At 38.8% G+C, this 57,055-nt stretch carries 62 protein-coding genes and 2 pseudogenes (2 of these 64 cut by a window edge); 40 read left to right on the top strand and 24 right to left on the bottom strand.

The window, feature by feature from the left end; translation table 11 throughout:
- The 4 genes from hisS to RG565_RS01215 form a co-directional block, all read left to right on the top strand.
- A protein-coding gene (gene hisS / locus RG565_RS01230; protein ID WP_247936891.1) for a histidine--tRNA ligase crosses the window boundary here: on the top strand, window positions 1-1,246 show its 3' portion. 35 nt of this gene lie to the left of the window's left edge; 1,246 of the gene's 1,281 nt are visible here — the last part of the coding sequence; its start codon lies beyond the left edge, outside the window; its stop codon occupies window positions 1,244-1,246.
- A gap of 80 nt (window positions 1,247-1,326) precedes the next feature.
- Window positions 1,327-1,533, top strand: a complete 207-nt coding sequence (locus RG565_RS01225; protein ID WP_247936890.1) for a hypothetical protein — start codon at window positions 1,327-1,329, stop codon at window positions 1,531-1,533.
- 119 nt (window positions 1,534-1,652) lie between these two features.
- A complete protein-coding gene (aspS, locus tag RG565_RS01220) occupies window positions 1,653-3,407 on the top strand; it encodes an aspartate--tRNA ligase (RefSeq protein WP_247936889.1) in 1,755 nt (584 codons plus the stop codon).
- Window positions 3,394-4,329 (top strand): YitT family protein, encoded by a 936-nt coding sequence (locus RG565_RS01215; protein ID WP_003027823.1) that lies wholly within the window; start codon window positions 3,394-3,396, stop codon window positions 4,327-4,329. Before aspS ends, RG565_RS01215 begins: the two co-directional genes overlap by 14 nt.
- Before the next feature lie 103 nt (window positions 4,330-4,432).
- Here RG565_RS01215 and pulA read toward each other — a convergent pair whose 3' ends face one another.
- From pulA to RG565_RS01185, 6 genes are all read right to left on the bottom strand, one after another.
- Entirely contained in the window at window positions 4,433-6,508 is a 2,076-nt protein-coding gene (pulA, locus tag RG565_RS01210; RefSeq protein ID WP_247936888.1) for a type I pullulanase, read from the bottom strand.
- 13 nt (window positions 6,509-6,521) lie between these two features.
- Window positions 6,522-7,508 carry a LacI family DNA-binding transcriptional regulator gene (locus tag RG565_RS01205; RefSeq protein ID WP_247936887.1) on the bottom strand — a complete coding sequence of 329 codons (987 nt, stop codon included), beginning with the start codon at window positions 7,506-7,508 and terminating at the stop codon, window positions 6,522-6,524.
- Between the two features lie 10 nt (window positions 7,509-7,518).
- On the bottom strand, window positions 7,519-8,331 hold the full coding sequence (locus RG565_RS01200; RefSeq protein ID WP_151380367.1) for a DUF1189 domain-containing protein: 813 nt from the start codon (window positions 8,329-8,331) through the stop codon (window positions 7,519-7,521).
- 97 nt (window positions 8,332-8,428) lie between these two features.
- Complete coding sequence (locus tag RG565_RS01195) at window positions 8,429-9,271, bottom strand: sugar ABC transporter permease (RefSeq protein WP_049514631.1); 843 nt, start codon at window positions 9,269-9,271, stop codon at window positions 8,429-8,431.
- A gap of 1 nt (window position 9,272) precedes the next feature.
- Window positions 9,273-10,568: a sugar ABC transporter permease gene (locus RG565_RS01190; protein WP_022526080.1), complete on the bottom strand. Its 1,296-nt coding sequence runs from the start codon at window positions 10,566-10,568 to the stop codon at window positions 9,273-9,275.
- Between the two features lie 73 nt (window positions 10,569-10,641).
- Window positions 10,642-11,901: an extracellular solute-binding protein gene (locus RG565_RS01185; RefSeq protein WP_247936886.1), complete on the bottom strand. Its 1,260-nt coding sequence runs from the start codon at window positions 11,899-11,901 to the stop codon at window positions 10,642-10,644.
- 328 nt (window positions 11,902-12,229) lie between these two features.
- Between RG565_RS01185 and malQ the strand changes: the two genes are divergently transcribed.
- The 4 genes from malQ (at window position 12,230) to nrdI (ending at window position 17,237) form a co-directional block, all read left to right on the top strand.
- Window positions 12,230-13,753, top strand: a complete 1,524-nt coding sequence (gene malQ / locus RG565_RS01180) for a 4-alpha-glucanotransferase (protein WP_247936885.1) — start codon at window positions 12,230-12,232, stop codon at window positions 13,751-13,753.
- Window positions 13,754-13,778: 25 nt separating this feature from the next.
- On the top strand, window positions 13,779-16,037 hold the full coding sequence (gene glgP, locus RG565_RS01175) for a glycogen/starch/alpha-glucan family phosphorylase (RefSeq protein WP_247936884.1): 2,259 nt from the start codon (window positions 13,779-13,781) through the stop codon (window positions 16,035-16,037).
- Window positions 16,038-16,196: 159 nt separating this feature from the next.
- Window positions 16,197-16,706: a hypothetical protein gene (locus RG565_RS01170; RefSeq protein ID WP_049533407.1), complete on the top strand. Its 510-nt coding sequence runs from the start codon at window positions 16,197-16,199 to the stop codon at window positions 16,704-16,706.
- A gap of 75 nt (window positions 16,707-16,781) precedes the next feature.
- Complete coding sequence (gene nrdI / locus RG565_RS01165; protein ID WP_003027811.1) at window positions 16,782-17,237, top strand: class Ib ribonucleoside-diphosphate reductase assembly flavoprotein NrdI; 456 nt, start codon at window positions 16,782-16,784, stop codon at window positions 17,235-17,237.
- Window positions 17,238-17,291: 54 nt separating this feature from the next.
- Here the strand turns inward: nrdI and argS are convergent, their stop codons facing one another.
- Window positions 17,292-18,980: an arginine--tRNA ligase gene (argS, locus tag RG565_RS01160; RefSeq protein ID WP_247936883.1), complete on the bottom strand. Its 1,689-nt coding sequence runs from the start codon at window positions 18,978-18,980 to the stop codon at window positions 17,292-17,294.
- Window positions 18,981-19,083: 103 nt separating this feature from the next.
- Here argS and argR point away from each other — a divergent pair, with 103 nt between their 5' ends.
- On the top strand, window positions 19,084-19,524 hold the full coding sequence (gene argR / locus RG565_RS01155) for an arginine repressor (protein WP_003027809.1): 441 nt from the start codon (window positions 19,084-19,086) through the stop codon (window positions 19,522-19,524).
- 372 nt (window positions 19,525-19,896) lie between these two features.
- Window positions 19,897-22,458 (top strand): DNA mismatch repair protein MutS, encoded by a 2,562-nt coding sequence (gene mutS, locus RG565_RS01150; RefSeq protein WP_247936882.1) that lies wholly within the window; start codon window positions 19,897-19,899, stop codon window positions 22,456-22,458.
- A gap of 188 nt (window positions 22,459-22,646) precedes the next feature.
- On the opposite strand, the gene RG565_RS01145 is transcribed toward mutS, so the two are convergent.
- From RG565_RS01145 to RG565_RS01070, 16 genes and pseudogenes are all read right to left on the bottom strand, one after another.
- On the bottom strand, window positions 22,647-23,105 hold the full coding sequence (locus RG565_RS01145) for a DUF3021 domain-containing protein (protein ID WP_247905392.1): 459 nt from the start codon (window positions 23,103-23,105) through the stop codon (window positions 22,647-22,649).
- Window positions 23,102-23,542 (bottom strand): LytTR family DNA-binding domain-containing protein, encoded by a 441-nt coding sequence (locus tag RG565_RS01140; protein WP_106083124.1) that lies wholly within the window; start codon window positions 23,540-23,542, stop codon window positions 23,102-23,104. The genes RG565_RS01145 and RG565_RS01140 overlap by 4 nt, the downstream gene beginning before the upstream one ends.
- 555 nt (window positions 23,543-24,097) lie before the next feature.
- Window positions 24,098-24,478 (bottom strand): type II toxin-antitoxin system HicB family antitoxin, encoded by a 381-nt coding sequence (locus RG565_RS01135; protein ID WP_003038371.1) that lies wholly within the window; start codon window positions 24,476-24,478, stop codon window positions 24,098-24,100.
- A 35-nt stretch (window positions 24,479-24,513) separates the two neighbouring features.
- Entirely contained in the window at window positions 24,514-24,705 is a 192-nt protein-coding gene (locus tag RG565_RS01130) for a type II toxin-antitoxin system HicA family toxin (protein ID WP_247936881.1), read from the bottom strand.
- Between the two features lie 135 nt (window positions 24,706-24,840).
- Window positions 24,841-24,954 (bottom strand): annotated as a pseudogene (locus RG565_RS01125) (phage terminase small subunit P27 family); the annotation flags it as partial.
- 280 nt (window positions 24,955-25,234) lie between these two features.
- Window positions 25,235-25,675, bottom strand: coding sequence for an ArpU family phage packaging/lysis transcriptional regulator (locus RG565_RS01120; protein ID WP_049533414.1), 441 nt, complete (start codon window positions 25,673-25,675; stop codon window positions 25,235-25,237).
- 248 nt (window positions 25,676-25,923) lie between these two features.
- Window positions 25,924-26,775: an ATP-binding protein gene (locus RG565_RS01115; RefSeq protein WP_247936880.1), complete on the bottom strand. Its 852-nt coding sequence runs from the start codon at window positions 26,773-26,775 to the stop codon at window positions 25,924-25,926.
- Window positions 26,776-26,789: 14 nt separating this feature from the next.
- On the bottom strand, window positions 26,790-27,584 hold the full coding sequence (locus RG565_RS01110; protein ID WP_268732150.1) for a phage replisome organizer N-terminal domain-containing protein: 795 nt from the start codon (window positions 27,582-27,584) through the stop codon (window positions 26,790-26,792).
- Between the two features lie 8 nt (window positions 27,585-27,592).
- The gene (locus tag RG565_RS01105; protein ID WP_070670762.1) at window positions 27,593-27,862 is read right to left on the bottom strand and encodes a hypothetical protein; all 270 of its coding nucleotides are present in this window, start codon (window positions 27,860-27,862) and stop codon (window positions 27,593-27,595) included.
- 1 nt (window position 27,863) lies between these two features.
- A complete protein-coding gene (locus tag RG565_RS01100; RefSeq protein WP_247936878.1) occupies window positions 27,864-28,199 on the bottom strand; it encodes a DNA-binding protein in 336 nt (111 codons plus the stop codon).
- Complete coding sequence (locus tag RG565_RS01095; RefSeq protein ID WP_247936877.1) at window positions 28,196-28,432, bottom strand: hypothetical protein; 237 nt, start codon at window positions 28,430-28,432, stop codon at window positions 28,196-28,198. The genes RG565_RS01100 and RG565_RS01095 overlap by 4 nt, the downstream gene beginning before the upstream one ends.
- Complete coding sequence (locus tag RG565_RS01090) at window positions 28,422-28,598, bottom strand: hypothetical protein (RefSeq protein WP_003027795.1); 177 nt, start codon at window positions 28,596-28,598, stop codon at window positions 28,422-28,424. The genes RG565_RS01095 and RG565_RS01090 overlap by 11 nt, the downstream gene beginning before the upstream one ends.
- Window positions 28,595-28,873 (bottom strand): hypothetical protein, encoded by a 279-nt coding sequence (locus RG565_RS01085; protein ID WP_003027794.1) that lies wholly within the window; start codon window positions 28,871-28,873, stop codon window positions 28,595-28,597. The genes RG565_RS01090 and RG565_RS01085 overlap by 4 nt, the downstream gene beginning before the upstream one ends.
- Before the next feature lie 342 nt (window positions 28,874-29,215).
- Window positions 29,216-29,383, bottom strand: coding sequence for a hypothetical protein (locus tag RG565_RS01080; RefSeq protein WP_003038324.1), 168 nt, complete (start codon window positions 29,381-29,383; stop codon window positions 29,216-29,218).
- Between the two features lie 3 nt (window positions 29,384-29,386).
- Window positions 29,387-30,004, bottom strand: a complete 618-nt coding sequence (locus RG565_RS01075; RefSeq protein WP_247936876.1) for a Rha family transcriptional regulator — start codon at window positions 30,002-30,004, stop codon at window positions 29,387-29,389.
- A 17-nt stretch (window positions 30,005-30,021) separates the two neighbouring features.
- Window positions 30,022-30,219: a helix-turn-helix transcriptional regulator gene (locus tag RG565_RS01070; protein WP_003038356.1), complete on the bottom strand. Its 198-nt coding sequence runs from the start codon at window positions 30,217-30,219 to the stop codon at window positions 30,022-30,024.
- 161 nt (window positions 30,220-30,380) lie between these two features.
- Between RG565_RS01070 and RG565_RS01065 the strand changes: the two genes are divergently transcribed.
- The 7 genes and pseudogenes from RG565_RS01065 to RG565_RS09030 all read left to right on the top strand — a co-directional run.
- Window positions 30,381-30,857 carry a helix-turn-helix transcriptional regulator gene (locus tag RG565_RS01065; RefSeq protein WP_195322881.1) on the top strand — a complete coding sequence of 159 codons (477 nt, stop codon included), beginning with the start codon at window positions 30,381-30,383 and terminating at the stop codon, window positions 30,855-30,857.
- A 145-nt stretch (window positions 30,858-31,002) separates the two neighbouring features.
- Entirely contained in the window at window positions 31,003-32,007 is a 1,005-nt protein-coding gene (locus RG565_RS01060) for a virulence RhuM family protein (RefSeq protein ID WP_247936875.1), read from the top strand.
- A 157-nt stretch (window positions 32,008-32,164) separates the two neighbouring features.
- Window positions 32,165-33,310: a site-specific integrase gene (locus tag RG565_RS01055; protein ID WP_247936874.1), complete on the top strand. Its 1,146-nt coding sequence runs from the start codon at window positions 32,165-32,167 to the stop codon at window positions 33,308-33,310.
- A 94-nt stretch (window positions 33,311-33,404) separates the two neighbouring features.
- Window positions 33,405-35,351 (top strand): DNA mismatch repair endonuclease MutL, encoded by a 1,947-nt coding sequence (gene mutL, locus RG565_RS01050; protein WP_247936873.1) that lies wholly within the window; start codon window positions 33,405-33,407, stop codon window positions 35,349-35,351.
- Between the two features lie 133 nt (window positions 35,352-35,484).
- Complete coding sequence (gene ruvA, locus RG565_RS01045; protein WP_247936872.1) at window positions 35,485-36,075, top strand: Holliday junction branch migration protein RuvA; 591 nt, start codon at window positions 35,485-35,487, stop codon at window positions 36,073-36,075.
- Window positions 36,076-36,084: 9 nt separating this feature from the next.
- Window positions 36,085-36,639: a DNA-3-methyladenine glycosylase I gene (locus tag RG565_RS01040; RefSeq protein ID WP_049533427.1), complete on the top strand. Its 555-nt coding sequence runs from the start codon at window positions 36,085-36,087 to the stop codon at window positions 36,637-36,639.
- Window positions 36,640-36,643: 4 nt separating this feature from the next.
- Window positions 36,644-36,730: pseudogene (locus tag RG565_RS09030) on the top strand (CPBP family intramembrane glutamate endopeptidase); the annotation flags it as partial.
- Window positions 36,731-36,827: 97 nt separating this feature from the next.
- On the opposite strand, the gene RG565_RS01035 reads toward RG565_RS09030, so the two are convergent.
- Window positions 36,828-37,238 (bottom strand): helix-turn-helix domain-containing protein, encoded by a 411-nt coding sequence (locus RG565_RS01035; RefSeq protein WP_049533428.1) that lies wholly within the window; start codon window positions 37,236-37,238, stop codon window positions 36,828-36,830.
- 269 nt (window positions 37,239-37,507) lie between these two features.
- Between RG565_RS01035 and RG565_RS01030 the strand changes: the two genes are divergently transcribed.
- The 23 genes from RG565_RS01030 to RG565_RS00920 form a co-directional block, all read left to right on the top strand.
- On the top strand, window positions 37,508-38,776 hold the full coding sequence (locus tag RG565_RS01030) for a competence/damage-inducible protein A (RefSeq protein WP_049533429.1): 1,269 nt from the start codon (window positions 37,508-37,510) through the stop codon (window positions 38,774-38,776).
- A gap of 47 nt (window positions 38,777-38,823) precedes the next feature.
- Window positions 38,824-39,969: a recombinase RecA gene (gene recA / locus RG565_RS01025; protein WP_049533430.1), complete on the top strand. Its 1,146-nt coding sequence runs from the start codon at window positions 38,824-38,826 to the stop codon at window positions 39,967-39,969.
- 86 nt (window positions 39,970-40,055) lie between these two features.
- The gene (gene spx, locus RG565_RS01020; RefSeq protein ID WP_003027770.1) at window positions 40,056-40,454 is read left to right on the top strand and encodes a transcriptional regulator Spx; all 399 of its coding nucleotides are present in this window, start codon (window positions 40,056-40,058) and stop codon (window positions 40,452-40,454) included.
- 85 nt (window positions 40,455-40,539) lie between these two features.
- Entirely contained in the window at window positions 40,540-41,109 is a 570-nt protein-coding gene (locus RG565_RS01015; RefSeq protein ID WP_003040606.1) for an SP0191 family lipoprotein, read from the top strand.
- A gap of 104 nt (window positions 41,110-41,213) precedes the next feature.
- Window positions 41,214-41,771: an SP0191 family lipoprotein gene (locus RG565_RS01010; RefSeq protein ID WP_049533431.1), complete on the top strand. Its 558-nt coding sequence runs from the start codon at window positions 41,214-41,216 to the stop codon at window positions 41,769-41,771.
- 122 nt (window positions 41,772-41,893) lie between these two features.
- The gene (locus tag RG565_RS01005; RefSeq protein ID WP_009569646.1) at window positions 41,894-42,160 is read left to right on the top strand and encodes an IreB family regulatory phosphoprotein; all 267 of its coding nucleotides are present in this window, start codon (window positions 41,894-41,896) and stop codon (window positions 42,158-42,160) included.
- Window positions 42,160-42,579 (top strand): Holliday junction resolvase RuvX, encoded by a 420-nt coding sequence (ruvX, locus tag RG565_RS01000; RefSeq protein WP_049533432.1) that lies wholly within the window; start codon window positions 42,160-42,162, stop codon window positions 42,577-42,579. Before RG565_RS01005 ends, ruvX begins: the two co-directional genes overlap by 1 nt.
- A 17-nt stretch (window positions 42,580-42,596) precedes the next feature.
- Window positions 42,597-42,908 carry a DUF1292 domain-containing protein gene (locus RG565_RS00995; RefSeq protein ID WP_003027765.1) on the top strand — a complete coding sequence of 104 codons (312 nt, stop codon included), beginning with the start codon at window positions 42,597-42,599 and terminating at the stop codon, window positions 42,906-42,908.
- A gap of 200 nt (window positions 42,909-43,108) precedes the next feature.
- Window positions 43,109-44,350, top strand: coding sequence for a folylpolyglutamate synthase/dihydrofolate synthase family protein (locus RG565_RS00990; protein ID WP_247936871.1), 1,242 nt, complete (start codon window positions 43,109-43,111; stop codon window positions 44,348-44,350).
- Window positions 44,351-44,400: 50 nt separating this feature from the next.
- The gene (locus RG565_RS00985) at window positions 44,401-44,838 is read left to right on the top strand and encodes an SP_0198 family lipoprotein (RefSeq protein WP_247936870.1); all 438 of its coding nucleotides are present in this window, start codon (window positions 44,401-44,403) and stop codon (window positions 44,836-44,838) included.
- Between the two features lie 393 nt (window positions 44,839-45,231).
- Window positions 45,232-46,764: a cardiolipin synthase gene (cls, locus tag RG565_RS00980; protein ID WP_049533434.1), complete on the top strand. Its 1,533-nt coding sequence runs from the start codon at window positions 45,232-45,234 to the stop codon at window positions 46,762-46,764.
- A gap of 63 nt (window positions 46,765-46,827) precedes the next feature.
- The gene (locus tag RG565_RS00975) at window positions 46,828-46,962 is read left to right on the top strand and encodes a hypothetical protein (protein ID WP_003031261.1); all 135 of its coding nucleotides are present in this window, start codon (window positions 46,828-46,830) and stop codon (window positions 46,960-46,962) included.
- A 54-nt stretch (window positions 46,963-47,016) separates the two neighbouring features.
- Window positions 47,017-48,558 (top strand): heme transporter CcmD, encoded by a 1,542-nt coding sequence (locus tag RG565_RS00970; RefSeq protein ID WP_247936869.1) that lies wholly within the window; start codon window positions 47,017-47,019, stop codon window positions 48,556-48,558.
- Window positions 48,559-48,664: 106 nt separating this feature from the next.
- On the top strand, window positions 48,665-50,875 hold the full coding sequence (nrdD, locus tag RG565_RS00965; protein WP_247936868.1) for an anaerobic ribonucleoside-triphosphate reductase: 2,211 nt from the start codon (window positions 48,665-48,667) through the stop codon (window positions 50,873-50,875).
- A gap of 8 nt (window positions 50,876-50,883) precedes the next feature.
- On the top strand, window positions 50,884-51,024 hold the full coding sequence (locus RG565_RS00960) for a hypothetical protein (RefSeq protein WP_003027756.1): 141 nt from the start codon (window positions 50,884-50,886) through the stop codon (window positions 51,022-51,024).
- Window positions 51,025-51,083: 59 nt separating this feature from the next.
- The gene (locus RG565_RS00955; RefSeq protein WP_049514671.1) at window positions 51,084-51,581 is read left to right on the top strand and encodes a GNAT family N-acetyltransferase; all 498 of its coding nucleotides are present in this window, start codon (window positions 51,084-51,086) and stop codon (window positions 51,579-51,581) included.
- A gap of 9 nt (window positions 51,582-51,590) precedes the next feature.
- A complete protein-coding gene (locus tag RG565_RS00950) occupies window positions 51,591-52,094 on the top strand; it encodes a GNAT family N-acetyltransferase (RefSeq protein ID WP_221739127.1) in 504 nt (167 codons plus the stop codon).
- Between the two features lie 4 nt (window positions 52,095-52,098).
- Window positions 52,099-52,704, top strand: coding sequence for an anaerobic ribonucleoside-triphosphate reductase activating protein (gene nrdG / locus RG565_RS00945; RefSeq protein ID WP_003027750.1), 606 nt, complete (start codon window positions 52,099-52,101; stop codon window positions 52,702-52,704).
- Between the two features lie 184 nt (window positions 52,705-52,888).
- A complete protein-coding gene (locus RG565_RS00940; protein ID WP_268732149.1) occupies window positions 52,889-54,340 on the top strand; it encodes an LCP family protein in 1,452 nt (483 codons plus the stop codon).
- Window positions 54,341-54,342: 2 nt separating this feature from the next.
- On the top strand, window positions 54,343-55,074 hold the full coding sequence (cps4B, locus tag RG565_RS00935) for a capsular polysaccharide biosynthesis protein Cps4B (RefSeq protein ID WP_268732148.1): 732 nt from the start codon (window positions 54,343-54,345) through the stop codon (window positions 55,072-55,074).
- Between the two features lie 8 nt (window positions 55,075-55,082).
- On the top strand, window positions 55,083-55,778 hold the full coding sequence (locus tag RG565_RS00930; RefSeq protein WP_268732147.1) for a Wzz/FepE/Etk N-terminal domain-containing protein: 696 nt from the start codon (window positions 55,083-55,085) through the stop codon (window positions 55,776-55,778).
- A gap of 12 nt (window positions 55,779-55,790) precedes the next feature.
- Window positions 55,791-56,486: a tyrosine-protein kinase gene (locus RG565_RS00925; RefSeq protein ID WP_003026604.1), complete on the top strand. Its 696-nt coding sequence runs from the start codon at window positions 55,791-55,793 to the stop codon at window positions 56,484-56,486.
- Between the two features lie 22 nt (window positions 56,487-56,508).
- Window positions 56,509-57,055: the beginning of a sugar transferase gene (locus RG565_RS00920; protein WP_247936865.1), read on the top strand. 827 nt of this gene lie beyond the right edge of the window; 547 of the gene's 1,374 nt are visible here — the first part of the coding sequence; its start codon is at window positions 56,509-56,511; the stop codon falls past the right edge of the window.

Here is a 57,055-nt window from a genome sequence, read left to right as displayed (position 1 = left end):
TCTCCCTCAAGAGTCTGTCAAATGGCAATATGTAGAAGAATTTGCTCGCAAAACGTTTAAAAAATATCATTACGCAGAAATTCGCACCCCGCTATTTGAGCATTATGAAGTGATTAGTCGTTCTGTTGGAGACACGACTGACATTGTAACCAAAGAAATGTATGATTTTTATGACAAAGGCGACCGTCATATCACATTACGCCCAGAAGGAACAGCACCAGTTGTACGTTCTTATGTGGAAAATAAGCTCTTTGCACCAGAAGTCCAAAAACCAGTGAAACTTTATTATATGGGCTCTATGTTTCGTTATGAGCGTCCTCAGGCTGGACGTTTGCGTGAGTTTCATCAGATTGGTGTAGAGTGTTTTGGATCCAACAATCCTGCGACTGATGTGGAGACAATCGCCATGGCAGCTCAATTTTTCAATGAAATTGGTATTCAAGGTGTAACATTGCAGTTGAATAGTTTGGGGAATGCAGAGAGTCGCGCCGCTTACCGTCAAGCATTGATTGATTATTTGACGCCGCTGAAAGACAGTCTTTCTAAAGATAGCCAGCGTCGTCTGGAAGAAAATCCTCTCCGTGTGCTAGACAGTAAGGAAAAAGAAGATAAACTCGCTGTTGAAAATGCACCCTCTATCCTGGATTATCTAGATGAAGAAAGCCAAACTCATTTTCAAGCTGTGCGTTCGATGTTGGAATCACTAAAAATTCCTTATGTTATCAATACCAACATGGTTCGCGGATTGGATTATTACAATCATACGATTTTTGAATTTACTGCAGATGTGGCGGGCAATGAATTGACAATCTGTGCAGGCGGCCGCTATGATAGCCTCGTTGCTTATTTTGGCGGACCAGAAACGGCTGGTTTTGGCTTTGGAATGGGCGTGGAGCGCCTGCTTCTTGTTCTTGAAAAGCAGGGTGTAGTCTTGCCGCTAGAGGATAGTTTGGACGTTTATGTTGCAGTTTTGGGAAACGGTGCTAATAACAAAGCTTTGGAAATTGCACAAGCACTTCGCAAGCAAGGCTTTACAGCTGAACGTGATTATTTAAACCGTAAGTTGAAAGCGCAATTCAAGTCAGCAGATACTTTTTCTGCTAAGACTTTGATAACTCTTGGCGAAAGTGAAATTGAAAGTAACCAAGTTACCGTCAAAAACAATCACACTCGTGAAGAATTAACGGTTGATTTAAATCAGATCCAAGAAGATTTTCAAACAATTTTTGAACAACTGGGGTTTTAATTTAAAAAGGGAGAAAGCCAGTCAAATGGCTTTTTTCTCTCATAACATAGTAGAACGTTGAAGTAGAAGTGGAGAGAATAATGAAAAAAATAATCATTCCGTCTGTAATTCAGTTTCTAATTGTTTTTTTGATTATAGGAGGAATTGCCTATTTTGTAAGAGGGGATTTCTTTTTTCGGTTTTTAGCACCGATTTTTGGCTTGGCAGCAGGGCTATTGCGCTTAGCATCAAGTTATGTAGTCAAGGTTTTGCACCCCGAATTATATGACAAAGAGAATAAGAAGTGAGTCGTCATCTTCTTTTGTGAAAATATTACGTTAAGATATGAAGTTTTTAAAAAGCATATCTTCTTTTTCATCGCTTTTGTGGTAAAATAGTAAAAGAATTAAAAGTTTGGAGAATAAAAATGAAACGTTCAATGTATGCTGGGCGTGTTCGTAGTGAACATGTTGGTCAAGAAATCACTTTGAAAGGTTGGGTGTCCCGTCGTCGTGACTTGGGAGGGTTGATTTTCATTGATTTGCGCGACCGTGAAGGCATCATGCAGCTAGTTATCAATCCTGAAAATGTGGCTAAAGAAGTCATGGAAATCGCTGAAAGTTTACGAAGCGAATATGTGATTGAAGTGACTGGAAAAGTAGAAGCCCGTACGCAGGCGAATGATAAATTGGCAACGGGAGCTGTTGAACTACACGTGGAGAATCTGACAGTTCTCAATACGGCCAAAACGACTCCATTTGAAATCAAAGACGGTATTGAAGCGAATGATGATACCCGTCTCCGTTACCGTTATTTAGACCTTCGTCGTCCTGAAATGTTGGCAAATTTGAAATTGCGAGCTAAGGTAACACATTCTATCCGCAATTACTTGGATGAGTTAGAATTTATTGATGTGGAAACGCCGTTCCTTACTAAGTCAACTCCAGAAGGGGCGCGTGATTATTTGGTACCAAGTCGAGTGAACCAAGGTCATTTCTATGCTCTGCCACAAAGTCCTCAAATTACCAAGCAACTGTTGATGAATGCTGGATTTGATCGGTATTATCAAATTGTAAAATGCTTCCGTGATGAGGATTTGCGTGGAGACCGTCAACCAGAGTTTACACAAGTTGACTTAGAAACTTCTTTCCTATCTGATCAAGAAATTCAAGATATTACAGAAGGCTTGATTGCTCGAGTGATGAAAGAAACGAAGGGGATTGAGGTTAGACTACCATTCCCACGAATGAAATATGATGATGCAATGGCTTTGTATGGAAGTGATAAACCAGATACACGTTTTGAGATGCTATTGCAAGACTTGACAGATCTTGTCAAGGGAATTGACTTCAAAGTTTTCTCAGAAGCACCAGCTGTTAAAGCTATTGTTGTGAAAAATGCAGCTGACAGCTATTCGCGAAAAGATATAGATAAGTTGACAGAGCAAGCAAAACAGTATGGAGCAAAAGGACTTGCTTGGGTGAAAGTGGCATCAGGTGAACTAAATGGACCAGTTGCTAAGTTTTTGAAAGACTTGACAAGTGACTTGACAGATGCTTTACAGCTTGAAGACAATGATTTGGTTCTTTTTGTAGCGGATACACTGGAAGTTGTCAATGCGGCACTAGGTGCTTTGCGTATACGTTTGGCAAAAGAGTTGGGCTTGATTGATGAATCGAAATTTAATTACCTTTGGGTTGTGGATTGGCCAATGTTTGAATGGTCGGAAGAAGAAGGTCGTTACATGAGTGCGCACCATCCATTCACTCTTCCACAAGCGGACACAGCTCATGAATTAGAAGGTGATTTGAGCAAGGTTCGTGCTATTGCTTATGATATTGTCTTGAATGGTTATGAATTGGGGGGTGGAAGTCTTCGTATTAACCACAAAGATTTGCAAGAACGAATGTTTAAAGCCCTTGGTTTTTCTGAAGAAGAAGCTACTGATCAATTCGGTTTCTTGCTAGAAGCAATGGATTATGGTTTCCCGCCACATGGTGGACTGGCAATTGGACTCGATCGCTTTGTCATGTTGCTGGCTGGCGAGGAAAATATCCGCGAAGTGATTGCTTTCCCTAAAAACAACAAAGCAAGTGATCCAATGACTCAGGCACCAAGCATAGTTGACGCCAAACAACTTGAAGAATTAAGTTTACAAGTAGAAACTCATGAAGAAAAGTAAGATTTACAAACGATTGCGTTATTATTTGCGCCGTCTAGCCTATGATTTTAAGTTGATACGAGTACTTAAGAGTATTTCTCGTGAGAAGTACGATGAAAAGATTTCTGCTTCGCTCATTTATGGTTTTCTATCTGCGGTTGCAGTGAATCTTTTCTTTCAACCGGGACATGTTTATTCAAGTGGTGCGACTGGATTGGCACAGATTTTAGCTGCTTTAAGTACACGTTTTTTAGGATTTACTATTCCGGTTTCTGTGACTTTCTACCTCATCAATATCCCGCTGATGATTTTGGCTTGGTATCAAATTGGGCACAAGTTTACGGTATTTACTTTTATAACCGTTTCCATGAGCTCGCTGTTTATCCAGTTTGTTCCTGAAGTGAGTTTAACAAATGACCCGATTATCAATGCCTTGTTTGGTGGGGTCATCATGGGAATGGGAATCGGCTTTGCTTTGCGTTCCAATATTTCTAGTGGTGGGACGGATATTGTCAGCTTGACAGTTCGGAAGAAAACCGGCAGAAATGTGGGAAATATTTCCTTTATGGTCAATGGCATGATTATGATTATTGCCGGTGTGACTTTCGGCTGGAAATATGCACTATATTCGATGATTACGATTTTTGTGTCAAGCCGTGTGACAGATGCAGTCTTTACTAAGCAAAAGAAGATGCAGGCGATGATTATTACCAGTCATCCCGAAGAAGTTGTTGATAAAATTCATAACAAATTGCATCGTGGTGCAACCATGGTTAATGGTGCAGAAGGAACTTACAATCATGAAAAAAAGACTGTTTTGATTACAGTCATTACGCGTGCTGAATTTAATGAATTTAAACATATTATGCGTAAAACTGATCCGCATGCTTTTGTATCGGTAGCAGATAATGTTCACATTCTTGGACGTTTCGTAGAAGAATAAAATATCAGATTGGCTTGTTTAGCCAATCTGATTGTTTTTTGTTATGTGACTTTCAGTCCGTCTCGTGGTTTTTAGTGCGAGACAAATAAAACAGATGTTACGATTATTTAAGTACGAGAACTTGTTTTGCAGGAACAGTATATTGTTTTTGGATTTCCTGAATGGGGGTATCAAGGTTGATTTTTGGATATTGGATGAAGATAGCTTGTTTATCCTGATTTGGATAGCTAAATGCTTCGTTTCCAAAGTTAATGAGGATTGTGATTTGATCTTCTTTTTCTTTAATTTTATATTCGACCACAGAATCAGTTAGCCATTCGACAGAACAGTAATCTTTAATTTCTGTTCTTGTTTCCAAACTGAGGAGCGGATTTGCTTTTCTGAATTGGACTAACTGGCGAATAAAATCTACGTCTTTCTCATATTCAATGGAGCGTAGCCAATCAAGACGGTTGATGGTGTCTGGAGCATTATAAGTATTATCCATGAGGTTTTTACTGCGGAAAAACTCTTGCCCGCTATGGATGAATGGTACTCCCTGAGCTAACAAAGTAATATGCAAAGCAAGTCGTGCATCTGCTAACCGCTTATTTAGAGAGATATCTGGCTTTTTAATTGCAAAATAATCAAAAGCCGTTGCATCATCATGGCATTCTACGTAGTTGATAGCTTGCTGGGGTGCAATAAAATGTGCTGTTTCCGTTAATCCAACATTAGCCGTCAATACATTTTCTATTGTATCTATTGGTTTAGGATCTTGGATTTGACTGCCTTCTAAAATCGTTTCTTTGATTGTATTGCGGAAGTGGTCGCTGAAAAAACCATAGTTTGGTAATTGAGCGGCGTTGAATTGATGTGCAAGTCGATTGCTATCCAGTCCGGTAGCCATACGCCACCCTTCTCCATACAAATAAACATTTGGATAAAGAAATTTCAATTCCTCTGCAATCTGCTTCATGGTTTCCATATCTAGAATACCCATGAGGTCAAAGCGGAAGCCATCCATTCCATAAAGAGTTAGCCATTGTTTGAGGGAATGCTTAATATAGCTACGAACCATTGCCCGCTCACTTGCTACATCGTTCCCACAGAAAGTCCCATTTGTCAAATTGCCGTTGTGATCGTAGCGGAAGAAATAGCCTGGGACGATTTTTTCAAAAGCATAGGTTTGGGAATCGTAGACATGATTGTAAACGACGTCCATGATAACACTAATGTCGGCTTGATGATAAGTAGCGATTGCTTCTTGCAATTCAACGATTCTTGTATAAGGATCATGTGGATTCGTTGCAAAGCTACCGTCAGGAAGATTGTATTGCATAGGGTCGTAGCCCCAGTTATACACGAGTTCTGGGTGATTTTCATCAACACTGCCAAAATCATACAAAGGCATGAGCTGAATGTGGGTTACTCCAAGCTGTTTGATGTAATCCATTCCTAAAGTATGCTCTTGCAATTGCGGAGACTCTGTTAGGGATTTGAATTTACCAGGGTAAGAAAACTCGGCTTCTTTTTGCATGGAAAAATCTCGCACACTCATCTCGTAGATAACAGCTTTTGTTATTGGAATTTGTGTTGCTGCTCGGTGAATTGGGCGAGTAATTTTCTCTGGATTGACAACATAACTAACGCCAGAATTGCTTTCTGAAGATAAGGCATAAGGATCGTGTACTTCCACCCAATGACCATTCACTTTGTGTAGATAGTAATAAGCCGCCCCATCAAAATCTCCAGAGACTTCTGCTTGCCAAACTCCTTTTTCTCCGAGCATCATTGGGTAAATGTCATTTTGCAAATGAAGCAATACTTGCTCGGAAATAGGAGCCCAGAGTTTAAAAGTCGTTACTTTAGGAGTATAATGAGCCCCTAAATCGCTTCCGTTGTAGGCAAATGTTTGGTCAAAAATCGGTTTTCTCACAATATGGCGAAATTGTAAGAAAGTTTTATTGCGATCTTGGTCGTAAATCCAATAATGACTGGTTAAATCTAACGGCTCAAGAGGAGCAAGACGGTATTGCACGAAGTTGTCATGTTCTCCTACAGCTCTTATCCGTAAAGTTTCTGCACAATCAACCATTTCAATTGTAAATTGTAATGGTTCGGCATAAAATTGTTTTTCTAACTCAATAGTGATGAGATTTTGGTCATCTAAATAGGCTTGGAATGTTCGGAAAGCCATAAACTTCCTTTCTTTATCGTTCGATAATGCGATGTGGAATCAATTGGCGATAGCAAATTTGTCGATTTTCTTTGGTATCATTGATAATTTGTAGAATAGTCTTGAACGAAACCCGCCCTAGCTCTAATGTGTTAATGTCTACATAAGCTGTTAAATCAAGTTTGGGTTTAATAGAGTCAAAGGCTAGAGTGGGAACAGACAATTGATTTTCATTTAAATAATTACAAACTCCTTCTGCCAGCATACTATCTGTTGTGATAATAGCATCAATTTTTGTATCATGACTGAGAAGGCGCTTGGTAAATTGATATCCTTTGTCTTCCAAAAATTCATTTGCAAAGGCTGTATTTTGAGGGTCAAGCTCTAAGTGATAATCCTCTAGTGCTTTTTGATACCCTTTATAGCGATCTTGCGTTACAAATAGTCTTTTGTTACCACCAATAAAAGCAATATTGTGGCAGTCTTTTTTGATAAAATATTCTGTTGCATCATATCCAGCTTGGATATTGTCATTATCCACCAAAGGAATAAACGGAGAAAGCGATTTTCCTAAAATTAAGAAAGGAAATTGTTCTTCACTGACCATTTTCACTAGTGGATCATTTTCTTGAGAGTAGAGAAAGATGAGTCCGTCTACTCGTTTGCCAAGAACCATTTGGGAAATAGCTTCCATGCGTTCCTTTTCATTTTTTCCGGTTGCAATTTGGATAGCGTAGTGATGCTCGGAAGCCACCTGAGCAATTCCGCGGAAAACAGAAGGAAAGAACGGATTTTGATAAAAAGTGTCTGAATCATCAGGTAAAACAATCCCAATGACTTGTGTGTAACTGCTAACAAGACTACGTGCATTGAGATTAGGGTGATAATTCAATTCTTTCATAGCCTTGCGGACTCTTTTTTTTGTTTCATCGCTAATGCTGGATTTGTTTTGAATCACACGGGTAACGGTAGAAGGCGAAACTCCTGCCAATTTAGCAACTTCTTTAATAGTAACTCGCATAAAAAACCTCCTACTTTTTCATTTTTTCATCACGGAAATGTGTCCGATAGAAAATAATGACGAGATAAAGAACAAAAAGAATGTTCTGAATGGTAATCATAGTGGTCATGGCTTGACCGAACAATAACCCTGCTGCAACAGCAATCAAAGTTGGCAATCCCAAACAGTTCAAAGCAAAGTGATAGCATTCTTTGACTGTTTTAAAGGAGAAGAGACGGGATTTTTTCGTTAAATAAAGGAAAAAAGTAGCACCTAGAAGGACAATAAAGAAGTTTAATGCCAATAGAAATCCTGAAATCAGAACCAAAAATAGACTGACTGTCACACGATTTTGTTGGAACCAGTCTTGAGAAATGGCAGCACTCAGAGCGGCTTTATCTTTCAAAGCAGCTTGATTAATATGCTGGTATTGAATTTCTGCTAGTTTTCTTCCTTTTTTACTAATAACCAATTGCTTTGGCTCAAAAGCAAGCGTTAACTTTTCTTCTAAGGTTGTATTCTCTTTTCCAAGAAGGACAGTTCCCGTTTTGCTATTGTGAGTTGCTTGCTGGCCAGAATAGCTAAATTGATGATTTTCTATTTTAGCGTTCTCTGCAATATCAGCCATCGTTTCTTTTGTTAGCGAGTCAAAAACACCGTCTACAAAAGTGGTGAGTGGGTAACTTTTGAGTGAAGAATTTTGAATCGCAATTGGTATCATGGATAAGGAAATTAAAAAGACACTAGTGAAAATCAGCTGAAACCATGTCAGCAATTTCCGATTAGCAAAAGGCTTTTTAAAACCATAAATACTGGAAAAATAATTAAATGGATAAGGTAACATAAGCGTTTCTTTCTAAAAAATTATAATCAGGTGATAGCTAATAAAATTAAATTTATTAGCTATCATACAACTATAAATAAAAGAGGGTGGGACAAGATTATCCCTTGTCGCCACCACTTGTTAAACCAGATACAAAGTTCTTTTGTAGGAAGAAGAATAAGATACAGATTGGCAAGGCAATCAAGATAGCACCTGCTGAGAAGTAGGCAATCTTCAAATTCTTCACATCACTAACAAAGGTTTGTAAACCAACAGCAACTGTATAGAATTCTTTTTCACGAAGTAAGAAACTAGATAAGATATAGTCTCCGAATGGTCCCATGAAAGCCCAGAGAGCTTGTACAGCAATCATTGGACGAACGAGTGGCAGTACAATTTGCCAGAAGCGTCTGAAGTGACCAGCACCGTCCAATTTAGCGGACTCATCAAGCGAGATAGGTACAGTATCAAAGTACCCTTTCATGAGCCAAGCGTTCATTGGGATACCACCGCCGACATAAAGGAAGATGAGGAACCAACTGTGGTTGAGCGCATTTAACATCAAAGCCATAACGAAGAAGGCAGTAAGGGCTGCCATTGTTGGTACCATTTGAATGATTAAGAAGAAAACCAAACTTTGTTTTCTAGCGAGGAAATTATAACGGCTATAAGCGTAACCAGCTAGTACAACTATACTTGTTTGGATAATCATTGTCAAGATGGCAATGATTAAGGTGTTAAAGTACCAAGTACCGTATAGAGTTTCGGTAAAGAGCTTGCTAAAGTTTTCAAAACTGAAATTAATATCAGTATCCAACTTGAACGCAAGGACATTCCCTGTCTTGAAAGCGGACATAATCGTGATCAAGAGAGGATAGATAATGATAATAGATAAAGCCACTAAATAGAAATAAGTTAGGAAGTGGTTTAAACGGCGTTTAAATTTAATAGAATTATTCATCTTACACATCCTCCATATCAAATGCATGTAGTTTCTTGAACGCAATCATGGAGATTGAAATCACGATAAGAGAAATGATAAGTGTTACCGCAGCAGCCATTGAGTATTGAGGAGCTGCACCTGTCGTTAAACGATAAATCCATGAAATGAGGATGTCAGTCGAACCTGCACCACCACCAACTGTACCAGGACCGCCATCATTAAAGAGGTACATGATAGAGAAGTTGTTGAAGTTGAAAGTATACTGACTGATGAGTGTAGGGGCAGCAACTGCTAAAATCATTGGGAAAGTGATATTGCGGAATTTTTGCCATGCATTTGCACCATCAATGTAAGCTGCTTCGTAAAGATCGTTTGGAATGGATTGCAAGATACCAAGTGTCAATACATAGATGTAAGGGAATCCAAGCCAACCTTGCATCATAATTAGAGCAATTTTAGTCCAGGTTGGATCTGTTTTCCAAGGAATCAGATGTCCATTTAAGAATGGCAAAACTTTACCAAGAAGCGGAATGACTTGGGTATTGATCGCACCGATACTATCGTTGAACATGTTACTGAAAGTTAAGATAGTGATAAATGCTGGGACAGCCCAAGGCAGTAGGAAGATAACGCCGAAAATGCGTTTTCCTTTAATAAATGGTTGGTTTGCAATAATAGCGGTAAAAATACCAATAACGATTTGGACAGTTGAGGCAGTCAGTGCCCAGATAATAGTCCAACCAAGAACGGCTCCAAAAGCAGAACGGAAAGTGCTAAGTCGCCAAATATTAGTGAAGTTTGTCACGCCAACCCAATCCAAGAGCTTGGTTGGAGGCAAATGTTGGAAATCATAGTTTGTAAAGGCGATTAAAAGAGTGACCAATACAGGGAAAATGATAGCAAAAGTCATTGCAATATATGAAGGAATAATCAATAGGTAAGGAAAACCATTAGCGTAAATTCCTTTTAACATATCTTTGAAAGTCGTAGGAACTGGATAATCATTATTCCAACGTTTCGCAATAGTATAAGCATCTTTTAAATTGAGAGCATAAAAGATGAAATAAACAATGACAAGAATAAAGTGGAATGCACCACGAATCAACATGAAAAGAGAGTTATCGCGTCCAGGCACCTCACCGAGAGTAATTAAGTTTCCTAACTCAGGAGCAGCAATGGCGAAAAAGTAAATCAAAAATAAGATGGTAACTCCTAAAAAGATAGCCCCTTTTGCTTTTTGTTTATTATAAATTTGCCCAAGTCCTGGGATGAGGGAGAGCAGCAATGCTTTACGTGGCTGTTGTTGTGTAGTCATCAGAGTCTCCTTTTTCTAAAATATAGAACTCGACTGGTGCTGCCAATCGAGTTCTATCCTACCTCAATCTGTTTTATTTTTTACCAAATTTTTGATTGATAGTATCTTTAATCAATTTAACGGCATCATTTACAGCGGTTTTAGTATCTTTTTTACCACTTACAGCATCAAAGAGCATACTTGCTGCTGGATCCCATACAGTACTCATTTCAGAGATATTTGGCATAGGTTGAGCAGATTGGAATTGTTTAATAACAGCTGAAGTCAATTCATCATTTTTTCCTTCAGCGTATTTACGAGCCTCTGTGTTTGCAGGTACTTCGTTTGTAGCATCATAGAAAGCTTTTTGTTGTTCAGTCGAAGTCAAGAAGTTAACAAACTTTTGAGCTGCTTTGGTATTTTTAGATCCTGCAGGGATGACCCAAGCTTTACCACCACCAAAGGTTTGATAGTTTTTACCATTTGGAAGTGTAGGAATAGTGGCAACACCATAGTTCACTTTAGCTTCTTTGAATGATGCGGCTTTCCAAGGGCCTTCAATGATAGCAGCTGTTTTACCTGATTGGAATTGAGTTTGAATTAAGTTTGCGGCACCTTTAGTATCTTGCATTCCTTTTGGCCATTTTGCATACCAAGTTTTAGCGTATTCAACACCTTTGATAGAACCGTCATTTGCAAGTCCAATGTCTTTAGGATCAGTACCGTTCTTACCAAAGACATATCCACCATTACCCGCTAACAGACCATAAGTGTAGTAGAAGTTTGTCCAGTCAGCAAGGAAACCAGTTGTTTTGCCATTTTCGCTAGCAAAAGCATATTTGCTGTCTTTTGCTAGTTCTTCTAATTCAGCAAATGTAGTTGGAGCTTTAGAAACAAGGTCTTTATTGTAGTACATTACTAATGTTTCGATAACAGCAGGTGCGCCATAAGTCTTACCTTTTGTAGTTACGAGTGCTTTTGTTGTGTCATCAGTCATTGAACCTTTGTCAAGTTTCACTTCTGAAAGTTGACCGTCCGAACCGAGACTACCTACGCGGTCATATGGAGACATCATAACGTCTGGAGCCTTGCCAGATTGGTTGTCAAGTGAAAGATTTTCGAGACCTTTAAGTTGGTCACCTGTCTTAATAGTAACTTTTGTACCAGTTTCTTTTTCAAAAGCAGCAGCAGCTTTCTTCATGTAGCCTTCGTATTGTTTTTCTACGTAGGTTGTAATGTTCTTGCCGTCGCTAGAAGAAGAATTACTTGTTTTACTTCCGCAAGCTACTAAAAGCAAGCTAGCCAACCCTACAGTTCCAAGAACTGCAGCACTTTTCAACATTTTACGTTTCATGATTTATTCCTCCTAAAGAATAAAATAATAAGATAACAATTTAAAATAGTTTACGCAAACGTTTTCTTAAACTATACTTAGTATACCACAAACAGAAAACGGTTGCAACACTTTTTTAAAAAATCTTGAAAATTTTATATTTTCCACTCCAAAAATCTTGATAAAATATAGAAAAAAATGATTCAATTGTCCAAAATATTTTAAAAATTTACAAAAAAACTAGAAAAATGGTTGCACACATGTCGGAATTAAGTTATAATCAAATCAACGCAAACGTTTTCGTTAAATGAATGCAAAATTTAACAGAAAAATTTATTGAGGTGATAAGATGAAAGAGCGTCAAAGTGGTGTTCTCATGCATATTTCTTCTCTTCCAGGAAAATACGGAATCGGCTCATTTGGGAAAAGTGCTTACGATTTTGTGGATTTCTTGGTAAGAACAAAGCAACGCTATTGGCAAATTTTGCCTTTGGGCACGACCAGTTATGGAGATTCTCCTTACCAATCATTCTCTGCATTTGCGGGGAATACACATTTTATTGATTTTGACCGACTGATTGAAGAGGGTCTACTTACTGAAAGTGAGCTTGACGGTTTAGACTTTGGACAAGATCCAAGAAAAGTAGATTATGCGAAAGTTTTCAACAATCGTAGACCGGTTTTAGAAAAAGCTGTGAAACGTTTCTTAGAACGCGGAGATTTAGCGGCTTATGAAAAATTTGTAGCAGATAATGCGTCTTGGCTTGAAGTATTTGTTGAATACATGGCGATTAAAGAGCATTTCGACTTGAAAGCTTGGACGGAATGGCCAGATGCAGCGGTACGTCGTCGTGAAGCGTCTAGCTTGGCAACTTATCGCGAAAAGCTAGCTGATCGATTGACCTATCATCGTGTTACGCAATATCTCTTCTTCAAACAATGGTTAGAATTGAAAAATTATGCTAACGAACATCATATTGAAATCGTTGGCGATATGCCAATCTATGTGGCAGCTGATAGTTGTGATGTGTGGGCACAACCTCATTTCTTTAAAACAGATGCACTAGGTCAACCAACATGTGTAGCAGGATGCCCGCCAGATGAATTTTCTGCAACCGGTCAGCTTTGGGGAAATCCAATTTATGACTGGAAAGCAATGGACGAGGACGGATACAGTTGGTGGATTGAACGGTTACGTGAAAGTTTCAAGATTTATGATGTAGTTCGCATTGACCACTTCCGTGGCTTTGAATCTTACTGGGAAATCCCTGCTGGCTCCGATACAGCCGCTCCTGGTAAATGGGTGAAAGGCCCTGATTACGCTTTGTTTAAAGCTGTGAAGGAAGAATTGGGTGAACTAAACATCATCGCCGAGGACTTGGGCTTTATGACCGACGAAGTAATTGCTTTACGTGAAAAAACTGGTTTCCCTGGTATGAAAGTCACTCAATTCGCCTTTAATCCAGACTCTGAAAGTATTGATAGTCCCCACCTTGCACCTAACAATTCTGTCATGTACACAGGGACACACGACAACAATACTGTTCTTGGTTGGTACCGTGATGAGATTGATGATGCTACACGTGAATACATGGCTCAATACACCAATCGTAAAGAATATGAAACAGTTCCTCATGCGATGTTACGAACCATCTTTGCTTCTGTCAGCTTTATGGCTATTGCGACCATGCAAGATTTACTAGAATTAGATGGTTCAGCTCGTATGAACTATCCTTCAAGCATTGGTGGCAATTGGTCATGGCGTATGACAGCAGAAGAATTGGATCCTGTGGTTGAAGCAGAGTTATACAGCTTGACGAAAACATATCGTCGTTTAAATAAAAAATTATTAAAGAAAGAGAATGAACTGTAACGTTCTTTTCTAGGTAGGAGAAAAAATGTCGAATTTACAAGAATTTATTCAACAAACTTATCAAAAGGAAATTGCTGAATGTAGCAATGAAGAATTGTATATTGCCCTTTTAAACTATACAAAATTGGCTAGTGCACAAAAGCCAGTTAATACTGGTAAAAAGAAATTATATTACATTTCAGCAGAATTTTTGATTGGAAAACTGTTGTCAAACAACCTCATTAATCTTGGCCTTTATGATGATGTCAAAAAAGAATTGGCAGATGCTGGTAAAGACTTGATTGAAGTGGAAGAAGTAGAATTAGAACCTTCACTTGGTAATGGTGGTTTAGGACGTCTGGCTGCTTGTTTCCTTGATTCTATCGCAACACTTGGTTTGAATGGAGACGGTGTAGGTCTGAACTATCACTTTGGTCTTTTCCAACAAGTTTTGAAAAATAATGAGCAAACAACAGTACCAAACTTCTGGTTGACAGAGCAAAATTGGTTAGTAAAATCAAGCCGTAGCTATCAAGTACCATTTGCTGATTTCACTTTAACATCAACTCTTTACGATATTGATGTGCCTGGTTACAAAACAGCTACTAAAAACCGTCTTCGTCTGTTCGACCTTGACTCAGTAGATGCAAGTATCATTGAAGATGGGATTGACTTTGATAAGACAGATATTGCTCGTAATTTGACTCTATTCCTTTATCCAGATGATAGTAATAAGCAAGGTGAATTGCTCCGTATCTTCCAACAATACTTTATGGTGTCAAATGGCGCACAATTGATTATTGATGAAGCGATTGAAAAAGGTAGCAATCTTCATGACTTGGCTGACTATGCTGTTATCCAAATCAACGATACACACCCATCTATGGTCATTCCAGAGATGATTCGTCTCTTGACAGAACGTGGCATTTCTCTTGATGAAGCAATCAATATCGTTAAGAATATGACGGCTTATACAAACCACACAATTCTTGCTGAAGCGCTTGAAAAATGGCCACTTGAATTCTTGGAAGAAGTTGTTCCACACTTGGTTCCAATCATCAAAGAATTGGATAAGCGCGTGAAGGCTGAATACGTAGATCCAGCTGTTCAAATCATTGATGAACACGATCGTGTGCACATGGCTCACATGGATATTCACTATGGATATAGTGTCAATGGGGTTGCTGCTCTTCATACAGAAATCTTGAAAAACTCAGAACTCAAAGCCTTTTACGATATTTATCCAGAAAAATTCAACAATAAAACAAACGGAATCACCTTCCGTCGCTGGCTCATGCATGCAAATCCACGCTTGTCAAATTACATTGATAGCTTGATTGGTCGCGATTGGCACCATGATGCTTCAAAATTAGAAGACTTACTTGAATTTTCTGGTAAGGCTGATGTGAAAGCTGAACTTGAAAAAATCAAAGCTCACAACAAACGGAAATTAGCTCGTCACTTGAAAGAGCACCAAGGTGTTGAAATCAATCCTGAATCAATCTTTGATATCCAAATCAAACGTCTTCACGAGTATAAACGCCAACAAATGAATGCTCTTTATGTCATTCACAAATACTTGGATATCAAGGCTGGAAACATTCCTGCGCGTCCAATTACAGTCTTCTTTGGTGGGAAAGCTGCTCCAGCATACACGATTGCGCAAGATATTATTCATTTAATCCTTTGCTTGTCAGAAGTAATTGCTAACGACCCAGAAGTTTCTCCGTACTTGCAAGTCGTTATGGTTGAAAACTATAATGTAACAGCAGCTAGCTTCTTAATTGCAGCCGGTGACATTTCTGAGCAAATTTCCCTTGCTTCTAAAGAAGCTTCAGGTACTGGTAACATGAAATTCATGCTAAATGGTGCTTTAACGCTTGGTACTTCAGACGGTGCGAATGTTGAAATTCATGAATTAGTCGGCGATGACAATATTTATATCTTCGGTGAAGATTCTGAAACAGTTATTGATTTGTATGCCCAAGAAGCTTATAAGTCAAGTGAATTCTATGCTCGTAAAGCAATCAAACCGCTGGTTGATTTCATTGTCAGCGATGCCGTTCTTGCAGTTGGTAAGAAAGAGCGCTTGGAACGACTTTACAATGAATTGATCAACAAAGACTGGTTCATGACGCTTCTTGACTTGGAAGATTATATCGAAACAAAAGAACGCATGTTTGCGGATTATGAAGACCGTGATGTTTGGCTTGAAAAAGTTCTTGTCAATATTGCAAAAGCAGGCTTCTTCTCTGCTGACCGTACGATTGCTCAATATAACGATGAAATTTGGCATTTGAACTAGTTCAATAGCGAATAGGCCCCTTGATTGGTAGTTGAGGGGCTTTTGTTTGAAAAAAATAAAGGACACTAGTGAAACTTTTGTTTATTTTTGTTGCCATTTTTGACTGCGTACGTTATAATAAATAAAACTGAAAACTTTTTCACAACGAGGAGGATTATTGTGAAAAAACGACCAATTTATCTATATGTTTTGCTGACACTATCAGCCATTCTATCATCTTTTACATTTGTAGGAACCTTTTTTGGCAGTGAAAAAATAACGAATACAAGTTCTTATAAAGGACTGTCTGAAACGGTTGTGAAGCAAATCGTGGAAGTAACTGAAAGAAGTCTTGTCTTTCTTCATAATATTCCGCATAAAATATTAGTTGTCCTTTCAATTTTATTGTTGATTGCTGCTATTGTGTTTATCGTCAAGAAAAACATTTTATACGCTAATTTTGCCTATATTGCTTATGTGTTATTAGGAATTATTGGGACAATTTACAATTATATCGGTGGTATGCCACTCAACAATCTTTATAAAGATCAAACGATGCGTGCCACAGCAATCTCATCGACAAGAGTTTTGACCATTATTTATTTTGCATTTAATATTCTTTTCCTTGTTATTGTCTTTTTCAAGATGAAACGGCAGCAACAAGACTTAGCAAAAGAAAAATTACAATAGTTGACAAAACATATCTATCAGCTTAAAATTTTAAGAGAATGATAGATGTGTTTTATTTTTAGAAAGTGAGAAAATATGAAGATTTCCTTAGTTTATATTAGCTTAAGTGGCAACACAGCGAGTTTTATCAAACGTTTGTCTGCTTTTTTGCAAGAGCGACATGAAAATGTTGAGATTGAGCAGGTGGATATAAAAGATATGGTGAAAGAGGAGCGACCATTTTACGCCATGTCTCAGCCCTTTGTAGCCTTTTTGCCAACCTACTTAGAAGGTGGGAATGGTTTGGATAATGGAGATGTGGAGATTCTTACCAATGATTTAGGTGACTTTATCGCTTTTGAAGAAAATTACAAACGCTGTTTTGGCATTGTTGGTAGTGGTAATCGTAATTTTAACAACCAATATTGTTTAACAGCTAAGCAATATGCAGAGCGATTTGACTTTCCAGTCTTGGACACATTTGAACTTCGTGGCTTGAATGAAGATGTCAAACGAATTGGTCTGAAAATTGAAGAATTATACGGAATGTAATAAAAAATCCTATCGTTGTAAATACCGATAGGATTTTTTGATAGGGTTAGGAAATTACATTTTTTCTGGAGCATCAACGCCGAGAAGACGAAGAGATTCTTTTAGAACAACAGCTGTTGCGTAGCTGAGAGCCAGACGGCTGTCACGTTCAGGGCTTTCGTCCAAGATACGAGTGTGTGCGTAGAATTTGTTAAATGCTTGTGCAAGACTGATCGCATATTTTGCAATGAGTGATGGGTCATAATTGTCAGCTGCACGTTTGACAACACGGGCAAAATCTTGTAGCAGTTTAATGATTTCCCAACTTTCAGCATCATCTAGGCTGTATGTTGCTTCAGCACTTGGCTTGAAGTCAGCTTTGCGAAGGATTGATTGGATACGTGCATAAGCGTATTGGATGTATGGACCTGTTTCTCCTTCAAAGGATACCATGGCTTCCAAATCAAAGTCGTAACCGTTGCGACGGTCTGTTTTTAAATCGTAGAATTTAACAGCTCCTACCCCGACAGCACGAGCAACGGCTTCTTTGTTTTCGAGGTCAGGATTTTTGGCTTCAATTTGTGATTTAGCACGACTGATAGCCTCTTGAAGAGTTGGTTCAAGAAGGATGATATTTCCTTTACGTGTAGACAATTTTTGGCGGTTCTTGGTTACCAATCCAAAGTCTACGTGAATCATATCATCGCTCCAGTCAAATCCCATTTTCTTCAAAACGGCTTTTAATTGTCTGAAGTGATTAGCTTGTTCTTGACCTACAGCATAAATGTTTTTAACGAAGTTGTAAGTGCGAGCACGGTACATAGCTGTCGCAATATCACGTGTAATGTAAAGTGTTGCTCCGTCAGATTTTTTAATCATAGCTGGCGGAAGGTTGACATCATCAAGATTGACGATGCTAGCTCCTTTAGACTCTTCCAACAATCCTTTTTCTTCAAGGATTTTGATGCCTTCGTCCATCTTGTCATTATAGAAGGCTTCACCAGCCAGACTATCGAATTCAACGCCAAGCAATTTGTAGATACGGTTAAATTCTTTCAGGCTTTCGTCGCGGAACCATTGCCATAATTCAGTAGCTTCAGGATCACCGTCTTCTAATTTTTTGAACCAGAGGCGACCTTCGTCATCAAGATCAGGATCTGTTTCGATTTCCGCATTGATACGAACGTACAGTTTCAGTAATTCATCAATTGGATTTGCTTCGACGGCTTCTTTGCTGCCCCATTTTTTATAGGCCACCATTAAAAGACCGAATTGTTTTCCCCAGTCACCTAAGTGATTGATTTTAATGGTGTTGTAACCCAATTTACGGAAAATATTAGAAAGAGCATCACCGATAACGGTGGAGCGCAAATGACCAACTGAAAATGGTTTTGCAATGTTTGGACTGGAGAGGTCAATGGTAATGTTTTCTCCATTTCCTTCACTTTGCTGGCCATAGTTGTTTCCTTCTTTTACAATTTCTTTGATAACTTGAGCTGAAATTTTTGATTTATCAAGGAAGAAATTAACATAAGGACCAGTTGCCACTACTTTTTCAAAGTTTGTTGAGTCAATTTTTTCTGCAATATCTGCTGCAATCGCTTGAGGCGCTTTTCGTTCTATTTTCGCTAAAGAAAAAGCAGGAAAAGCAATATCACCTAAATCTGAGCTTTTGGGTTTTTCTAGTAAATTTAAAATAGAGTCTTGGTCTAAGCTGTCAATGACCTTAGCCAGTTCACTTGCAATCAATTGTTTATTATCCATGGTTTCTCCTTTGGTCTTTTACTAGTATTTTAACATATTTTTTGACGAATCTTCAATTTTTTTGGTATAATTTTGAGTATAAATATACATTATTGAGGATAAAATGAAAAAGAGTGAACGTCATAAACTAATTAAGCGAATGATTAAGGAAGAAAAACTGAGTACACAAAAAGATATTCAGGATCGTTTAAAGGCACAAGGCATCATTGTAACACAGACAACCCTCTCTCGGGACTTACGTGAAATTGGATTGACGAAAGCTAAGAAAAACAATGAAGTTTATTATGTTTTAGCAGATGAAACAAATAAAATCGATTTGGTTGAGTTCTTGTCTTATCATGTAGAGGGTGTTTCTCGGGCGGAATTTTCCTTGGTTCTTCATACTCGCTTAGGAGATGCTTCTATTCTGGCTAACTTTGTGGATGCCAATAAAGGTGAGCTGATTTTAGGAACGGTAGCAGGGGCTAACACGCTCTTAGTTATCTGTCGTGATACAGCAGCTGCAAAACAAATGGAAGAGCAGCTCCTTGAGAAAATGGATTAAGAGAATGAATGATGAGGCTGGGACAAAGAGCTCAGCTTCCTTTGTTTATGTAGTCAACAAGACGCAGTAGCTGATTGCTCAAAGCAATGCTTTGAGGTGGTGGATAGAACTTGCGAAACACGTCTCAAAGCTGTTGTTTTTCAGGCTCGGAAAAACACTTTTGACAAAAACTTTGTTTTCTTTATCCACCACCTCAACAGTCTTTCAGACTGTTGAGCAAGCCTTGCGGGGTGAGATGACGAACTGAAAATTTTCAAGATGAGTCCTGTCCCACTCCCATCTATGCGGATGTGGGACGACGAAATCAAGTTTCTACGAAACTATTGTTTTCTATCCCACTCTTATCACTATTAACCAACAGAAAGGATGAGAATGACAAAAGAAAAACTATCTCCAGGAATGCAACAGTATTTAGATATAAAAAAAGATTATCCAGATGCTTTTTTGTTGTTTCGCATGGGAGATTTTTATGAATTATTCTATGATGATGCGACCAATGCGGCACAGATTTTAGAGATTGCTCTGACTAGCCGCAATAAAAACTCGGAAAATCCAATCCCAATGGCAGGAGTTCCTTATCATTCGGTGCAGCAATACATTGATGTCTTAATTGAAGCAGGCTATAAAGTTGCGATTGCAGAGCAAATGGAAGATCCTAAAAAAGCGGTTGGAGTAGTCAAACGCGAAGTAGTACAGGTGATTACGCCGGGGACAGTAGTTGATTCTTCAAAACCAGATAGTCAGAACAACTTTTTAGTGGCTTTGGATAAGCTGGCAGGTATATATGGGCTGGCTTATATGGATGTGGGAACAGGTGAATTTCAAGTCACAACTCTCAGTGATTTTAACATGGTCTGTGGAGAAATCCGAAACCTGCGAGCGCGTGAAGTAGTCATAGGGTATGAATTGCCTAAAATGGAGCGTCAAGTATTGGAGACTCAAATGAATCTCCTTTTATCGCAAGTAGAAACTACATTTGATGATGTTCAGCTGCTAGGAAAGGACTTGTCGCCGCTAGAGCACCAAGTAGCTGGAAAGTTATTAGAGTATGTTCATAAAACGCAGCTACGTGAGCTTAGTCATTTGAAACAAGTTCATCATTATGAAATCAAAGATTTCTTGCAGATGGACTACTCAACTATGGCAAGTCTGGATTTGACAGAGAATGCTCGGACAGGAAAGAAGCACGGTAGCCTTTATTGGTTGATGGATGAGACCAAGACAGCTATGGGAACGCGATTGTTGAGAGCGTGGATTCAACGTCCGTTGATTGATAAAGAGCGAATCGTCAAGCGGCAGGATGTAGTGCAAGTCTTTTTAGATCATTTCTTTGAGCGCAGTGACTTATCAGACAGTCTCAAAGGAGTGTATGATATTGAGCGTTTAGCCAGTCGGGTTTCGTTTGGCAAGACCAATCCGAAAGATTTATTACAACTTGCTGCGACATTGAGTCATGTACCACAAATTAAGGGAATTTTAAAAGGAATTGACAGCCCAGTTTTGGAAGATTTGATTGCCAAATTGGATGAAATTCCTGAATTGGCGGCCTTGATTCAGTCAGCAATTTCGTCGGATGCTCCAAATGTCATTACAGAGGGTAATATTATTAAAACAGGTTTTGATGAAACTTTGGACAAGTATCGAGTGGTCATGCGAGATGGAACGAGTTGGATTGCAGATATTGAGGCGAAAGAAAGAGAAACTAGTGGAATTAACAACCTGAAGATTGATTACAATAAAAAAGATGGTTATTATTTCCATGTCACCAATTCCCAGCTTGAACACGTTCCCAGTCATTTTTTCCGCAAGGCAACTTTGAAAAATTCGGAGCGTTTTGGTACGGAAGAACTGGCTCGTATTGAAGGCGAGATGTTGGAAGCGCGTGAAAAATCAGCTAATTTGGAATACGAGATTTTTATGCGCATTCGTGAGGAAGCTGGTAAATATATCAAACGCCTGCAATTCTTGGCGCAAACTCTGGCAACAGTTGATGTGCTGCAAAGCTTTGCAACTGTAGCTGAAAAGCAACACTTTGTGAGACCAGAATTTATTGAGCAGCGCTCTATCCAAATTGATAAAGGGCGGCATGCGGTTGTAGAAAAAGTTATGGGTGCACAAACCTATATTCCTAACAGCATTTCAATGGACGAGAATGTTAATGTTCAGCTAATTACAGGTCCAAATATGAGTGGGAAGTCAACTTATATGCGGCAGTTAGCAATCATTGTGATTATGGCTCAAATGGGCTCTTATGTTTCAGCTGAAAGCGCTCAATTGCCGATTTTTGATGCAATTTTTACTCGAATTGGTGCAGCGGATGACTTGGTTTCTGGACAATCAACCTTTATGGTTGAAATGATGGAAGCGAATCATGCTATTTCTCAAGCAACAGAAAATTCACTCATTCTTTTCGATGAGTTAGGAAGAGGAACAGCGACCTATGATGGTATGGCGCTTGCTCAGGCGATTATTGAGTATATTCACAATCGGACAGGCTCCAAGACACTTTTTGCGACTCACTATCACGAGTTGACAGAACTGTCAACTAGCTTGACACAACTAGAAAATGTCCATGTAGCAACCCTAGAAAAAGATGGTCAAGTAACATTTCTTCATAAGATTGAAGTTGGACCTGCTGATAAATCTTATGGGATTCATGTAGCAAAAATTGCAGGTTTGCCAAATGATTTGTTGACAAGAGCGGATCAAATATTGACACGATTAGAAAGCCAAGCAAATGAGAAGTCATCTCTTGGCATCTCTAATACATTGCCTGCGGATGCTCGTGAAAAAAATCAAGTGGCTGAGCAGATGTCTTTATTTCCAGAAATAACCGAATCACCTATTTTAGACGAGTTACGTCAGTTGGACATCTATAACATGACTCCAATGGAAGTGATGTTGGCTGTGGCAGAGATGAAGAAGAAACTTTAAAATGTTGAAGCTATAGTGGGTGTGGCTGGCTAACAGCCTACTTTGCTGAAATGTCATACCAGAATTGCAGCTAGGGTCTAATCTTCAAACCACAACAATTTAGTAAGCTATGATTGTTTTCTATCAATCTGCATTTTTAGTTGGGCTCAAATAACCGCCGTGAGTTTTTTCACAGCGGTTATTTCTTGCTATTTGCATTGTTCCTTTAAGTGATGATTGATTTTCTCAATTTTCTTTTTAGTCAGATAAGACAGGATTGCCCAAAGGATAAGATAAACAACAGTAAATTCCAAAATCAACTGTAAGATGAAAATGGGTTCACTTGGAAACCAGCCAGCTAATAGAGCTAGAGGGATAAACCCTAAAATCATAAGTCCATAGTGGTAGATTGTTGCTTTGAGAATGCTCCAATCTTTTTTGAAAAGCTCTTTTCCTAAGCTAAAGAGCAAGCCGATTAGACTCCATATTACTGCGCAATAAAGAACGACTAAGGCGCCGTGAATATGATGCTGTTCCATCCAAAGACCAACTGCTGAATAAGGGTTGAGCGGATGATAGACAGGTGCAAAAAAGTAAGAAAAGATGACGGATAGGAGGAGTCCGATAACAATGCCTCCTAGAGCATCTCTGAATAATGTTTTTTTCATAGTTGTAATTTCTCCTTTATAGCTTTGAGATAACGGCGAGATGAATACGTTATCAGACCGTTTTTCATTGCAATCTGAATCAGACCGCTGCCAGTCAATTTCAGATGATCAATCTGTTTGATATTGATGATTTCAGATTGGGAAATCTGTAGAAAATCAGTGGGAAGCAATTCCAAAACTTGATAAAGCGGAAGCCCTAAGAGATAATTGCCTGTCGCTGTTTCAGCCCAAACTTGCCGATTTTCAGTATAGACACGTTGTATTTCTGTGCTATTTAGTAGGTAAATTTCCTCCTCTTTTTTGGCTCGAATGGTTTTATTTTTACCGATATGTTGAGCAAATGTCAGCAGTTGTTGAACGGAATCCGACAAAACAGGCGCTTCAATAATGATCTTTTCTTCTGAAAATTTTTCATCAATATGTAATTGAACTTTCATAAACACCCCTTCTTTCCCAATGATGTTGTATCTTTCTTACTGCTGACTTTCATTGCAAGGGAGATCCATTATTTCCTTCCCTTCCTAAATCTATTAAACATTATTTCGGCTAGGAAAACAAGGACTTTTACCTAAGTGGTTGCTTTGCTTGTCTATTTGGTTCTTTCTAGTAAACGATGTGTGTTCCCCTCACACCGGACTTCTGATAGAAAAACAGCTTTATGTTATAATGATAGCTAGAATACTTACGGAGAAAACTATGTCAAAAATTATAGACTAGGAAATAGATAGTTTTACAACTCATTGACAGCTCTTAACCGTTGATATTACTGGGTTTTATCAATGTTATGTAGTATTATAAGTTGTTAGAAAATCCTTAAAAGTCCACAAAAAGGTGAACAAAAAAGACCTTTACAGGTCATTTACAATATGAGTTCAGCAGGCAAGAACTAGCGTAGTGGATAGCTACGCTTTTTAGTTGCTTGTAGCCTTGCTGATAAGATTATTATACCATGTCATCACACGCATTTCTGTTGCTGCGCATGCTGACTGTGTCTAGGCTTGTAACTTTGTTTCTAGGGCTTGAGTTAGCACCTCAGAATAATTTACTTTTTCACGATCCGCTAATCTTACTAGCCATTCAGGGACAGTCACATTCTTTCTAACGGCTTTATTGTTGCGAATAAACGGGGTAGGGTCTGCTTGTATCATGCTAACAAAGCCGTCTTTAACGGTTAAAGCCATGATGTCGCTAGGCTTTGGCATATCTAATCCTTCGTCTATGTAAGCAGCTAAAACACTCTCAAGCATTTCACGGGCATTTTTCAAGGCTTCTTCAACATTTGCCCCTTGTGTGCCTCCTCCAAACTCTGGAAATTCTACCCAATAAGAACCGTCTTCCTCTTTATGAAAAATTGCTGGATATGATTTTAACATAGTCTGTTACCTCCAAAAATGAAAGATAAGGGGGATTATTTCAGCCCCAAATCTTTCAGGATTTTGCTTTCTAGCCCTCTTCCTAAATCCTTGTTTCCATGGATTGGGATAGTCACTATATAATCAAAATCTTCATGTTTGAAATGGTGATGGCTGCCGTTCTGTCGGATTTCTACCCAACCGTTTTTCTCGGCTAGCTTTACCATTTCTTTTCCTGTAAGTGGCATAGTGCACGTTACCTCCTTACATTTTCTATTATACACATTATGCGCGTTAAAAACAAGTGGAAAGAAAAAGTTTTTTAACTGATAGCATATATAAAATACTGCAGTTTAGCATTTGGCTATAGATTGATAATAAGGTTCTAAAAACGGAACGATTTTGCGCCAAGTCTCCCTCGCGACTACTCCCAAATAGTTCGGCGGGTTGCTGGGTAAACGCCCTTTATTTTGCCGATAATAAGGATTTTTAACCAAGTGACCTCCCTCCAATTCTGCCTCCCCATGACACCCCTTAAAAATCTGAAAAATTGGCGTGCGATGTAAGACGACATCTTGTCGCGGCTCTCTTGCTCTCGCAAGGGTGCGGGGGGTGTTTTAAAATTGATTTTTTCTTTTCCTCTTGCATTCAAAAATTTCAAAAAGGGAATTTTTTGCACAGAAGAGGGCAGCGTCCTTTTATTCCAAATAACCTCTATCCCGTTCAAAAAAATAGGGGGCAAATAGCCCCTGTATCTTGGTTTGTATAAATACTGTTTCAACCCGTTACGTAAGGTTTAAAGACAAGCAATTCACCGGCTTTATACCATTCCGCAAACTCTAATAATGCCTTGCTTTGTTCTCTGTAAAATTCCGATTCAGACAAGTCTAATTCCATGTATATACAGATATTGCTACACTGTCTTGCTTTGCAAAATCTTCTAATCAATATTTCTTTGTACATATCACTAGAGAGCAAACTAATAGCCTTGTCTATCTCTGCTTTCTCTCTTTCTGCGTCTAGCCTTTTTACTACAAAGGTTTCAAGTCCTTTGCTTGGCTGATTGTTCTTGCTACGTGGTTGGTCTGAAAAAGCACTGGCGCTCCGCAAAGTGTATTCACTCCCAGCAATTCGACACAAACGGCGATAAGTCTGTAAAATCTTTTTAGCCTTGGCTTGAGTTGCTTTTTCGTCAATCTCTCTAAACAATTCCAGCATGTTTTATCTCTCCTATGATATAATAGAGTTATCGAATTTATACCAAAAGGAGCTAGCACAAGCTGGCTTTTTTTGCTATTTCCTGCGCGTGTTCTTTGGATTATCCATGACTCAAATAGTTATTTTCTCTTTGTTCGTTCTTTGTTCAATCACGCGCTATCTTGTTAGATCCTATATTCAATACCTTACCAAAAGCCCGCTTAATTTTCAAGTCTAGCTAAACAATAAAAGAGGCACGCGCCTCTTTGTTATTTCTTAATTTGTTTAGTCTTTAATTGTCGAATTGAATACCGCTTATCTTTGATACTATAAATCCTGAATGAATTCCCCTCTAAACCCTTGAGAATGCGGCTATAGTTACGTTCGTTATACACTGTTTTTAATTCATCACCGCTTAGATTGGTATTGATAATTGTATTCTCACGATTGTTAAGTATATCAAATAATAAATCCTGTTCCCAATCGTTCTTAGGTTTAATAACCGCATTCTTTGCCCCTAGATCATCAATGATAAGGTAGTCAGGCCTTTTCAAGAGTTCCACGGCATCAGATTTAGTAAAAGCTGCATTCTTGCCATAAGTCCAACCATCTTGAATTTTATTAACAATATCTGTAAAGGTTACAAACAGAACGCTTTTAGGCTCATTTTTAGCCTTACTGTCCTCGTTGATAGCTTTAGCCATAGCAACACTTAGATGACTTTTTCCAACGCCTGTAGAGCCTGTAATCAGCGTATTTCCATTCATACCCTCTAGGTACTTCTTTACCTGATTTTGAGCAAAGGCTAATAGTTGTTTCTCCTCTTGTGTCTCGACTATGAAATTGTCAAATGTTGCTGTTTTTAACTCATCAGGGATTACACTATCACGCATTAGGACATGATAGGTTTTTTGATAGACTTGTTGGTTTGTGGCTTCGTTAGCTAACTCTTGTTCTTCGCGCTGTATATTCTCTCTGACACATTCAGGGCAAAACTCTTGCAACTTACGTTCATCACTTCCCCTAATAGGTGTTGATATTTGCCAATAGTTCACGTTATGAATTGAGCAGACCTTATCAAGTATTTTTCTATTTTGATACTCTTTGAACTGTTCCTTCATGTTTTCACCTCCTCCTAAAACGGGACATCAGGGAAGTTGTCCTGTGTTGGTTGTGCTAATGGCTGTTTCTTAGCCTCGTAAGCTGCTTGATTTTGTTTGACTTGCTCGATAGTCTTTAATCCTTGACCTTGCCAACGTTCAAGTATTGAGCGCGTGTACCTAATAGACCTACCGTTGTTCAATATGGTTTGTTCAAGAGCATAAAGTAGCAAAGGCTGGCCGTGAGTAGCTAGTAAGTCTTCAGCCTCTGTCACCATTGTGCCACTAACAGACATTTCACCAAAAGCCTCTTTTAGTTTTTCAAAGATAATATTTTTACCAGCTTCACCAGCTTTTTCTTGCTCTAGCTGTTGCTCTATCTCTTTCTCTATCTCTGTCTTACACGTAGTTAACGTTGTAAGATTATCAGATAACATTGTAAGATTTTTATTTTTTTCTCGTTGTTCTCTGCGGTATTCCCGCATATAGGCGGCTTGGTTCGTTTCTTGTTGTACCATGGCTTTAGCTTGTGGCAGCTTTGCATTTTTATCCTCATCAATTTGAATTAAACCGCATTTTGTAAAATATGCCATAGTCATTTCAATATCATCTTCTGAAACATCTAGCTTTAAGGCTAATTCTGCTTTTAAACTATCAAAGTATCCCTCGTAGTAAAGAATGCAGTCACTATCAAGACTTTCAAGCATAAGTCTGATATATATAACTGTCATAGTGTAACCACCCGGTAAAGTTTTAAGTCTCTTGATAAAGATATTATCAAAAAACTTTTTATCAATTTTTAACCAAAAATAAACTTTTGTTTTTGCCATTGTTCCCCCTAATCTACTCCCAAAAATACCAGAATATCGCTTACTTTATAAAAGACTTTCCTAGTGTCTTCTAGTGGTGGGCGATATCGTTTTAAGCCTGCTTTTTCCCAACGTGCCAAGGTTTTGGATTTTATCCCTAGTTCCTCCTTAACCTGTTGGGCTGTCATTAGTCCAAGCTGTCTTGGCTTTGGCTGTGTATAAGACTGCAGAAAGTTAGAAAGCAAGGTTAGGGCTTCTGCCTTTAGTTGTGTTTCTGTATCTAAGCTAAATAATGCCATACTAACCGCCTTTCAAATATTTGTCTTGTTCGTCCAAGTTCGCATACATGAGGGCACTAATCCGCTTTTGCTCATCTTGTCGCTGCCTATCTAGTGCTCTGATACCTGCCAGACGTTCGCTGTCATTTGCTGGGATATAGTAACCGCCTGCTAGGTCACGGCTTCCACAAATAGCGATATGATACTTAATTACTAAACCGCGAATAATGCCTCGAACGGTTCGGATATCTAGCCCTGTGAGTTTAACAATCTCTTTGCCTGCGCGTGGTCTTTCTGCTCCCTGCGGAATAAGAGCAAGCACGCGCTTATAATTCTCTGGTAAAGTTGGAAGCTTCATTCAATCGCCTCTCTTTCTTTGCTGGCTAGGATAATCTGCCCTCTTTCCCACATATCGCAAAAATCCATTAAAGTTTCTAAAACTTGTTCTAGTTGGTTTCGTTCCTCAATACTGTAACAGTCAAATTTATCTTCTAGGGAAAAATCTAGCATAGTCTGATAGGCTTCTTCTAGCCAAATACCAAAGTTCTTAGCTCTTTCATTTGCAAGGTCAAAATCTTTTTTATCTGCCATGTTCTGCCTCCATAACCTCTAGCCATTTTTCAATTTTTCTTAGCTGCTTTTTAGTGATATAGCCCCTCCGCTTGTAAGCAATCGCCCAAGCATTAAACAGTTGAGTACAAATACCAGCGAGAAAGAAAAGTAGTAGCGTTAAAATTGCGCCTAGTAGTTCGCTCATTTGTTTAATGCCTCCAGTTCCTTGGGTTTGTCATTGTTTAATAGCAGAAAGGCAATTTTGTCTAGTCTTTGGCAAAGTTTTTCGTTTTGTGCATAAGCAGTCTCAATATATTTCTTAGCTATCCAGTTAAAGGTCGCTGTATCCACTTTTTGCGTTATCTCTAAGGCTTCTAGAGTTAAGTTATTCATTTCTAAGCTGTTCATGATGTCAGTTAGTTCGCTGCCTAAGTCGATTAGTTTTTCAGTGCTCAATAATACTGTTGTTGTTTTCGTCATGGTGTTTTACCTCGTTTAAATTTTCTTGTATTTATGCCCTTTTTAAGGGTTAGCGCCCTCCGTATGGTCAAAATGTCCTAGATATGGTATAATCTAGCTATAAATCTTTACTAAAACCCTTACGGCTTGCCTGCTGTATTGTTTTAGTATTTGTGTGAAAGGCTTCCTACTTGGTCGGTTGGTTAAGCCTTTTTGTTTTATTCTGTTTTTAAGCACTCTAATAGGCGTTTTGAGCGGTTGAAACGGTTAGGGATATAATTATATCCTTGAGACATTTCAAGTTGATTTTGGCTATATCTTATTGGCGAAAATCAGCTTAAAATCGATTCTAGCGCTTGCTGCTTATTCAGCTTTTGAGTTATCGTTGTCATTTAAAATATATTCAAGCCCTGTTTTGATAAAATAAAGGCTAGTTAGTGCTTGTTTTTTATCACCTTGTAAAATAGCATTGTCTGCAAGGTCAATCATAGCGTATAGATGAGCTTTTTCTTGTTCGTTTGATAGATACATTTTTTATCCTCCTTGTTGTGGTCTAAAGACCATGGATTTTATTTCCTGGTAGGTCATACCTAGCTTAATCATAGCAATAGCCATATCTTCTAAGTCTTGATATCTGGCTAGTTCGGTACTGGTTAGGCTAACAATGCCATTATAGCCACCACGCGCCGCCATCAGTTGTCGCTTATTCATGCCGCTAGCACCTTTCAGTAAAAGGTTGTTAAGAGTTGGGTGCGCGTGTTTTGGAGCTTGTTCCCAATGTTCAATCGCCTCATGCAGGCTTTTTCTTTTGGGCTGTTCTAAAGCACGTTGCAGCTTAAACTCTGCCACCTCGTCCCGCGTTTCAAAGAATGCTTTGACTAGGTTTGTTTTGAATTTGACTACTTGTGGTGTGTTATCTAAGTAGGTGATTAACAACGTGGCTTGTTGTTCGTTTAGATGATAGACCTTTTTAGGTCTTCCTTTTCCGTCTAATTTATGGATTTCAAATCCATAAAATCCAAACGCCTCAAATCGTTCCTTATGATTTCTTAATAGGCGCGTTACTGTGTGGTGCTGTACTCCAGCACATTCAGCGACTATCTCGCTTGTGGTGTATGGCTCTCTCTTGCCGTCCATGTAAACTAATTCCATGTGTGCCTGCCTCCTTTCTATTCTTCTGGTGTAAGTAGTTCGTCTATAGTGACGCCTAAATAGTCAGCTACTTTTTGCAATGTCTGAATGTCTGGCTTTTTAGTTCGTTCATAATACAAGGCAATCAAAGCGCTTTTTGAAATACCTGTTTTGTTATGTACGTCCGAAACCTTTTTTCGTCGCTTTGCTAAAAGAACGCGAAAATTATTTTTCATACTTTAGCTCCCCTCCACTAAAAGCCGCAACTTAATTGCGTCATATATTATATATTAGCGCTATTTTTTTGCGTCGTCAAGTATTATTTTTTCTAAAGCCGTAATTTTTTTGCGTATCTTAGAAAAATGTGTTATAGTTTGTTGTGAAAGGCCGTAACAGTATGAATAGATTAAAAGAATTACGAAAACAAAAAAAGCAAACCCAAAAAGAGCTTGCTCTTGAATTAAAAATTCCTTTACGAACTCTTCAAAGTTGGGAAAATAAAGAGAGCCAAATCAAACGGGACAAAGCCCAGATGCTAGCTGACTACTTTGGTGTAAGTGTTGGGTACTTGTTAGGGTATGACGATATTACTAAGGTAGATGTTACTGATGTAGAAACTTTCAAGCTTTTTGAAAAAGTTGCTGATGAGCAAACAAAAGAATTTGGGTTAAAAGAAATAACAGATATTGAACAACTTAAAGAATTAAAATCAGATGCATTGATAGCCCTTAAGTTTATTGAAAGTATTAGAAATAGTTTAACTATTGGTGTTATTAAACCTTATTCTTATCCCTGGAAAATGGAAGAGATTTCTAATATTTTGCTTGATTTGCTCACCACAATAGAACGTCGTGAACAAGAATTGGCTGATTAGTTGTTTAAATCGTTAAATATTTAATAAGTTCACGCGCCACTAAGTTTTTCCATGATTTGCGCGTGATTTCTCAGGGTTCGCTCGGAGTTCAGCAAATCAAACATCTAAAAAATCTAATTTTTAAAACACCAACAGAAAGGAAGCCATGAACGAATTACAATTTTTAATCTATTCAGCAGATAACAACCAAGAAACAGCTAGCGTTATTATACGCGGGGAAACTATCTGGGCTAGTCAGAAAGAAATGGCTAGACTGTTTGGTGTTGGTGTCCCTGCCATTAGTAAGCACTTAAAAAATATCTTTGAAGAGGGAGAATTAGAAGAAAAAGTGGTTGTTTCCAAAATGGAAATAACCACAAAACACGGTGCAATTGCTGATAAAACCCAAACTAAGGATGTCAGCTACTACAATCTTGACGCCATTATCTCCGTAGGTTATCGGGTCAACTCTCAAAAAGCCACGCGCTTCAGACAATGGGCTACTTCGGTACTGCGTGAGTACATGATAAAAGGCTTTGCTATGGATGACGAACGCTTGAAACAAGGGGAAAACCTCCTAGGAAAAGACTACTTCCGCGAACTCTTGGAACGTGTCCGCTCTATCCGTGCTAGTGAGCGCCGTATCTGGTTACAGATTACGGATATTTTTGCAGAAATTTCTATCGATTATGACCCGCAAAGTACACTTACAAAACAATTCTATGCTGATGTACAAAACAAGTTTCATTATGCTATTACTGGTCAGACTGCTGCAGAAATTATATATACGAAAGCAGACCATACCAAGGACAACATGGGACTAACCACTTGGAAAAATTCCCCAGACGGTCGTATCTTACAAATGGATACCCAGGTAGCAAAGAATTACCTAACAGAAAAAGAAATTCGCTCTCTTGAAAGAAGTATCTCCAGCTATTTTGATTACCTTGAAAGACAAATAGAGCAGCGAAAAACCCAGACTATGCAGCAGCTTGCTGAAAGCATTGACCGCTTTTTGACTTTCCAAGAATACGATATTTTAGAGGAGCATGGTAAAATCACTTCTAAGGCTGCTAAGGATAAGGCAAAGTTAGAATATCAACTTTTCAATAAAACCCAAAAGATAAATTCAGACTTTGAGAAAGAGCTTAAAGGGCTGATTGACAAATAACCTCATAAAACGCGTTTTAAGCGCCTGCTTTCTTTTCTGGTATAATTTTACTGTCTTACATAACACAATCGAAAATAAGGGCGTTCTCGTAGCTCTTCGCATGATATAAACCCAATCTAAAACTCTTACGGCTTGCCTGCTGATAGAAAGGGATATCATGAAAATAACAGAAGTCAAAAAGAAAAACGGTACAACTGTATACCGTGTTAGTGTTTATCTCGGTGTTGACCAGGTAACAGGTAAGAAAGCAAAAACTAGCGTAACAGGACGGACAAGAAAAGAGGTTAAAGCAAAAGCTCAACAAGCCCAGATAGATTTTAAACTGAACGGCTCAACCATTCAAAAGACAGTCACGGTCAAGAATTTTCAAGAGCTGGCTAATATATGGCTAGAAAGCTATAAGTTGACCGTTAAGCCTCAGACTTATGAGGCGACATTGAGCAATCTAAGAACCCATATTTACCCAGTTTTTGGGAACAGACAACTTGACAAGATAACGGCTAGTGATATACAAGTTTTTATCAATCAACTATCAAGATATTTTGAAAACTTTGTGACAATACGGTCAATCATCAGGAGAATTTTTCAACAAGGGATATTGCTGCAGCTTGTCACTAATAACCCAGCTAGAGATATTATACTTCCTAGAAGACAAAAGAAGGCTGATAACAAGGTAAAGTTTATTGCTCCAGATGATTTGAAGGCTTTTCTTGATAATCTAGAAAAGAAGCAGTACAAGCGTTATAGTTTGTATTATGAGTATGTCCTTTATCATTTGCTCTTGTCTACAGGGTTACGGATTGGTGAAGCCTGCGCCTTAGAATGGACTGACATAGACCTTGATAAGAGTACAATCACAGTAAATAAAACGTATAACAAAGGCTTAAGGGCAGTTAGTACAGCCAAGACCAAGTCAGCCAATCGAACCATTAGCATAGACAAGAAAACGGTCAATATGCTGCGTCTATACAAGAATAGGCAACGCCAGCTATTTTTCGAGACTGAGGCGCGTGCTCCGTCTGTTGTCTTTGCCACCCCTACAAGAGAATATTTTGATTTGGCAATCAGGCAAAGTGCTTTAGATACCCGTTGCAAAGAAGCAGGTATTCCTCGTTTTACTTTTCACGCTTTCCGCCATACTCACGCTAGTTTATTGCTGAATGCTGGTATCTCATACAAAGAATTACAATATCGCTTAGGTCATGCAAATATTACAATGACCTTAGACATCTACAGCCACCTATCAAGAGACAAAGAAAAAGAAGCAGTAGCTTACTTTGAGAAAGCCATTAGCTCCCTTTAGTCCACAAAAAGGTGAACAAATTGTATTTTTGATAGGTGTAAACATCATCAGAACCTTATTAAATCAACGTTTAGAAAGGGTAAAACCAAAAACTATGTCAAAAATTATTGAACTACCAGAAAATCTTGCCAATCAGATTGCGGCGGGTGAGGTCATTGAGCGACCTAGCAGCGTTGCCAAAGAGTTGGTAGAAAATTCTATTGACGCGGGCGCTAGCCAAATTACAATTGAGATTGAAGAAGCGGGACTCAGGAGCATTCAAGTCATTGATAATGGTGAAGGAATTGAGCATGAGGAGGTTTCCTTGGCTTTGCGGCGGCACGCAACGAGTAAAATTAAGAAGCAAGCCGACCTTTTTCGGATTCGGACTTTGGGCTTTCGTGGTGAAGCGCTTCCGTCTATTGCTTCTGTTTCACGCTTGACAATTGAAACTGCGACAAATGGTGGAACACATGGAACGCTTCTGATTGCGCAAGGTGGAGAAATTGAAACTATAGAACCAAGTAGCTGTCCTAGAGGTACCAAAATCAAGGTGGAAGATCTCTTTTTCAACACACCTGCTCGCTTAAAATATATGAAAAGTCAACAAGCAGAACTGTCTCACATTGTAGATGTAATGAATCGTTTGAGTCTAGCACATCCAGAGGTCGCTTTCACTCTTGTTAATGACGGTAAAGGGATGACACGGACAGCAGGAACAGGAAATCTGCGTCAAGCAATTGCTGGCATTTATGGACTGACAACAGCCAAAAAAATGATTGAAATTTCAGCATCTGATTTGGATTTTGAAGTATCAGGCTATATTAGTTTGCCAGAATTAACAAGGGCTAATCGGAATTACATTACTATCCTCATCAATGGTCGTTACATCAAGAATTTCCTGCTCAATCGAGCTATTCTTGATGGTTACAGTAGTAAGCTCATGGTTGGGCGATTCCCGATTGCTGTGATTGCTATCCAGATTGATCCTTACCTTGCGGATGTTAATGTTCATCCGACCAAGCAAGAAGTGCGGATTTCAAAAGAGAGAGAACTGATGGCCTTGATTTCGCAAGCCATTTCTGCGAGTTTAAAAGAGCAGGATTTGATTCCGGACGCTTTGGAAAATTTAGCAAAATCAACCATTAACCGAGCAAATAAGCCTGAGCAGACGAGTCTCCCACTCAAAGAAAACCGACTCTATTACGATAAAGAAAGAAATGACTTCTTTGTGAAACCACAAGTGTCAGAAGCTCAACCTTCTTTTGAGGAATCTGACCGATTAGACCAACAATCTGCTGATACAGATAAACTCAATTCAAAAGCTGCTTCTGTCAAATTTGCAGAAAGGCAATCTCCTTCTTACAATCAACTAGATCATCCAGAGCTGGATCAGGCGAGCTTAGAGAGAGCTTTAGATAAGTTGGGTGGAGAAGAAACTTCAACTTTTCCAGAATTGGAATATTTCGGGCAAATGCACGGCACCTACCTTTTTGCTCAAGGAAACGGTGGCCTTTATATTATTGATCAACATGCAGCTCAAGAGCGAGTAAAGTACGAATATTACCGCGAAAAAATCGGAGATGTAGATGCTAGTCAGCAACAGCTTTTGGTTCCCTATATCTTTGAATTTCCAGCCGATGATATGCTACGTCTGAAACAACGAATGTCTCTTTTAGAAGAAGTGGGGATTTTCCTAGAAGAATATGGGGCTAATCAATTTATTCTTCGTGAACATCCCATTTGGCTTAAGGAAGAGGAGATCGAATCAGGTATTTATGAGATGTGCGATATGCTCCTTCTAACCAAGGAAGTCTCTATCAAGAAATATCGCGCTGAGCTAGCTATTATGATGAGTTGCAAACGCTCTATTAAAGCCAATCACAGTTTGGATGACTATTCAGCGCGTGATTTGATTTTTCAGTTATCACAATGTGACAATCCCTACAATTGTCCACATGGTCGTCCCGTTTTGGTCAACTTTACCAAATCTGATATGGAAAAAATGTTCCGTCGGATTCAGGAAAATCATACCAGTCTGAGAGAATTGGGGAAATACTAAATATCCTGAAAACAGAGAGTTACCATATTCTCTGTTTTTTAGCTTTTTTCTATCCAATGTGAGGTTTTTCCAACAGCTTCAATTTTTTCTAGTTGAAAATATGATATACTAAAAGGGTTGAAAAGGAGAAGTCATGTACGAATATTTTAAAGGAATCATCAGCAAAATTACAGCTAAATATATTGTATTGGAGGTCAACTCTATCGGCTATATTCTTCATGTGGCTAACCCCTATGCTTACTCAGGACATCTCCATCAGGAAGCTAAGGTCTATGTTCACCAGGTGGTGAGAGAAGACGCGGAGCTCCTTTACGGCTTTGCGACCGAGGAGGAGAAGCAACTCTTTCTCAGCTTGATTTCAGTCTCAGGTATTGGCCCAGTGTCTGCCTTAGCCATCATTGCGGCAGATGATAATGCGGGCTTAGTGCAAGCCATTGAGCAGAAAAACATCACCTACCTGACCAAGTTTCCTAAGATTGGTAAGAAAACAGCCCAGCAGATGGTGCTGGACTTAGAAGGCAAGGTAGTGGCTGCGGATGGTCCGTCAGAAAGCAAGGCGCCCATCCAGACTGTGGATAATCAGGAGCTGGAAGAAGCCATGGAAGCCATGATGGCTTTGGGCTACAAAGCTGCTGAGCTCAAGAAAATCAAGAAATTCTTTGAAGGAACGACGGATACAGCAGAAAACTATATCAAGTCTGCTCTTAAGATGTTAGTGAAATAGGAGAAAGCTATGACCAAACGCTGCGGCTGGGTAAAAATGAATAACCCCTTGTATGTAGCCTATCATGATGAGGAGTGGGGCAAGCCCCTCCATGATGATCAGAAATTATTTGAACTACTTTGCATGGAGACCTATCAAGCTGGACTTTCTTGGGAGACCATTCTGAATAAACGCCAGGCTTTTCGGGAAGCTTTTCATTTCTATGATGCTCAGAAAATTGCTCAGATGACAGATGCAGATCTAGATGGTTTGTTAGGCAATCCTGATATTATCCGTAACAAGATGAAAATTTATGCGACCAGGGCTAATGCCCAAGCTTTTTTGGCTGTTCAAAAGCAGTTTGGCTCGTTTAATGACTATATCTGGTCTTTTGTAGACTTCAAAACGATTGACAATGAAATTTTGAACTACAAGGAAGCGCCAGCCAAGACAGAGCTGTCAGAAAGCATGTCTAAGGAGCTAAAAAAGCAAGGCTTCAAATTTGTCGGTCCTGTTTGTGTCTATTCATTCCTAGAAGCAGCCGGCCTTATCAATGATCACGAAAAGGATTGTGACTGGAAGTAGAACAATGAAAACAAGAAAATTTCAGCTCATTTTTATCTCTCTATATACCATTTTATTCCTAGGCAGAGGGTTGCAGCTTATTGGACAAAAATAGCTGAATTATCCAGTATATTTCCTTATTGACCATAATTAAATGAAAACCTAGAAGTTCCAGATCTCTAGGTTTTTTTGTCATTTTCTTTATTTCCTCATTCTCCTTTCTGCATCCAAATCTTTTCCTTGATAAAGATGCGTAGTTCATAGAAAAGAATAAAGAGGGTGGAGATGAGGAAGCCAGCCATAAAGATATGATGCAAATAGGCAAAAATAGCAATCTCAACCAAAACGGAGAAGAGATAGAAAATGACTAAATAATGCCATTTCTTGGCCTTGCTATCTTCGATGACCTTTTTCTCCAAGCGCTCATCCTCCTTGATGAGTGTGTCCAGTCTGATATCGAACTCCCGACTGATGGCAATGAGATTTCCAATATCAGGGATACCTTTTTCGCTTTCCCAGCGAGCAATGGCGGAGCGGGAAACCTTGAGTCTTTCTGCCAAAGCCTCCTGAGTGAGCTGATTTTGTTGACGAATATCTTTGAGCACTTGTGAAATTTTCATGATAATCTCCTTTCTTTGAATAAAAATATTTAGACGATTTCCTTTTTTCATCTCCATTATAAAAATATTCAAACTATTTGCCAATAGCATTGACCTAACAATCCAGTTATTATCCATAACAAACAATATTTTTAAAGTTTTCCACAGCATGTTGACAAGTGTGTCAAGGAACTTGACAGCTCTTTTTATTTCCTGAAATGAAAATCAACTTTTTTAAGATTTTTTGTGATAAAATAAAATCAATTGCGAATAGTAAGGTAGGAGGTTCTATGAAAGCAGAAATTATTGCTGTGGGTACTGAAATTCTGACAGGTCAGATTGTCAATACAAACGCCCAATTTTTATCTGAAAAATTAGCGAGTCTGGGAGTAGATGTGTATTTCCAAACAGCGGTCGGAGATAATGAAGCTCGTCTGTTATCCATTTTAGAAATCGCTCGAAATCGTAGTAATTTGATCATCTTAACTGGAGGATTAGGTCCAACAGAAGATGACTTGACTAAGCAGACTTTGTCAAAATTCTTAAATCGTAGGTTGGTATTTGACCGAATGGCTACGGAGAAATTGGATCGCTTCTTCGCAAGTAGATCAGACTATGTGCGAACACCCAATAATGAGCGACAAGCTCAGATAGTGGAAGGCTCGACTCCTCTCCAAAACGAAACCGGACTTGCGGTGGGGGGCGTGATTGAAGTCAGTGGCGTGACTTATGTCGTTCTGCCTGGACCGCCTAGTGAATTAAAACCTATGGTAAATAATGAGCTGGTTCCGCTCTTAGCAACTGGTCAAAAATTGTATTCAAGAGTTTTGCGTTTCTTTGGTATTGGTGAAAGTCAATTAGTAACCCTTTTAGGGGATTTAATTGATACTCAAACGGATCCGACAATTGCTCCTTATGCTAAGACGGGAGAAGTGACATTGCGATTGTCCACCAAGGCTACTAGTCAAAAGGAAGCGGATGTTAAGTTTACTCGTTTAGAAAAGAAAATTTTGGCAGTACAGACTTTTGAGAAACAACATTTAGCTGATCTTTTCTATGCTTATGGAGATGATAATTCTCTGGGACAAACAGCTTTTGAACTGTTGAGAAGAGCAGGAAAGACTGTCACAGCAGCTGAAAGTTTGACTGCAGGACTCTTTCAAGCAACTTTGGCAAACTTTGCTGGAGCCTCCAATGTCTTTAGTGGTGGCTTTGTTACCTACAGTATGGAGGAAAAGAGCCGAATGCTGGGCATTTCATTGGCAGGCTTGGAAAAGCATGGGGTGGTTTCAGCTTTTACAGCTGAGAAAATGGCTGAGCAGGCAAGAAAATTGACCGCTAGTGACTATGCGGTGAGCTTAACAGGTGTCGCAGGTCCAGACAGCTTAGAAGGACATCCAGCAGGGACAGTTTATATCGGCCTAGCAACCACAGAAGACGTTCAGTCTATTAAGGTTAATATTGCCGGTCGCAGTCGGACAGATGTACGTGAAATAGCCGTTCTGCATGCTTTCAATCTGCTGCGAAAAACTTTATTAAAAAACGAAAATATGCTATAATGATTAGATAGGCAAAAAAATAATTTATCACTATACAGGAGAAATAAATGGCAAAAAAACAAAAAAAATTAGAAGAAATTTCAAAGAAATTTGGCGAGGAACGTCAAAAAGCGCTAGATGCTGCACTTAAAAATATTGAAAAAGATTTTGGTAAAGGAGCGATTATGCGCCTAGGTGAGCGCGCTGAACAAAAAGTTCAAGTCATGAGTTCAGGTAGCTTGGCGCTAGATATCGCTCTTGGTGCAGGAGGGTATCCAAAGGGGCGGATTATTGAAATCTATGGACCAGAGTCTTCTGGTAAGACGACCGTAGCTCTTCATGCAGTAGCGCAGGCTCAAAAAGAAGGCGGTATTGCAGCTTTTATTGATGCAGAACACGCTCTTGACCCGGCTTATGCACAAGCCCTTGGAGTTAATATTGATGAACTTTTACTTTCTCAGCCAGACTCTGGTGAGCAAGGTCTTGAGATTGCTGGGAAATTGATTGACTCTGGTGCGGTAGATTTGGTAGTTATTGACTCCGTGGCAGCCCTCGTACCACGTGCTGAGATTGATGGAGACATTGGAGATAGTCACGTTGGTTTGCAAGCGCGGATGATGAGTCAAGCTATGCGTAAATTGTCTGCTTCTATTAACAAAACGAAGACAATTGCGATTTTCATCAACCAATTGCGTGAAAAAGTTGGTATTATGTTTGGAAATCCAGAAACAACACCTGGTGGTCGTGCCTTGAAATTCTATGCGTCTGTTCGTTTGGATGTTCGCGGAAATACCCAAATCAAGGGAACTGGTGATGAAAAAGATACCAATGTTGGTAAGGAAACTAAGATTAAGGTTGTGAAGAATAAGGTTGCTCCGCCATTTAAGGAAGCTTTCGTAGAAATCATGTATGGCGAAGGAATTTCTAAAACAGGCGAGTTGATTAAAATTGCGACAGACCTTGATATTATCAAAAAAGCGGGTGCTTGGTATTCTTATAATGATGAAAAGATTGGTCAAGGGTCTGAAAATGCTAAGAAATACTTGGCGGATCATCCAGAAATTTTTGATGAAATTGATCATAAAGTTCGAGTGCATTACGGTTTGATTGAGGATGATGCTGAAGATGAAAAAAATGCAGAAGCAACTAAATCAGCAAACAAGGTGGAGGAAGTAACGCTAGACTTGGATGACGCGATTGAGATTGAGGAATAATTTTTTAAAAATAGGTCGCAAGACGGAGGGATTTTGTGGTATAATATAGTATGATAATAGTACCGTGTGGCGAAAGGAGTACTTACATGATTACAATTTATACTGTCTCAAGTTGCACTAGTTGTAAAAAAGCAAAAACATGGCTCAATGCTCACCAGTTAACTTATAAAGAACAAAATCTTGGTAAAGAAGGAATTACAAAAGAAGAGTTATTAGATATTCTAACAAAAACTGAAAATGGGGTTGCAAGCATTGTTTCTTCAAAAAATCGTTATGCAAAAGGCTTAGGTGTAGATATTGAAGAATTAAGTGTGAATGAAGTGATTGACTTGATTATGGAAACTCCACGCATCTTGAAAAGCCCTATTTTAGTAGATGACAAGCGCCTACAAGTGGGCTACAAAGAAGACGATATTCGTGCATTCTTACCTCGCTCGGTTCGTAATGTTGAAAATACAGAAGCGCGTTTACGCGCAGCCTTGTAAAGAGTGGAATTTCCACTCTTTTTTTATTTCGATGTTTATTGATATTAAAAATATGATAAAATAAAGAATGAGGAGGAGTTAATCCATGAAAAGAAGCCTGATTCTATTAACCATTATTCTTACAGTCTTAGCAGGATGTGGTCAAAAGAAAGAAACAAAATCAAAAACAAGCAAGCAATCAATTGATAGTACGTTGCCAGTTATTGCAAACGCTGAAAAAGAAACAGTTGTGACAAAAACCTTATCATTCCCTAAAACAGCTGAAGGGGTTCAACAAACACAAACAATTACTTACAAAGGCGATCAATTTTTAAGTTTAACGATTGAGCAAATCATGCCGATGAAAGAAGAAATGAAAAAAGTAGTTGCGGAAGTTGGAGTTGCTGAGGCACAAAAATTATTGGAGAAATCTTTGTCTGAAGATGAAAAATTTACACAAGCAAAAAGTTTGGAAGGTTTTTCGACCTCTTTGGAAATTATAAATGAGCAAGAATTGAAGCGAATTCATACTTTTGATTTTCAAGTTTTGGATGTTAATAAAGCCGCAAATACTGAGTATTTAAAGAATATGAAATTAAAAGAATTTTTAAAAATGAAACCAAAAGAATATGTTGAAGATCAGATTGCCAGTGGTGCAACGGAAGTCAATCAATAACTTGTTAAACACGAATTGATTTTTTAGACGGCTCTTTTTGACAACGCTTACAAAAGATGGTATACTATTCTTATAAAGCTCTAAAATACAAGGAGGATATTTTTATGAGAAAATCGGTTGTTTTGTTAGGAGCAAGTTTGTTGCTACTCACAGCTTGTGGTCAAAAATCCGGTCAGAATCAGTCAGGGAATAGTAAGACTGGTTCGAGTGTTGTGAAAAAGGATTCTGTTGTGACCAAGTCTTTTCAACAAAAACAGACTGTCCAAGGGATTGAACAAACACTTACGCAAACTATTTCTTATGAAGGAAAAACCTTTAAGAAGTTTGTGATAAATCTTGAACAAATACTTCCTGAAAATATGAAGAGTGCATTAGCGGGTCAAGATTTAGAAAGCACTAAGCCGTACTTGATTTCTGCTTTTGAAAAGGCTGCAGGATTGGATAAATTTAAGTCTTTGGGCGGTGTTGATGTTAAAACAGACATTACAAAAGACTATATTATTAAAGTTACAATCAATATTGATATGAGCAAAATCAACCTTGATGAAGCATCAAAACTGGATACATATGGCTCTATGTTTTCAACTATCAAAAATTTAACACCCAAACAATATATTGAATCTGTCAAAGCAGCTGGTGCTAAAGAAGTTGCAAATCCATGATTTTATAGGTGTATATGAAACAAAAAAAGCTGAATTTATTCAGCTTTTTTCAACCCCTTTCATTTGTGAAAAGCCTTGAAATGTGCTATAATATAGGTATTCTAGTGAAAGAAGGTGTAATTGTGGGATTTACAGATGAGACAGTACGTTTTAATCTTGATGATTCAAACAAAAAAGAGATTAGCGAAACATTGAAAGATGTCTATGTGTCGCTGAATGAAAAGGGGTATAACCCAATCAACCAAATCGTAGGATACGTGCTTAGTGGTGATCCTGCGTATGTACCTCGCTATAATAATGCACGAAATCAAATTCGTAAATATGAACGTGATGAGATTGTAGAAGAATTAGTTCGTTATTATTTGAAAGGGCAAGGCATTGATCTCTAATGAGAATGATGGGGTTAGATGTTGGTTCAAAAACAGTCGGTGTCGCGGTTAGTGATCCACTTGGTTTTACAGCTCAAGGACTTGAAATTATTCCTATTGATGAAGAAAAAGGGGAATTTGGTTTTGATCGTTTGAGTGAGCTTGTAAAAGAATATAAGGTTGACAAGTTCGTTGTAGGACTCCCAAAAAACATGAACAATACAAGTGGTCCGCGTGTCGAAGCAAGTCAGGCCTATGGTGGTAGACTGGAACAGCTGTTTCAGCTTCCTGTTGACTATCAAGATGAACGCCTAACAACGGTAGCTGCGGAGAGAATGTTGATTGAGCAGGCAGATGTGAGCAGAAAGAAGCGGAAAAAAGTGATTGATAAGCTCGCAGCGCAGCTCATATTGCAGAATTATTTAGATCGAAATTTTTAATAAATAAAGGAGAAAACATGGCACACGATCATAACCATGACCATGAACACGAAGAGCGTGAATTGATTACGCTAGTAGACGAGCAAGGGAATGAAACTTTGTTTGAAATTCTCTTGACCATTGACGGAAAAGAAGAATTTGGTAAAAACTATGTTCTCTTGATTCCAGCTAGCGCAGAAGAAGATGAAAATGGCGAGGTAGAAATTCAAGCCTACTCGTTTACTGAAAATGAAGACGGAACAGAAGGTGATTTGCAACCAATCCCAGAAGATTCAGATGCTGAATGGGACATGATTGAAGAAGTTTTCAATAGCTTTATGGAAGAATAAAAATTGTGTATACTAGCTTTTCATATTACAGACGATGAAGAGATTAAAAGGCTGTGTGAATCGTTATTTTATGGTATACGAATGAATGGTTGGTTTAATTCCTATGTGGAGCAAGAGTGCTAACTATTCAAGTGAGTTGTGGGGTGTGACATGAACCAAAGTCTGGTTCTGTTTCACCCTCTTTTTGCTGGGAGAAGAATATGAATGAAATTGAAATGTGGTTGGAAAGTCGCATTGGACTAAACTTTCGCTCTGGTTTAGACCGAATGAGTCAGGCGGTAAGTCTTTTGAATCATCCTGAAGAAAATTATCCCATTATTCATGTGACAGGAACGAACGGGAAAGGCTCAACGATTGCGTTTATGAGTCAGCTATTCGTGCAGCACGAAAAGAAAGTAGGGACCTTTACGTCGCCTCACATGGCAAGTGTTCATGACCGGATTTGTATCAACCATGAACCCATTTCTGATGAAGATTTCACTCGGCTGGGACGCCAAGTTCAGGAAATGGAAAAACAGCTTCGACCGATGCATAACCTACTTTCTTATTTTGAAATTTTAACGCTTATGGCTTTATTGTATTTCAACGAAGAGCAAGTAGATGTGGCTTTAATTGAAGTGGGTATTGGTGGGCTTTTAGACACGACAAATGTGGTGACAGGAGATATTGCAGTGGTAACGTCTGTGGGTTTGGATCATCAAGAAACCTTAGGAGACTCCATAGCCGCCATTGCGGAGCAGAAAGCAGGGATTTTTAAGGAGAAAAAAGTGGCTGTCATCGGACCACTGGCTGAAGAAGCGAGAAGGATCTGTGAACTGCGTGCGAAAAAGCTAGATGTTGTTTTGTACGAATATGGCAGAGATTTTTCGTTTTCAAAGGGACGATTTTTCAGCCCAGATGTGAATATTCCTCATCTAAAGTTGAGTCTGGCAGGTACTTATCAGGAAGAAAATGCCGCTGTTGCTTTGCAAAGTTTTCTTTTGTTTATGGGGCAACACAGCTGGCAAGTGCAAATAGAACTAGTACGAAAAGCTCTGCAAGAGACACATTGGGCAGGGCGGCTGGAATATTTTGAGCGAGGAATTTATCTGGACGGGGCTCACAATTTACCAGCTTTGTCCCGTTTGGTGGAGTTTATTCGTCAGCAAGAACGGAAAGAAATTTTTCTCTTATTCGGTGCTTTGAAACGCAAAAATTATCAGGGAATGCTGTCTTATCTAAAACAAGAATTGCCTCATGTGCAGTTATTCGTAACGACATTTGAGGATGACGGTGCAATAGACAAGCGGAATCTGACAACTGAAACCTATGTTTCCTCTTATCGGGAGTTTATTGAACAATTTATTAAAAGCGCTAATGATAATCAGCTCCTTTTTGTGACGGGTTCTCTTTATTTCATTGCGGAAGTTCGTGCTTTTCTTTTGGAGAAAGAAATTGACTGATTGAAACGAGAAATAGTAGAATAGAAATGTAATCAAAAAGGAGGCTAAAAATGGTACAATTAAAGAAATTCAGCTACATCGCATTTTTTCTGATAGGACTTATCATTTTGGCATCATGCGCCAAGTCTAACCAAACTTCACCGTCTTCTCAATCTGTCTCAAGCAGCCAATCAACTACAGTCTCAAGTGAGAGTAGTGCTTCGTCAACTATTGCAGAAAATTCGTCAGAAAAATTAGACGGTACTTATAAAGGTATGGACGAAGAAGAAGAGATTACTTTGGTTGTCAAAGGAAATAGTGGTACGTGGACAGAAAAAGAGCCAAACGGTAAAGAGAAAGTAAAACAGGTGAGCATTGATCCGACAAATCAGCGAATGACGATTGGTGATGACATTGAGCGTTATATGATTGATGGCAATCGGTTAACGATTGAGGATATTGAGCAAGAAAATGGAGAAAATGATACAGTCGTTTTAACGAAGCAATAACCTGTCTAATGTTGGTGCAAAATTTCTTGATCAAAATTTGATATGATCTTGTGAAAACTAGGACGCGTTTGATTTAAGTTTATTGATTCATACAAGTCGATAGGAGAAGTTGCATTTGTTTTAGCGAATTATTCACAAAGGGGCTTGCTTCATGAACTTTATCTGTTGCCTTTAACTGCTTTCTAAATTGGTAGTGGACAACAATCAGTATTCTAGTTAAAATGTAGAAATAGGGAGTAGGAGAGAAAGTTGATGGTTACGAATCACAACTTTGCTTTTACTCTTTTTTGCTCTAATGAAAAAATACTTTGAATATCGAAGAATGAGTGATTCTGGCTTGATTTATTAGGGAATCCCCGTTATACTAGTACTAAGTAAAAGCAGGGGGAGAAAATGAATCTTAGGAAATTTCAGCTATTGATGTCAAAATATGGTTTTAGTATTATTATCATGGTACTAGAACTTGCACTCATTTTTTGGTTTTTCTTTTGGCTTGGTCGCTGGACACCTACTTTATGGATTGTCTTTGTGATTTTATTCAGTCTGGCAACGATTTTAGCGATTGTCAATCGCTCAATGACACCAGAAAGCAAAGTAACTTGGCTCTTGGTAGCGTTTGTTCCAGTCATTGGCCCCTTGCTTTATTTGATGTTTGGTGAGCGCCGATTGTCCAGAAGTGAGCTGAAACAGTTAAAAAATATGGATCAGATGAAATTTCGTGAGGACAATAGCTATGAGTTGCGGTTAGACTTGAAAAAGACAGATAAATCAGCTTACGGGATTATCAAGTCGCTTCTCAGCATGGATCATAATGCGGATGTTTACGACGGCACGGAATCGCAATTTTTCCCTTTGGGAGAAGCGATGTTCCAGAAAATGCTGGAAGATTTACGCAATGCAGAAAAATTTATTTTTTTGGAATATTACATTGTAGAAGAAGGTCTCATGTGGAATAGTATTTTGGATATTCTGCGTGAAAAGGCAGCCCAAGGTGTGGAAGTGAAAATGCTCTATGATGACATTGGCTGTATGGCAACTCTTTCGGGAGATTATACCAGCCGATTGCAGGCTATGGGGATTGACGCTCATAAGTTTAACAAAGTGATTCCGCGGATGACGGTGGCTTATAATAATCGAGATCATCGGAAAATCCTCGTCGTTGACGGGCAGATTGGCTATACTGGTGGCATCAATCTGGCAGATGAATACATCAATCACATCGAGCGATTTGGTCACTGGAAAGACGGCGGGATTCGTCTGAATGGGCGCGCTGTGAAAGCCTTGACACGGCTGTTTCTGATGAACTGGTATATCAACCGTGGGAAAATCAGTGATTTCGATCGCTATCATTTGGATAACAAAGCAGTAGATGCGCCAGGGCTCTATATTCCGTACGGAAGTGGACCGAAGCCCATGTACAAAGCTCAAGTGGGTAAAAATGTCTATCAAAATATAATCAGTCAGGCGACAGATTATGTGTATATTGCCACGCCGTATCTAATCATTGATTACGATTTGACGGAAGACATCAAAAATGCTGCTATGCGGGGGGTAGATGTCCGCATTGTGACACCTTATATTCCAGATAAAAAAATCATTCAGCTCATTACGCGAGGAGCTTATCCAGATTTAATGGCGGCTGGGGTTCGGATTTACGAATATACACCGGGCTTTATTCACAGTAAGCATGTAGTGGCTGATGATGACTTTGGTGTTGTCGGAACAATCAATTTTGATTACCGCAGCTTAGTTCATCACTATGAAAATGCTGTTTTGATGTATAAAACGCCTTCTATGTTTGACTTGAAGCGAGATTTTGAGGAGTTGTTTGAAACCTCACAAGAAATACATGAAGATACCATTAAAAATACCTGGTATCAACGCTTGATTAAAGAAATTGTCGAATTATTTGCACCGATGCTATAAAATTCTTCTTGCAATGAGAGGAATTTTTTCTTTTTTACGAATAATCTAGTAAAAGGAGGCAGAATGGTCATAGGTTTATCACGTGAAGAAAAGGAATTTTTGAAAGAGTATGTGGCTGTAAGTTATCATCGTTTTCGAGAATTGGAATACTATGCTTTACTTTTGCAAAAGATGCAGAACTTGTCAGAATCAAGCTGACAGATAGGGAAGATTTTGATATACTAGATAAGACTGATATCAAGGAGAATCTTTATGTATGATACAACGCCTGAACAAGAGATGAAAGAGACAGTAGCAGAGACGCTTCACGAAGAGAACGAGAAAAAATCGGTTTTTATAGAGCTAACGTCGACTCCTTTTGTCGTTTTATTTTTGTGGAGCTTATTATTGAGCGTTTTGAGTGTCGCTAATCCATTGCTAACTAATCTTGCCACAAACCTGCAATCTCAAAATTTATATGCAGGTTGGGCAATGGCGCAAGGGCAGGTTATTTATGGAAATATCTATGGAACGAGTGGTCTGCTTTATTATTTAGCTAATTGGGCGGGGGGTCTCTTCATTGGCAATATTTTCTTTGCGGTAATGCAATGCTTGGCTTTGTTTGTTGCAGGAATTTATCTGTTTAAAATTGTATATCAATTAACGACTGTAAAAAACACTTCTATCAAAATCCTTTCTTTATTCTATTGTTTGACGCTCGCTTTAGGCTGGGGCGGCTTATACTCTAGTATTTTTGCTTTTCCTTTTGTATTTGGTGCGCTATACTTTCTGATGCGCTACGTGGCAGGAGAAGCTAGTGACAGAGGCTTTATTGGTTTTGGTGCTCTTGGTGCGCTGATGTTTATGACGGACCCAATGACAAGTCTTGTGTTTTATCTGGTGGCTTTCATTGCTTTGTTAGTCTATAATATTGGGGCAAAGAAAAAAGCACGTGGTCTTTATCAATTTTTAGCTACACTTGTAGGCTTTTCGCTTGTGTTTTATCCTTTGGGATATTATACAGTTTTAAATGGTAGTTTTGGTCTCGCCATTAGTCAGATTCTTTATCCGTTGGAAAGTCTGCATTTTTCAGGGCAGCACTTGTTGTATAATGGTTTGCTTTATGGCGGACTCATTATTGGGCTTGGCGTAGTTGTGACTTGGGTGAGAAGTTTTTCATTGCCAACGAATTCTTTAGAACGATTTCTACAACTCTTTAGTTTTTTAGCTTCTCTCTTTCTTGTTGGATTTGTTTTCTTTTTGCCAGATTGGGGAGCTTATCAACTGTTGCCGATTTTGCCATTTTTTATGGTTCTAGTCAGTATGTGGCTTGGGAAACAGTCGTTCAATAGAGGTGGAAGGCACAGTAGAGTTCAAAAATCTTCGTCTGTTTTCGGAACTTATATCACAAAGAATGCTTTTTTACCGCTTCTAGCAATGATTTATTTAATTGGTTTTCCATTTGTCAATCAGTATGTTTTATCGATAGGCGCAACAAGTGAGCGTATTTCTGCGGCAAATTATATCAAGAGTAAATCAAAGACTACTGATAAAATCTATGCTTGGGACACAACAGCAGCTCTTTACCAAGCGAGTGGGCGCCTATCTGCGGTACCGATTTTAACCCCTAGCTTGTACAAAGGAACAGATGAAAATCAAATGTCCCTAGTGAATAGCTTGAAAGAAACGACACCAACTTATATTTTGGTCAACAATCAAGTGTCTGTTCTTCAAGATGTCCAAAAACAATTAAAGGAAAATTATCAGCAGACAGACTTGAAACTCACTCATTTCAAGCTGTATAAGTTGAAATAGCAAATCAATATCTTGTGTTTGAAACAAAAAATAAAGTTTTTCACCACAAGATATTGATTTTTTTTGTTGGAGTGATATAATATGTCTTATACGAATGGAGGAGCTCATGATTGCATTAAAAGAAGACACAGTACAAGGATTTGCTGATATTTATGTAGAAAAACGTGACGGTCGTCGTGTGGCTTTTGACGCAGATAAGATTTACAAAGCTCTTGTCAAGGCTAGTCAAGAAGTAACGACGATGACTCCGTTGTTAGAAGCAAAACTTGAAGGCATTACCAATAAAATCGTAGCAGAAGTAATTGCACGTTTTCCTGCGGGCGTTAAAATTTATGAAATTCAGAATATCGTTGAGCATGAATTACTGAATGCCAATGAATATGCCATTGCAGAAAGCTATATTACTTACCGCACTCAACGTGATTTTGCGCGCTCAAGAGCAACAGATATCAACTTCACAATTGGCAAATTGCTCAACAAAGATCAAGCAGTTGTCAATGAAAATGCAAACAAAGATAGCGACGTTTTCAATACTCAACGAGATTTGACAGCGGGGATTGTTGGAAAATCAATCGGTTTGCAAATGTTACCGCCACATGTGGCAAATGCGCACCAAAAAGGAGACATTCACTATCACGATTTGGACTACAGTCCATATACGCCAATGACAAATTGCTGTTTGATTGATTTCAAAGGCATGTTGGGAAATGGTTTCAAGATTGGAAATGCAGAGGTAGAAAGTCCGAAGTCAATTCAAACTGCGACTGCGCAAATTTCTCAAATCATTGCCAATGTAGCTTCTAGCCAATATGGTGGCTGCTCTGCTGATCGAATTGATGAAGTTTTGGCGCCTTACGCTGAAAAAAATTATGAAAAACATTTGAAGGATGCGCGTGAATGGGTGCTTCCTGAAAAGCAGGAAGAGTATGCATGGGCAAAGACTAAAAAAGATATTTACGATGCCATGCAATCTTTGGAGTATGAAATCAATACCTTGTTTACCTCAAATGGACAAACGCCGTTTACTTCACTTGGTTTTGGACTTGGAACCAATCGTTTTGAGCGTGAAATTCAAAAAGCTATTCTTCAAATCCGCATCAAAGGTCTTGGCTCTGAGCACCGTACAGCTATCTTCCCTAAATTGATTTTCACGTTGAAGCGTGGATTGAATTTAGAACCTGGTAGTCCAAACTACGACATTAAGCAGTTGGCCTTGGAATGCGCTACGAAACGGATGTATCCAGATGTCTTGTCTTACGACAAGATTGTGGAATTAACAGGTTCTTTCAAAGTTCCAATGGGGTGCCGTTCTTTCTTACAAGGTTGGAAAGATGAAAATGGTCAAGAAGTCAATTCTGGTCGTATGAATCTTGGGGTTGTAACTGTCAACCTTCCAAGAATTGCCCTCGAATCTGAAGGTAATATGGATAAATTCTGGGAAATCTTCAATGAACGGATGAACATCGCTGAAGATGCCCTTGTCTATCGTGTGGAACGTACAAAAGAAGCAACACCAGCCAATGCTCCTATTCTTTATCAATACGGTGCTTTTGGAAAACGTCTTGGCAAATATGATAAGGTGGATCAACTCTTTAAACATCGTAGAGCTACGGTTTCTCTCGGCTATATTGGCCTGTATGAAGTAGCGACTGTCTTTTATGGTGGTGAGTGGGAACATAATCCAGAAGCCAAGAAATTTACAGTAGACATTGTTCGTGAAATGAAACACCGTGTAGAAGAATGGTCTGACCAATATGATTACCACTTCTCTGTTTATTCTACACCGTCTGAAAGTCTGACCGACCGTTTCTGTCGTTTGGATACAGAAAAATTTGGTCTTGTGAAAGATATTACAGATAAGGAATACTACACCAATAGTTTCCACTATGATGTCCGTAAAAATCCAACGCCATTTGAAAAGTTAGACTTTGAAAAAGATTACCCAGCAGCGGGTGCGTCGGGAGGCTTTATCCACTATTGTGAATACCCTGTTTTGCAACAGAATCCAAAGGCGCTTGAAGCTGTTTGGGACTATGCTTACGATCGTGTGGGCTATCTAGGAACCAATACGCCGATTGATCATTGCTACAAGTGCGATTTTGAAGGGGATTTCACACCAACAGAGCGCGGATTTACTTGTCCAAACTGTGGCAATAGCGATCCTAAGACAGTTGATGTTGTCAAGCGGACTTGTGGTTATCTTGGCAATCCTCAAGCTCGTCCAATGGTGAATGGTCGCCACAAGGAAATTTCAGCTCGTGTTAAACACATGAACGGCTCGACGATTAAATTTGAAGGGCATCATGTAGAAAAGTAGGAATTCTAATGGGAAAATATCAATTAGACGATAAGGGCAAAGCGCAGGTGGCACGCTATCATGAAAAGCATTCCAAAGGCGGAGTCAATAAAAAAGATCGTGTTGCAAATTTGCGAGAACAATTCTTACAAAAAACAAAGAAAAAATAGGAGAAAGAGTGAGGTTTGCATGAAGCTAGTCTCACTCTCTTTCTATCAAGGTGAGAAAAATGGAATTAAGACGACCAAGATTAGAAGATAAAGAGGCGGTGATAGACCTCATACTAGAATTTGAAAGGTCGAATGCTGCACACGATGGCGGTTTTTGGGACAAGGAAAATTTCGTTTATGAAGATTGGATTGCTGGAAACCAAGATGCGGAAATGGGTCTCAATATTCCTAATACATGGGTGCCGGCTATACAGTTTGTTGCCTTTGATAAAGGACAGGCTGTTGGCTTTCTAAATTTACGTTTGCGTCTGAATGAACATTTACGCGGACATGGCGGTCATATTGGTTATAGCGTTCGTCCAACTATGCAGGGGAAGGGCTATGCGACCGCTATGTTGAAAGAAGGGCTTCTTGTTGCTGCTTCAAAGAATATCCACCGAGTGCTAGTTACTTGTGCGGAGGACAATTCTGCTAGTAGGGCAGTTATTTTAAAAAACGGGGGCATATTAGAAGACATCCGACAGGGCACCGAACGCTATTGGATAGATTTGAATTAGGAGTAATTTATGGAATTACGAAGACCAGAATTGGCAGATAAAGAAGCGATACTTGAAATGATTGCAGAATACAAAGAGCAGGGGCTTCTCATGAATGGCGGTGTAGAAAGCACTTGGGCATGTGCAGAAAATTACGAAGATTGGTTGCAAATCAATCGTGATCAAGAGGCAGGACTGAATTTGAAAGAAGGGCGTGTTCCAGCTATTTTGTTTGCTTCCTTTGCAGATGATCGTGCATTAGGTTTTTTAGGGCTTCGTATGACACTAAATGATTTTTACTTAGAGTTGGGCGGGCATATTGGCTATGGCATTCGGCCTAGTGAGCGGGGGAAAGGGTATGGTAAACAACAATTAGCCTTGGCTTTACTTGAAGCCAAAAAATTAGCGCTCTCTCCCGTTCTGATTACTTGCGATATGGATAATGCTGCTAGTCGAGCAGTGATTTTGGCCAATGGTGGAGTGTTGGAAGATGTACGAGCTGGGAAAGAGCGCTATTGGATAGATTTGGGGTAGAAAAATGACATGGAATACACCGAAGCCAGGTGAGTGGAAAAGCGAAGAGTTAAGCAAGGGTCGCATTATTGACTACAAAGCCTTTAATTTTGTAGATGGCGAAGGGGTGCGTAATTCCCTCTATGTTAGCGGCTGCATGTTCCATTGCGAGGGCTGCTACAATGTAGCAACTTGGTCTTTTAATGCAGGGATTCCTTATACGCAGGAGCTTGAAGAGCAAATCATGAAAGATTTGGCAGAGCCCTATGTTCAAGGTTTGACCTTGCTTGGCGGAGAGCCTTTTCTCAATACAGGTATTCTCATTCCCTTGGTTAAGCGGATTCGTAAGGAATTGCCAAATAAAGATATTTGGTCTTGGACGGGCTACACATGGGAAGAAATGATGTTGGAAACACCCGATAAGCTGGAACTGCTGAGTCTTATTGATATCCTTGTTGATGGACGGTTTGACAAAGCCAAGAAAAATCTCATGCTGCAATTTCGCGGTTCTTCTAATCAACGAATCATTGATGTGCAAAAGTCTCTCAAAGCTGGGAAAGTGATCATTTGGGATAGACTGAATGATGGCACAGAAAGTTTTGAACAAGTTAATCGAGATAAAACAGAATAAATTTGAATCAAGGCAGGACTGAATGTTCCTGCTTTTTTGTTGTTTGGAATGTAACAGCGAAGAACCGCATTGAAAACGCATTTATCATTTAAGGTTTTTGTAATTCTTAAAGAATGTTTAACTTTCAGTTATTTTATGCTATAATAGGGATAATAAAATGGATATTTTTGCATAGGAGTTTCAAATGGCCAAAAAAAGATCGCGCTCTTCTAAGAAGAAAAGCAATCGGATCTTAAATATTGCTTTACTAGTCATCTTTGCATTGTTAGCAGCATTGTTGATTTCTTCAATGTTCCGATATAACATTTTAGCCTTTCGGTACATGAATGTTTTGGTATCAATCTTGCTAGCAGTTGTAGCACTAGGGACTGGCTTTTTAATTTTTAAAAACAAAGCGCGTGTCACAACGACGATTATACTGATTTTAGCGATTCTGGCAAGTTCAGGTGCGATGTATGCGGTTAAAGAAGTGCTAGATTTGTCTAATGGGCTAAATGCAACTTCCAACTACTCTGAATATGAAATGAGTGTGGTAGTACCGAAAAATAGCGATATCAAAGATATTAGTCAGGTCAAAAATATCCTCGCTCCGACAGCGAATGACGGAAAAAATATTGAAGCATTGACAGATAACTTAGCGCAAACCAAGAAAGTCAATCTAACGGTTGATCAGTCTTCGTCTTATCTAGCGGCTTATAAGTCTTTGATGAATGGCGAAGCGAAGGTTATGGTGTTAAATAGCGTCTTTGAAAGTGTGATCGAAAATGAATATCCAGATTACGCTTCAAAAATTAAGAAACTCTATACCTACAAGATTAGTAAAAAAATAGATAATGCTCAATCACCAACGACAAATAACGATGTATTCAATATTTATGTTAGTGGCATTGATACCTATGGTCCTGTTTCGTCTGTATCTCGCTCGGATGTAAATATCATCATGACGGTGAATCGCAAGACGAAAAAAGTGTTGTTAACAACAACACCGCGTGATGCTTACGTACCGATTGCTGATGGCGGCAACAATCAAAACGATAAATTGACGCACGCTGGTATTTATGGTGTGGAAGCGTCCATTCACACATTGGAAAATCTCTACGGCATCAAAACCAACTATTACATTCGACTTAATTTCACTTCTTTCCTCAAATTGGTGGACCTGCTAGGTGGAATTGATGTTTATAATGACCAAGAATTTACAAGTCTGCACGGGAATTATCATTTTGGCGTAGGAGATGTTCATCTAAATTCTGAGCAGGCTCTAGGCTTTGTGCGAGAACGCTATTCATTGAGTGGTGGTGATAATGACCGTGGTAAAAACCAAGAAAAGGTCATTGCGGCTATTATTAAAAAATTGACTTCAACACGCGCTTTGAAGAATTACAATGCTATTATTTCAGGACTACAAGATTCAGTTCAAACCAATATGAGTCTTGAAACCATGATGAGCCTAATCAACACGCAACTGGAATCTGGTGGTAGTTATACCGTGACTTCTCAGGCAGTTACGGGAGAAGGTCGTACGGGACTTCCGTCTTATGCCATGCCAGATGCCAATCTTTACATGATGGAGTTAAATCAAGATAGCTTGAATGCAGCCAAAGTGGCAATTCAGAAAGTGATGGAAGGAAAATAAGATTGATTGATATTCATTCGCATATTGTGTTTGATGTGGATGACGGTCCCAATACACGTCAGGATACGCGAGATCTTTTGACAGAAAGTTATCGCCAAGGAGTTCGAACGATTGTTTCAACGTCTCATCGTAGAAAAGGGATGTTTGAAACGCCTGAAGAAAAAATCGCGGCAAACTTTCATGAGGTTCAGCAAATCGCTAAAGAAGTAGCAGACGATCTCACTATTTTGTATGGGGCTGAAATTTATTATACCAGCGATATTTTAGAAAAATTGGATAAGAAAATCATCCCAACTTTAGGCGGAACGAGTTATGCTTTAATTGAATTTAGTATGACAACTCCGTACAGAGAAATCCACAGCGCTTTAAATAATGTGCTCCGTTTAGGAATTACCCCCGTTGTGGCCCACATTGAGCGTTATCATTGCTTGGAGAATGAAACGAAAAAAGTGCAGGATTTGATTAATATGGGTTGTTATATGCAAATCAACAGCTCCAGCGTCCTCAAACCGAAGTTATTTGGTGAAAAATATAAATTCATGAAGAAGCGGGCACAATTCTTTATGGAACAGGATTTAGTGCACTTTGTGGCGAGTGATATGCACAATTTAGGTCCACGACCTCCTTATATGCAAGAAGCGTACCAAATCATCTCTAAAAAGTATGGCAAAGCATATGCTGATGCACTATTTCGCGAAAATCAAGAAATATTATTAAAAGACGAATTAATTTAGGAGAAGAAATGAAAAATCAAGATAATCAGACGGTGGAAATTGATGTTCTATCATTAGTTAAGACCCTGTGGAGACGAAAATTTCTCATCATTGTGACCGCTTTTGCAATGGCTATTGTTGCTTTAGGCTATAGTACCTTTATTATAAAACCGAATTATACTAGTACAACTCGTATTTACGTTGTAAATCGACAAGCCAATGAAAACTCTACTCTTACCAATCAAGACCTTCAAGCTGGAACATACTTGGTAAAAGACTACAAAGAAATCATTTTATCTCAAGATGTGTTAGCAAAAGTGATTGATGACTTGAAGTTAAATGTACAACCAAGCGCATTAGCTAAAAAAATCAATGTCACCGTCCCAACGGATACGCGTATTGTGTCTATTGCTGTTTCAGATGGGGATGCCAAAGAAGCTGCGCGTATTGCTAATAGTTTACGCCAAGTTGCAGCTGAAAAAATTATTGCTGTTACCAAAGTAGCCGATGTAACAACGTTAGAAGAGGCAGAGGTACCTAATTCCCCTTCTTCACCAAATATTAGACGTAATACCTTGATTGGTTTCCTTGCAGGCGGGGTTTTAATCTCAGTTGTGATTCTTGTCGTTGAAGTGTTAGATGACCGAGTGAAAAAGCCAGAAGATGTAGAAGAAGCGTTGGGAATTACTCTTCTTGGAGTTGTGCCAAATATGAATAAACTATAAGAGAGGAAAACAATGCCGAGTTTAGAATTAGCTAAAAATAAAGAAAAAACGATAAAGAAAACAGAAGAATACTACAATGCCTTAAGAACCAATATTCAGCTTAGTGGGGATAATATTAAGGTCATTGCTGTCACTTCTGTACAGTCTGGTGAAGGGAAGTCAACGACTTCTACAAATCTAGCCATTGCTTTTGCACGTTCAGGCTATAATACCTTACTAATTGACGCAGATATTCGTAACTCTGTCATGTCAGGAATTTTTAAAACGCGTGATAAAATCACAGGCCTGACAGATTATCTAGCTGGTGCGACAGATTTGTCAAATGGTTTATGCGAAACAAATATTGACAATCTATTTGTGATTGAAGCTGGACAAGTCTCACCAAATCCAACGGCTTTATTGCAAAGTAAAAACTTTGGAATCATGATTGATATTCTCAGAAACCATTATGATTATATCGTTGTTGATACACCACCGATTGGACTGGTCATTGATGCGGCTATCATTGCTCAAAAATGTGATGCTAGCGTTTTAGTCGTTGAGTCAGGAAATGTAAAACGGAAAACATTGCAAAAGGCAAAAGAACAATTAGAACAAACCGGGACGCCATTTTTGGGAGTTATTCTAAATAAATATGATACACAGTTAGAAAAATATGGCTCTTACGGAAACTATGGCAATTATGGGAATTATGGAAAGAAAAAGTAGAGATTAGCATTTAGGAGTAGGGATGTTTGAAAATAGAAATGAGTTGCAAAAAACAGGAATTGCTTTTATTCAACTAATTGCAGTTTTTGTTGTGATTACGATTATAAATTTAATTTCAAACTTTAGTCTAACTAATAAAGATATTGTGATGTTAATGTTGCTACATATTGTTGCTTTTTATATTAGCAATTATAACTATCATTTTTTTCAACGTGGCTATTTAATTGAATTTACCGAGACACTGAAATACAGTGCTTTTTATGCAGTCATTATCACATTCTCTTCTTTTATGTTGGGAGGCAACTTTTCATTATCTCGTAGCAATCTCATCTTTTTTATCTTGTTGAATGCTTTGGGTGTTTATTGCATTAATCTATTGATCAAGCAATATTATGCACAAGTACATCCAAGATTAAAAAGCAGTAAAAAAGTACTCATCATTACGGTTTCTAATCGTCTAGACAGAATTTTAAAACAATTAACCGAAGCGCGCACATTTAATGAATGTATAGTAGCAATCTCAGTATTTGATAACTCGCGTTACCAACATCCGACAATCCAAACGATAC

Origin of the sequence: Streptococcus sp. IsoGale021, from assembly GCF_031142795.1 — a bacterium.
Lineage (GTDB): Bacteria > Bacillota > Bacilli > Lactobacillales > Streptococcaceae > Streptococcus > Streptococcus hominis.
The sequence above is the reverse complement of the archived record's forward strand: the minus strand, read 5'-3'. Positions and strand labels throughout refer to the sequence as shown.

Bases quoted from the DNA above. Each gene is read 5' to 3' on its own strand.
- RG565_RS01225 (WP_247936890.1), top strand. From the start codon at position 1,327: ATGAAAAAAATAATCATTCCGTCTGTAATTCAGTTTCTAATTGTTTTT.
- aspS (WP_247936889.1), top strand. From the start codon at position 1,653: ATGAAACGTTCAATGTATGCTGGGCGTGTTCGTAGTGAACATGTTGGT.
- RG565_RS01215 (WP_003027823.1), top strand. From the start codon at position 3,394: ATGAAGAAAAGTAAGATTTACAAACGATTGCGTTATTATTTGCGCCGT.
- pulA (WP_247936888.1), bottom strand. From the start codon at position 6,508: ATGGCTTTCCGAACATTCCAAGCCTATTTAGATGACCAAAATCTCATC.
- RG565_RS01205 (WP_247936887.1), bottom strand. From the start codon at position 7,508: ATGCGAGTTACTATTAAAGAAGTTGCTAAATTGGCAGGAGTTTCGCCT.
- RG565_RS01200 (WP_151380367.1), bottom strand. From the start codon at position 8,331: ATGTTACCTTATCCATTTAATTATTTTTCCAGTATTTATGGTTTTAAA.
- RG565_RS01195 (WP_049514631.1), bottom strand. From the start codon at position 9,271: ATGAATAATTCTATTAAATTTAAACGCCGTTTAAACCACTTCCTAACT.
- RG565_RS01190 (WP_022526080.1), bottom strand. From the start codon at position 10,568: ATGACTACACAACAACAGCCACGTAAAGCATTGCTGCTCTCCCTCATC.
- RG565_RS01185 (WP_247936886.1), bottom strand. From the start codon at position 11,901: ATGAAACGTAAAATGTTGAAAAGTGCTGCAGTTCTTGGAACTGTAGGG.
- malQ (WP_247936885.1), top strand. From the start codon at position 12,230: ATGAAAGAGCGTCAAAGTGGTGTTCTCATGCATATTTCTTCTCTTCCA.
- glgP (WP_247936884.1), top strand. From the start codon at position 13,779: ATGTCGAATTTACAAGAATTTATTCAACAAACTTATCAAAAGGAAATT.
- nrdI (WP_003027811.1), top strand. From the start codon at position 16,782: ATGAAGATTTCCTTAGTTTATATTAGCTTAAGTGGCAACACAGCGAGT.
- argS (WP_247936883.1), bottom strand. From the start codon at position 18,980: ATGGATAATAAACAATTGATTGCAAGTGAACTGGCTAAGGTCATTGAC.
- argR (WP_003027809.1), top strand. From the start codon at position 19,084: ATGAAAAAGAGTGAACGTCATAAACTAATTAAGCGAATGATTAAGGAA.
- mutS (WP_247936882.1), top strand. From the start codon at position 19,897: ATGACAAAAGAAAAACTATCTCCAGGAATGCAACAGTATTTAGATATA.
- RG565_RS01145 (WP_247905392.1), bottom strand. From the start codon at position 23,105: ATGAAAAAAACATTATTCAGAGATGCTCTAGGAGGCATTGTTATCGGA.
- RG565_RS01140 (WP_106083124.1), bottom strand. From the start codon at position 23,542: ATGAAAGTTCAATTACATATTGATGAAAAATTTTCAGAAGAAAAGATC.
- RG565_RS01135 (WP_003038371.1), bottom strand. From the start codon at position 24,478: ATGTTAAAATCATATCCAGCAATTTTTCATAAAGAGGAAGACGGTTCT.
- RG565_RS01130 (WP_247936881.1), bottom strand. From the start codon at position 24,705: ATGCCACTTACAGGAAAAGAAATGGTAAAGCTAGCCGAGAAAAACGGT.
- RG565_RS01120 (WP_049533414.1), bottom strand. From the start codon at position 25,675: ATGCTGGAATTGTTTAGAGAGATTGACGAAAAAGCAACTCAAGCCAAG.
- RG565_RS01115 (WP_247936880.1), bottom strand. From the start codon at position 26,775: ATGAAGGAACAGTTCAAAGAGTATCAAAATAGAAAAATACTTGATAAG.
- RG565_RS01110 (WP_268732150.1), bottom strand. From the start codon at position 27,584: ATGGCAAAAACAAAAGTTTATTTTTGGTTAAAAATTGATAAAAAGTTT.
- RG565_RS01105 (WP_070670762.1), bottom strand. From the start codon at position 27,862: ATGGCATTATTTAGCTTAGATACAGAAACACAACTAAAGGCAGAAGCC.
- RG565_RS01100 (WP_247936878.1), bottom strand. From the start codon at position 28,199: ATGAAGCTTCCAACTTTACCAGAGAATTATAAGCGCGTGCTTGCTCTT.
- RG565_RS01095 (WP_247936877.1), bottom strand. From the start codon at position 28,432: ATGGCAGATAAAAAAGATTTTGACCTTGCAAATGAAAGAGCTAAGAAC.
- RG565_RS01090 (WP_003027795.1), bottom strand. From the start codon at position 28,598: ATGAGCGAACTACTAGGCGCAATTTTAACGCTACTACTTTTCTTTCTC.
- RG565_RS01085 (WP_003027794.1), bottom strand. From the start codon at position 28,873: ATGACGAAAACAACAACAGTATTATTGAGCACTGAAAAACTAATCGAC.
- RG565_RS01080 (WP_003038324.1), bottom strand. From the start codon at position 29,383: ATGTATCTATCAAACGAACAAGAAAAAGCTCATCTATACGCTATGATT.
- RG565_RS01075 (WP_247936876.1), bottom strand. From the start codon at position 30,004: ATGGAATTAGTTTACATGGACGGCAAGAGAGAGCCATACACCACAAGC.
- RG565_RS01070 (WP_003038356.1), bottom strand. From the start codon at position 30,219: ATGAAAAATAATTTTCGCGTTCTTTTAGCAAAGCGACGAAAAAAGGTT.
- RG565_RS01065 (WP_195322881.1), top strand. From the start codon at position 30,381: ATGAATAGATTAAAAGAATTACGAAAACAAAAAAAGCAAACCCAAAAA.
- RG565_RS01060 (WP_247936875.1), top strand. From the start codon at position 31,003: ATGAACGAATTACAATTTTTAATCTATTCAGCAGATAACAACCAAGAA.
- RG565_RS01055 (WP_247936874.1), top strand. From the start codon at position 32,165: ATGAAAATAACAGAAGTCAAAAAGAAAAACGGTACAACTGTATACCGT.
- mutL (WP_247936873.1), top strand. From the start codon at position 33,405: ATGTCAAAAATTATTGAACTACCAGAAAATCTTGCCAATCAGATTGCG.
- ruvA (WP_247936872.1), top strand. From the start codon at position 35,485: ATGTACGAATATTTTAAAGGAATCATCAGCAAAATTACAGCTAAATAT.
- RG565_RS01040 (WP_049533427.1), top strand. From the start codon at position 36,085: ATGACCAAACGCTGCGGCTGGGTAAAAATGAATAACCCCTTGTATGTA.
- RG565_RS01035 (WP_049533428.1), bottom strand. From the start codon at position 37,238: ATGAAAATTTCACAAGTGCTCAAAGATATTCGTCAACAAAATCAGCTC.
- RG565_RS01030 (WP_049533429.1), top strand. From the start codon at position 37,508: ATGAAAGCAGAAATTATTGCTGTGGGTACTGAAATTCTGACAGGTCAG.
- recA (WP_049533430.1), top strand. From the start codon at position 38,824: ATGGCAAAAAAACAAAAAAAATTAGAAGAAATTTCAAAGAAATTTGGC.
- spx (WP_003027770.1), top strand. From the start codon at position 40,056: ATGATTACAATTTATACTGTCTCAAGTTGCACTAGTTGTAAAAAAGCA.
- RG565_RS01015 (WP_003040606.1), top strand. From the start codon at position 40,540: ATGAAAAGAAGCCTGATTCTATTAACCATTATTCTTACAGTCTTAGCA.
- RG565_RS01010 (WP_049533431.1), top strand. From the start codon at position 41,214: ATGAGAAAATCGGTTGTTTTGTTAGGAGCAAGTTTGTTGCTACTCACA.
- ruvX (WP_049533432.1), top strand. From the start codon at position 42,160: ATGAGAATGATGGGGTTAGATGTTGGTTCAAAAACAGTCGGTGTCGCG.
- RG565_RS00995 (WP_003027765.1), top strand. From the start codon at position 42,597: ATGGCACACGATCATAACCATGACCATGAACACGAAGAGCGTGAATTG.
- RG565_RS00990 (WP_247936871.1), top strand. From the start codon at position 43,109: ATGAATGAAATTGAAATGTGGTTGGAAAGTCGCATTGGACTAAACTTT.
- RG565_RS00985 (WP_247936870.1), top strand. From the start codon at position 44,401: ATGGTACAATTAAAGAAATTCAGCTACATCGCATTTTTTCTGATAGGA.
- cls (WP_049533434.1), top strand. From the start codon at position 45,232: ATGAATCTTAGGAAATTTCAGCTATTGATGTCAAAATATGGTTTTAGT.
- RG565_RS00975 (WP_003031261.1), top strand. From the start codon at position 46,828: ATGGTCATAGGTTTATCACGTGAAGAAAAGGAATTTTTGAAAGAGTAT.
- RG565_RS00970 (WP_247936869.1), top strand. From the start codon at position 47,017: ATGTATGATACAACGCCTGAACAAGAGATGAAAGAGACAGTAGCAGAG.
- nrdD (WP_247936868.1), top strand. From the start codon at position 48,665: ATGATTGCATTAAAAGAAGACACAGTACAAGGATTTGCTGATATTTAT.
- RG565_RS00960 (WP_003027756.1), top strand. From the start codon at position 50,884: ATGGGAAAATATCAATTAGACGATAAGGGCAAAGCGCAGGTGGCACGC.
- RG565_RS00955 (WP_049514671.1), top strand. From the start codon at position 51,084: ATGGAATTAAGACGACCAAGATTAGAAGATAAAGAGGCGGTGATAGAC.
- RG565_RS00950 (WP_221739127.1), top strand. From the start codon at position 51,591: ATGGAATTACGAAGACCAGAATTGGCAGATAAAGAAGCGATACTTGAA.
- nrdG (WP_003027750.1), top strand. From the start codon at position 52,099: ATGACATGGAATACACCGAAGCCAGGTGAGTGGAAAAGCGAAGAGTTA.
- RG565_RS00940 (WP_268732149.1), top strand. From the start codon at position 52,889: ATGGCCAAAAAAAGATCGCGCTCTTCTAAGAAGAAAAGCAATCGGATC.
- RG565_RS00930 (WP_268732147.1), top strand. From the start codon at position 55,083: ATGAAAAATCAAGATAATCAGACGGTGGAAATTGATGTTCTATCATTA.
- RG565_RS00925 (WP_003026604.1), top strand. From the start codon at position 55,791: ATGCCGAGTTTAGAATTAGCTAAAAATAAAGAAAAAACGATAAAGAAA.